Origin of the sequence: Lysobacter soli, from assembly GCF_003382285.1 — a bacterium.
GTDB classification, from domain to species: Bacteria; Pseudomonadota; Gammaproteobacteria; order Xanthomonadales; family Xanthomonadaceae; genus Lysobacter_J; species Lysobacter_J soli.
Map to the genome: position 1 here is coordinate 1 of NZ_QTJR01000019.1, position 53,472 is coordinate 53,472.

At 67.5% G+C, this 53,472-nt stretch carries 49 protein-coding genes and 1 pseudogene; 22 read left to right on the forward strand and 28 right to left on the reverse strand.

Annotated elements, in window-relative coordinates:
• Positions 1 to 153: 153 nt before the first annotated feature.
• The 4 genes from DX912_RS17485 to DX912_RS17500 all read right to left on the reverse strand — a co-directional run bounded on the left by DX912_RS17485 (position 154) and on the right by DX912_RS17500 (position 3,825).
• Positions 154 to 549 (reverse strand): DoxX family protein, encoded by a 396-nt coding sequence (locus DX912_RS17485; RefSeq protein WP_115844775.1) that lies wholly within the window; start codon positions 547 to 549, stop codon positions 154 to 156.
• Positions 550 to 671: 122 nt separating this feature from the next.
• Entirely contained in the window at positions 672 to 1,511 is an 840-nt protein-coding gene (locus tag DX912_RS17490) for a general secretion pathway protein GspB (RefSeq protein ID WP_115844777.1), read from the reverse strand.
• A gap of 4 nt (positions 1,512 to 1,515) precedes the next feature.
• Entirely contained in the window at positions 1,516 to 2,817 is a 1,302-nt protein-coding gene (locus DX912_RS17495; RefSeq protein WP_115844779.1) for an ExeA family protein, read from the reverse strand.
• 78 nt (positions 2,818 to 2,895) lie between these two features.
• Entirely contained in the window at positions 2,896 to 3,825 is a 930-nt protein-coding gene (locus tag DX912_RS17500; protein ID WP_115844781.1) for a DMT family transporter, read from the reverse strand.
• A 182-nt stretch (positions 3,826 to 4,007) separates the two neighbouring features.
• Here DX912_RS17500 and DX912_RS17505 point away from each other — a divergent pair, with 182 nt between their 5' ends.
• The 4 genes from DX912_RS17505 to DX912_RS17520 all read left to right on the forward strand — a co-directional run bounded on the left by DX912_RS17505 (position 4,008) and on the right by DX912_RS17520 (position 8,492).
• On the forward strand, positions 4,008 to 6,455 hold the full coding sequence (locus DX912_RS17505; protein WP_115844783.1) for a TonB-dependent receptor plug domain-containing protein: 2,448 nt from the start codon (positions 4,008 to 4,010) through the stop codon (positions 6,453 to 6,455).
• 177 nt (positions 6,456 to 6,632) lie between these two features.
• On the forward strand, positions 6,633 to 6,965 hold the full coding sequence (locus DX912_RS17510; RefSeq protein WP_115844785.1) for a TfoX/Sxy family protein: 333 nt from the start codon (positions 6,633 to 6,635) through the stop codon (positions 6,963 to 6,965).
• Between the two features lie 499 nt (positions 6,966 to 7,464).
• Positions 7,465 to 8,055: a YceI family protein gene (locus DX912_RS17515; protein ID WP_115844787.1), complete on the forward strand. Its 591-nt coding sequence runs from the start codon at positions 7,465 to 7,467 to the stop codon at positions 8,053 to 8,055.
• Between the two features lie 68 nt (positions 8,056 to 8,123).
• The gene (locus DX912_RS17520; RefSeq protein WP_115844789.1) at positions 8,124 to 8,492 is read left to right on the forward strand and encodes a DUF1428 domain-containing protein; all 369 of its coding nucleotides are present in this window, start codon (positions 8,124 to 8,126) and stop codon (positions 8,490 to 8,492) included.
• Here the strand turns inward: DX912_RS17520 and DX912_RS17525 are convergent.
• From DX912_RS17525 to DX912_RS17560, 7 genes are all read right to left on the reverse strand, one after another.
• Positions 8,461 to 9,789: an RNA polymerase sigma factor gene (locus tag DX912_RS17525; RefSeq protein ID WP_115844791.1), complete on the reverse strand. Its 1,329-nt coding sequence runs from the start codon at positions 9,787 to 9,789 to the stop codon at positions 8,461 to 8,463. The two genes, DX912_RS17520 and DX912_RS17525, sit on opposite strands and share 32 nt — an antisense overlap.
• A 555-nt stretch (positions 9,790 to 10,344) precedes the next feature.
• Entirely contained in the window at positions 10,345 to 10,878 is a 534-nt protein-coding gene (locus tag DX912_RS17535; protein ID WP_115844795.1) for an SRPBCC family protein, read from the reverse strand.
• 11 nt (positions 10,879 to 10,889) lie between these two features.
• Complete coding sequence (locus DX912_RS17540; RefSeq protein WP_115844797.1) at positions 10,890 to 11,315, reverse strand: YciI family protein; 426 nt, start codon at positions 11,313 to 11,315, stop codon at positions 10,890 to 10,892.
• Positions 11,316 to 11,347: 32 nt separating this feature from the next.
• Positions 11,348 to 11,752 (reverse strand): VOC family protein, encoded by a 405-nt coding sequence (locus tag DX912_RS17545; protein ID WP_115844799.1) that lies wholly within the window; start codon positions 11,750 to 11,752, stop codon positions 11,348 to 11,350.
• 51 nt (positions 11,753 to 11,803) lie between these two features.
• On the reverse strand, positions 11,804 to 12,214 hold the full coding sequence (locus DX912_RS17550; RefSeq protein ID WP_115844802.1) for a VOC family protein: 411 nt from the start codon (positions 12,212 to 12,214) through the stop codon (positions 11,804 to 11,806).
• Positions 12,215 to 12,243: 29 nt separating this feature from the next.
• Positions 12,244 to 12,672, reverse strand: a complete 429-nt coding sequence (locus DX912_RS17555) for a YciI family protein (RefSeq protein ID WP_115844804.1) — start codon at positions 12,670 to 12,672, stop codon at positions 12,244 to 12,246.
• 114 nt (positions 12,673 to 12,786) lie between these two features.
• Positions 12,787 to 13,674, reverse strand: coding sequence for a LysR substrate-binding domain-containing protein (locus tag DX912_RS17560; RefSeq protein ID WP_115844806.1), 888 nt, complete (start codon positions 13,672 to 13,674; stop codon positions 12,787 to 12,789).
• A 114-nt stretch (positions 13,675 to 13,788) separates the two neighbouring features.
• Between DX912_RS17560 and DX912_RS17565 the strand changes: the two genes are divergently transcribed.
• The 3 genes from DX912_RS17565 (at position 13,789) to DX912_RS17575 (ending at position 16,325) form a co-directional block, all read left to right on the forward strand.
• A complete protein-coding gene (locus DX912_RS17565; protein WP_115844808.1) occupies positions 13,789 to 14,235 on the forward strand; it encodes a cupin domain-containing protein in 447 nt (148 codons plus the stop codon).
• A 51-nt stretch (positions 14,236 to 14,286) separates the two neighbouring features.
• Positions 14,287 to 15,186, forward strand: coding sequence for a DMT family transporter (locus tag DX912_RS17570; protein WP_115844810.1), 900 nt, complete (start codon positions 14,287 to 14,289; stop codon positions 15,184 to 15,186).
• Positions 15,187 to 15,419: 233 nt separating this feature from the next.
• Positions 15,420 to 16,325, forward strand: coding sequence for a cyclase family protein (locus DX912_RS17575; RefSeq protein WP_115844812.1), 906 nt, complete (start codon positions 15,420 to 15,422; stop codon positions 16,323 to 16,325).
• A 13-nt stretch (positions 16,326 to 16,338) separates the two neighbouring features.
• On the opposite strand, the gene DX912_RS17580 is transcribed toward DX912_RS17575, so the two are convergent.
• From DX912_RS17580 to DX912_RS17595, 4 genes are all read right to left on the reverse strand, one after another.
• The gene (locus tag DX912_RS17580) at positions 16,339 to 17,658 is read right to left on the reverse strand and encodes an NTP/NDP exchange transporter (protein WP_115844814.1); all 1,320 of its coding nucleotides are present in this window, start codon (positions 17,656 to 17,658) and stop codon (positions 16,339 to 16,341) included.
• A 13-nt stretch (positions 17,659 to 17,671) separates the two neighbouring features.
• A complete protein-coding gene (locus tag DX912_RS17585; RefSeq protein ID WP_115844816.1) occupies positions 17,672 to 18,637 on the reverse strand; it encodes an aldo/keto reductase in 966 nt (321 codons plus the stop codon).
• A gap of 333 nt (positions 18,638 to 18,970) precedes the next feature.
• Entirely contained in the window at positions 18,971 to 19,786 is an 816-nt protein-coding gene (locus DX912_RS17590; RefSeq protein WP_115844818.1) for a DUF72 domain-containing protein, read from the reverse strand.
• A gap of 2 nt (positions 19,787 to 19,788) precedes the next feature.
• Positions 19,789 to 20,226, reverse strand: coding sequence for a VOC family protein (locus DX912_RS17595; protein WP_115844820.1), 438 nt, complete (start codon positions 20,224 to 20,226; stop codon positions 19,789 to 19,791).
• Between the two features lie 146 nt (positions 20,227 to 20,372).
• On the opposite strand from DX912_RS17595, the gene DX912_RS17600 reads away from it, so the two are divergent.
• Positions 20,373 to 20,723, forward strand: coding sequence for a GFA family protein (locus DX912_RS17600; protein ID WP_115844822.1), 351 nt, complete (start codon positions 20,373 to 20,375; stop codon positions 20,721 to 20,723).
• Positions 20,724 to 21,014: 291 nt separating this feature from the next.
• Here the strand turns inward: DX912_RS17600 and DX912_RS17610 are convergent, their stop codons facing one another.
• From DX912_RS17610 to DX912_RS17625, 4 genes are all read right to left on the reverse strand, one after another.
• Entirely contained in the window at positions 21,015 to 22,829 is a 1,815-nt protein-coding gene (locus tag DX912_RS17610; RefSeq protein ID WP_115844870.1) for a DUF885 domain-containing protein, read from the reverse strand.
• Between the two features lie 132 nt (positions 22,830 to 22,961).
• Complete coding sequence (gene fdhD, locus DX912_RS17615; RefSeq protein ID WP_115844826.1) at positions 22,962 to 23,759, reverse strand: formate dehydrogenase accessory sulfurtransferase FdhD; 798 nt, start codon at positions 23,757 to 23,759, stop codon at positions 22,962 to 22,964.
• Positions 23,756 to 23,992: a helix-turn-helix domain-containing protein gene (locus tag DX912_RS17620; RefSeq protein ID WP_115844828.1), complete on the reverse strand. Its 237-nt coding sequence runs from the start codon at positions 23,990 to 23,992 to the stop codon at positions 23,756 to 23,758. Before DX912_RS17620 ends, fdhD begins: the two co-directional genes overlap by 4 nt.
• On the reverse strand, positions 23,989 to 26,229 hold the full coding sequence (locus DX912_RS17625; RefSeq protein ID WP_115844872.1) for an FdhF/YdeP family oxidoreductase: 2,241 nt from the start codon (positions 26,227 to 26,229) through the stop codon (positions 23,989 to 23,991). Before DX912_RS17625 ends, DX912_RS17620 begins: the two co-directional genes overlap by 4 nt.
• A 169-nt stretch (positions 26,230 to 26,398) precedes the next feature.
• Here DX912_RS17625 and DX912_RS17630 point away from each other — a divergent pair, with 169 nt between their 5' ends.
• Entirely contained in the window at positions 26,399 to 27,298 is a 900-nt protein-coding gene (locus tag DX912_RS17630) for a DUF2785 domain-containing protein (protein WP_115844830.1), read from the forward strand.
• Positions 27,299 to 27,393: 95 nt separating this feature from the next.
• Positions 27,394 to 27,852 carry a hypothetical protein gene (locus tag DX912_RS17635; RefSeq protein ID WP_115844832.1) on the forward strand — a complete coding sequence of 153 codons (459 nt, stop codon included), beginning with the start codon at positions 27,394 to 27,396 and terminating at the stop codon, positions 27,850 to 27,852.
• Positions 27,853 to 27,878: 26 nt separating this feature from the next.
• Here the strand turns inward: DX912_RS17635 and DX912_RS17640 are convergent, their stop codons facing one another.
• A complete protein-coding gene (locus DX912_RS17640) occupies positions 27,879 to 28,172 on the reverse strand; it encodes a hypothetical protein (protein ID WP_115844834.1) in 294 nt (97 codons plus the stop codon).
• Positions 28,173 to 28,286: 114 nt separating this feature from the next.
• Between DX912_RS17640 and speG the strand changes: the two genes are divergently transcribed.
• Positions 28,287 to 28,871, forward strand: coding sequence for a spermidine N1-acetyltransferase (gene speG, locus DX912_RS17645; protein WP_115844836.1), 585 nt, complete (start codon positions 28,287 to 28,289; stop codon positions 28,869 to 28,871).
• Between the two features lie 653 nt (positions 28,872 to 29,524).
• Here the strand turns inward: speG and DX912_RS17650 are convergent.
• Both DX912_RS17650 and DX912_RS17655 read right to left on the reverse strand, forming a co-directional pair.
• A pseudogene (locus tag DX912_RS17650) lies at positions 29,525 to 30,466 on the reverse strand (peptidylprolyl isomerase); the annotation flags it as partial.
• A 190-nt stretch (positions 30,467 to 30,656) separates the two neighbouring features.
• The gene (locus tag DX912_RS17655; RefSeq protein ID WP_115844840.1) at positions 30,657 to 31,187 is read right to left on the reverse strand and encodes a hypothetical protein; all 531 of its coding nucleotides are present in this window, start codon (positions 31,185 to 31,187) and stop codon (positions 30,657 to 30,659) included.
• 152 nt (positions 31,188 to 31,339) lie between these two features.
• On the opposite strand from DX912_RS17655, the gene DX912_RS17660 reads away from it, so the two are divergent.
• From DX912_RS17660 to DX912_RS17670, 3 genes are all read left to right on the forward strand, one after another.
• Complete coding sequence (locus tag DX912_RS17660) at positions 31,340 to 31,705, forward strand: PadR family transcriptional regulator (protein ID WP_115844842.1); 366 nt, start codon at positions 31,340 to 31,342, stop codon at positions 31,703 to 31,705.
• A complete protein-coding gene (locus DX912_RS17665) occupies positions 31,702 to 32,640 on the forward strand; it encodes a sensor domain-containing protein (RefSeq protein ID WP_115844844.1) in 939 nt (312 codons plus the stop codon). Before DX912_RS17660 ends, DX912_RS17665 begins: the two co-directional genes overlap by 4 nt.
• Before the next feature lie 136 nt (positions 32,641 to 32,776).
• Positions 32,777 to 32,986 (forward strand): DUF6289 family protein, encoded by a 210-nt coding sequence (locus DX912_RS17670; protein ID WP_147298675.1) that lies wholly within the window; start codon positions 32,777 to 32,779, stop codon positions 32,984 to 32,986.
• 54 nt (positions 32,987 to 33,040) lie between these two features.
• Here DX912_RS17670 and DX912_RS17675 read toward each other — a convergent pair whose 3' ends face one another.
• A complete protein-coding gene (locus DX912_RS17675; RefSeq protein WP_115844847.1) occupies positions 33,041 to 33,646 on the reverse strand; it encodes a DNA-3-methyladenine glycosylase in 606 nt (201 codons plus the stop codon).
• 90 nt (positions 33,647 to 33,736) lie between these two features.
• On the opposite strand from DX912_RS17675, the gene DX912_RS17680 reads away from it, so the two are divergent.
• From DX912_RS17680 to DX912_RS17700, 5 genes are all read left to right on the forward strand, one after another.
• Positions 33,737 to 34,708 carry a YihY/virulence factor BrkB family protein gene (locus DX912_RS17680; protein ID WP_325050594.1) on the forward strand — a complete coding sequence of 324 codons (972 nt, stop codon included), beginning with the start codon at positions 33,737 to 33,739 and terminating at the stop codon, positions 34,706 to 34,708.
• A 334-nt stretch (positions 34,709 to 35,042) separates the two neighbouring features.
• Positions 35,043 to 36,128 (forward strand): sensor histidine kinase, encoded by a 1,086-nt coding sequence (locus DX912_RS17685; RefSeq protein WP_115844849.1) that lies wholly within the window; start codon positions 35,043 to 35,045, stop codon positions 36,126 to 36,128.
• A 2-nt stretch (positions 36,129 to 36,130) separates the two neighbouring features.
• Complete coding sequence (locus tag DX912_RS17690; RefSeq protein ID WP_115844851.1) at positions 36,131 to 37,027, forward strand: LytR/AlgR family response regulator transcription factor; 897 nt, start codon at positions 36,131 to 36,133, stop codon at positions 37,025 to 37,027.
• A 1,284-nt stretch (positions 37,028 to 38,311) separates the two neighbouring features.
• Positions 38,312 to 41,392: an efflux RND transporter permease subunit gene (locus DX912_RS17695; protein WP_115844853.1), complete on the forward strand. Its 3,081-nt coding sequence runs from the start codon at positions 38,312 to 38,314 to the stop codon at positions 41,390 to 41,392.
• Positions 41,393 to 41,422: 30 nt separating this feature from the next.
• Complete coding sequence (locus DX912_RS17700; RefSeq protein ID WP_115844855.1) at positions 41,423 to 42,571, forward strand: efflux RND transporter periplasmic adaptor subunit; 1,149 nt, start codon at positions 41,423 to 41,425, stop codon at positions 42,569 to 42,571.
• A gap of 100 nt (positions 42,572 to 42,671) precedes the next feature.
• On the opposite strand, the gene DX912_RS18250 is transcribed toward DX912_RS17700, so the two are convergent.
• The 5 genes from DX912_RS18250 to DX912_RS17720 form a co-directional block, all read right to left on the reverse strand.
• Complete coding sequence (locus tag DX912_RS18250; RefSeq protein WP_147298676.1) at positions 42,672 to 42,956, reverse strand: hypothetical protein; 285 nt, start codon at positions 42,954 to 42,956, stop codon at positions 42,672 to 42,674.
• A gap of 251 nt (positions 42,957 to 43,207) precedes the next feature.
• Entirely contained in the window at positions 43,208 to 46,213 is a 3,006-nt protein-coding gene (locus tag DX912_RS17705; RefSeq protein ID WP_115844858.1) for a bifunctional diguanylate cyclase/phosphodiesterase, read from the reverse strand.
• A 155-nt stretch (positions 46,214 to 46,368) separates the two neighbouring features.
• Positions 46,369 to 46,749 carry a response regulator gene (locus DX912_RS17710; RefSeq protein ID WP_115844860.1) on the reverse strand — a complete coding sequence of 127 codons (381 nt, stop codon included), beginning with the start codon at positions 46,747 to 46,749 and terminating at the stop codon, positions 46,369 to 46,371.
• Positions 46,742 to 47,929: a two-component system sensor histidine kinase NtrB gene (locus DX912_RS17715; RefSeq protein WP_233433641.1), complete on the reverse strand. Its 1,188-nt coding sequence runs from the start codon at positions 47,927 to 47,929 to the stop codon at positions 46,742 to 46,744. Before DX912_RS17715 ends, DX912_RS17710 begins: the two co-directional genes overlap by 8 nt.
• 112 nt (positions 47,930 to 48,041) lie before the next feature.
• On the reverse strand, positions 48,042 to 48,233 hold the full coding sequence (locus DX912_RS17720; RefSeq protein WP_115844862.1) for a hypothetical protein: 192 nt from the start codon (positions 48,231 to 48,233) through the stop codon (positions 48,042 to 48,044).
• 259 nt (positions 48,234 to 48,492) lie between these two features.
• Here DX912_RS17720 and DX912_RS17725 point away from each other — a divergent pair, with 259 nt between their 5' ends.
• Genes DX912_RS17725 through DX912_RS17735 form a run of 3 tightly spaced genes read left to right on the forward strand, consistent with a single transcriptional unit; the run spans position 48,493 to position 52,291 of the window.
• Positions 48,493 to 50,304 carry a sensor histidine kinase gene (locus DX912_RS17725; protein WP_115844864.1) on the forward strand — a complete coding sequence of 604 codons (1,812 nt, stop codon included), beginning with the start codon at positions 48,493 to 48,495 and terminating at the stop codon, positions 50,302 to 50,304.
• A complete protein-coding gene (locus DX912_RS17730; protein WP_115844866.1) occupies positions 50,301 to 50,756 on the forward strand; it encodes a response regulator in 456 nt (151 codons plus the stop codon). Before DX912_RS17725 ends, DX912_RS17730 begins: the two co-directional genes overlap by 4 nt.
• A 2-nt stretch (positions 50,757 to 50,758) precedes the next feature.
• A complete protein-coding gene (locus DX912_RS17735) occupies positions 50,759 to 52,291 on the forward strand; it encodes a response regulator (protein ID WP_233433640.1) in 1,533 nt (510 codons plus the stop codon).
• The last annotated feature ends 1,181 nt before the right edge of the window (positions 52,292 to 53,472 follow it).

Sequence of the window (53,472 nt, forward strand, 5' to 3'; positions counted from 1 at the left end):
TCGCGTCAGGAGCGAATGGTTTTGGTTACTTTTGCCGAAACAAAAGTAACCCGCTCGTTTACGAGCGGAAGCTCTTGACCTTGCTTCTACACAATCCCGCGAACGGGACAAGGTCGGCTGCAGCCATCACATTGCTGCAACCGACCCGCAGACTCACCTCTGATTGAACGCCCACTTCCCCGGCCCCAACAGCGCAATCGCCGCGGCCGTCGCCAGGAACATCACCTGCAGTTCGATCGCCCAGCCGCCCTGCTGGTTGAGGTGCCCGATGTCGCCCAGGTGCACCAGGTACAGCGCGAACAGCATGTTGATCACGATCAGGATCGCGCCGATGCGCGAGAAGAAGCCGGTGATGACCAGCAGCGGGGCGATCACCTCGCCGATGATCACGCCGTAGGCGAAAAAGCCGGGAAAGCCCTGCGTTTCGACCAGGCCGACGATGCCGTCCAGGCCACCTTCGAGCTTGCTCAGGCCATGCAGGAAAACCAGTACGCCGAGCGCGATGCGGAGGATCAGCTTGCCTGCGTCTTGCTGGGTGCTGCCGTTCATGCGGTACCCCCTCGGTTGGACGTGCGTGCTTTTCTGGATTCGCGTGCTGCGGAGTCGTGCGTTGAAGGCGTGCTTGGAAGGAACAGGCGGATCGTCCGCTGCCGCCGCGTCCGGCGCAACCGTCAACGCAGGGGCAGGGCGACGCGGCGGCCGTGCCAGTTGAGCACCACGCCGTCGGCGGCGATCTCCTCCACCACCGCCTCGCCGACTCGGTCGCCCTGGCCGACGCGGGCGCCGTCGATGATCGCGAACCGCTGCGAGGGCGTGGGCCCGAACATGTGCATGCTGATCTTCAGCGCGGGCAGCTGTTCGCGTTCGCCCGGCGACAGGTCGGACAGCCGCACCGGCGCGCCCGTGGCGGGCGGCGGAGCCGGCAGCGGCGCGACGGGCGCCGGCGTGGCCGCGGGCGAGCGCGGCGTCGAGGCGGTCGCGGCATTGGCGATGGCCTGCTGATACCGCTCGTTCGGGCGCGCCGGTGCAGGCGCCTGCGTCGCAGGCGGCTCCGGCTGCGTTGCGTCCGTCGGTGTAGGCGCGGTCGGCGTCTGCGCCGTCGGCGGCGGGTAGGCGGCGGACGCCGCGGCGTAGACGTCGTCTTCGACAGGCTGGGTCGGTTCCGGCTCTGCGCCGGGCAACGGTTTCGACTTCGGAAGCGGCGAGGCGGCGGGCGGCGCGGCGACCACGGCCGGTTCGACGGGTAGCTCCGCCGTGTCCGATGGAGGCGGTGCATCGGCCGGAATCGCGACAGCCTCTACTGCTGGCGGCGCGTCCGGCGTGCGGTTCCAGAACCCCCAGCCCAGCGCGACGATCGCAACCAGTACCGCAATGCCGGCGAACCAGAACGGCCAGCGGCGACGCGGCGCGACATTGCGCGCGACGGGCGGAAGTTCGGCGCGAAGGTCGGGCATCTCGCCACGTCGGCGTTGCGCTTCGGACTTGCGCAGGGCGTCGAGGATCAACGACATCGCGTCACTGCGCTCCCGTATCGGATTCAAGCGCGGCGGTTCGAGCCGGCGCCTCGTACGCGGCCAGCGCCATCAGCGTCGCCGGGCCGACCACGCCATCGGCGGAGAGGCCCGCATCGCGCTGGAAACGCCGCACCGCATCCTGCATCGTCGCATCGAATACCGCCGGCGCGCCGGAGGTTGCCAGGTAGGCGGGATGCAGGCGCTGCGAAATCCATTCGACCACCGCGCCGCTCGCGCCCGGCTTCAGCGGCGCGTCGCGCAACGCGGCGGCGAAGGCTTCCGCGTCGAGTTGCGCGACATCGGGCTTTGCAACGGGCGGCACGACCGCCGGCTTCGTCACGACCAACGGCTTCGTCGGCACGACCGGCGTCGTCGCGGGCTTCGCCTGTACCGGCGCGCGCGGCCACCACCATGCGGCCATGCCCATCGACGCCAGCAACAGCGCGGCCACCGGCACCGCGAAGAGCCACCGTCGCGTGCGGCGCGCCGGGGCGGGCAGCACTTCGGCGGCGGCGCGATCGACCCAGCGCGCATCCAGCATCGGCACGTCGTGCGCGAAACCGGCGAGCAGGCTGCGTTCGGCGATCACGTTGATCAGCCGCGGCACGCCGCCGGAATGCACGTGGATGCGCTTCACCGCCGATGCATCGAACGGAAAGCGCGTGCCGCCGGCGACGCGGTAGCGATGGCGCAGGTATTCGCCGGTTTCGGATGCATCCAGCGGCGTCAGGTGGAAGCGCGCGGTGATGCGCTGCGCGAGCTGGCGCATGTCCTCGCGTGCGAGCATCGCGCGCAGTTCCGGCTGCGCCAGAAGCACGATCTGCAGCAGCTTCTGCGTCGGTGTTTCCAGGTTGGTGAGCAGGCGCACCTGCTCCAACGCCTCGACCGACAGGTTCTGCGCCTCGTCGATCACCAGCACGACACGCAGGCCCTGCGCGTAGGCATCCAGCAGGTAGACATTGAGCGCGTCGACCAGCGCCTTCGTGCTGCCGCGCCGGCCTTCCAGTTCGATGTGCAGTTCTTCGCAGATCGATTCGAGCAGTTCGACGGGCGTGACGCGCGGGTTGAGCACCAGCGCGACGCGTGTGTTCTCCGGAACTTGTTCCAGCAGCAGGCGGCACAGCGTCGTCTTGCCCGTGCCCACTTCGCCCGTCAGCTGCACGAAGCCGCCGCCGCCGCCCTGCGTGATCCCAAACAGCAGGTGCGCCAGCGCATCGCGATGGCGTTCGCTGAGGAAGACGAAGCGCGGGTCCGGCGTGATCGAGAAGGGGGGCTCGATCAGGCCGTAGTGCTCCAGGTACATGGGCGACGGTCTGGCGGCGTTGGCGTCAGGGTAAGCGAGAAACGGCCCGCCGCGGTCGCCGCCGGCCGCAACCCCGCGTCAGCTTTTGGCTTCCGCCGTACCCAGCAGCTCCGGATCGACGCGATGCGGCCGTCCCAGCAGCGGATGGATGAACACGGCGGCGAGGATGATGACCACGCCGACGTAGAACAGCGTGGTCAGTTCGCGCTGTTCGCCCAGCAGCAGCGCGGCGAGGACGATCGCGTACACCGGTTCCAGGTTCACCGCCAGTTGCTGCGCGAAGGCGCTCATGTGGCGCAGCGCCACCAGCGACAGACTGAACGGGAGCAGCGTGCAGGCCAGCGCCAGGCCCAGCAGCAGCCAGGCGTCGTGCGCCGACGGCGTCACCAGCAGCGGACCCGCGAACGCCGGAAACACCAGCGGCATCAGCGGTGCGAGCAGGCTCAGCGTGAGCACGCCGGCGCCGAGTTCGAGCGCGGTGACGGTCAACGGATCGCCGTGTTCGACCATGCGCTTGTTGAGCGAGCCGAAGATCGCCACCAGCAGCGCCGACACCGCGCCCACCGCGATGCCCGCGCGCATGCCCGCGGGCACGCCGCCGACGACCATCGCCACGCCGGGCAGCACCATCAGGCCGAGCGCGAGTTCGCGCTTGGAAAACCGCGTGCGCGTCAGCCACGGTTCGATCATCGCCACGAACACCGTGCCGAGCGCCATGCAGGTCGCGCCGACGGAGGCGTTCGAGAGCTTGATCGCGCCGTAGAAGGTGAGCCAGTGCAGCGCGACCAGCGCGCCGATGCCGGCGTAGGCGAGCATCGTGCGGCCCGACATCGCGCGCAGCCCGCGCCACACCCGCGGCACCAGTGCGAGCGCCGCGACCACCAGCAACATGCGCCACCACACCAGCGGCAGCGCGGGCAGGGTGATCAGCTTGCCCAGGATCGCCGTGAAGCCCCACAGCAGCACGCAGAAGTGGATTTGCAGGTGGGCCTTGCGGGTCGGGGTCATGCGGGGCGATGCGCGGCGGGACGGGTGCGCATTGTCGCCGCAGTGGCGGGGCGGTGTGCCTCCCCGAGGCGGCGGTCGAAACCGGACGGGCGGCATGGTATTTGCCGAGTCAGGCGAAACCCCTAGCAAATTCTTAACAACCCGTTTTAGGCTGGGGCCATCCGCCACCGCAGGGAGTGCCCATGAGCCAGCATCGCAGCCGTCTGTTCACCGCAGTCACGACCGCCCTCTGGCTCGGAGGCGGGCTGCTGGTCAGCGCCGCGGCCGCCGCGCAGCAGGCGCCGCCAGTCACCGGCGAGCCCCAGACCCCGGCCGAGGAGCGCGCCGAGGACGCCCGCGCCAAGACGCTCGACACCGTCTCCGTGCTGGGTTCGCGCCGCATCCAGCGCTCGTCCGATACCGCCTCGATGTCCCCGGTCGACGTGCTGCCGATGGACCAGGCGGTCGAGGAAGGCGCGCAGTTCGACCTTGCGCAGACGCTGCAGTACGCCTCGCCCTCGTTCACCTCGACGCGCCAGACCGGCGCCGATGGCGCGGACCTGATCGACGGCGCCGCGCTGCGCGGCCTGGGCTCCGACCAGACGCTGGTGCTGGTCAACGGCAAGCGCCGCCACACCGTGTCGCTGGTGAACATCTACGGCGCGCGCAACCGCGGCAACACCGGCACCGACCTCAACTCGCTCCCGCTCATGGCGATCGACGCGGTCGAAGTGCTGCGCGATGGCGCTGCGGCGCAATACGGCTCCGATGCGATCGCCGGGGTCATGAACATCTCGCTCAAGCGCAGCAAGGGCTGCGAGGCCGTCGCCGGCTACGGCGAATACACCCGTGGCGACGGCGAGAACTGGCTCGCCACCGCCTACTGCGGCGCGGAACTGGCCACCGGCGGCATGTTCGCCGTCACCGGCGAATGGCAGGACCGCGGCCGCTCCGACCGCTCCGTGCCCAAGGGCAGCCCGCGCATCATCGGCGACTCGGAAGTGACCAACCGGACCGTGTACCTCAACGGCGATTCGCCGCTGGGCGAGGCCGCCGAGGTCTACTTCACCGCCGGCATGCAGTCGCGCGATGCGTCTTCGGCCGCGTTCGCGCGCGAAGGCATCGGTTCGGAAGACATCCCGTCGCGCAATTCCGCCGCGATGTATCCGGACGGCTTCGTGCCCTTCATCGACGGCGTGCTCGAAGACCGCTACGGCATCCTCGGCCTGCGCGGCGATGTGTCGCAGTGGCACTGGGACCTGTCGCACACCTACGGCTACAACGAGCTGCGCTACACGATCAACGGCACGCTCAACGCCTCGCTGGCGAACCTCGACCTGCTGAACGGCGGCGCGGGCATCAGCCCGACCAGCTTCGACGCGGGCGGTTTCTCGTTCCAGCAGAAGACCAGCAACTTGGACGTCTCGCGCTATTTCGACAGCGCGCTGGCCGGCGTCAATGTCGCCTTCGGCCTGGAGCAGCGCGAGGAGCGCTACCGCATCCGCGAGGGCGAGGAAGGCTCGTACCTGGACTACGACGGCGCGGGCGAGGGCGGCAATCCGGGCAGCCAGGGCTTCCCGGGCTTCCAGCCGGGCGACGTCACCGACAAGTCGCGCGACAGCACCGCCGGTTACGTCGACGTGGAAGTGAACTTCACCGATCGCTTCATGATGGATTACGCGGTGCGCTACGAGGACTACAGCGACTTCGGCAGCACGCTCGACGGCAAGATCGCCGCCGGCTTCCGCGCCACCGACACGGTGATGCTGCGCGGTTCGGTCAGCACCGGCTTCCGCGCGCCGTCGCTGCAGCAGAAGTATTTCTCCTCGACGATCACCGACTTCATCAGCGGCGAGCCGGTGGACGTGGTGATCGCCTCCAACGACAGCGAACTGGCCGCCCTTGCCGGCGTGCCGAACCTCACCGAGGAAACCTCGGAAAGCGCCACGCTGGGCCTGACGTGGACGCCGCGCGACAACGTGTCGCTGACGCTGGACCTGTACCGCATCGACATCGACGACCGCGTCGTGCTCAGCGGCGACTTCGACACCAGCGACCCTGCGATCGGGCCGATCCTGGAAGCGATGGACGTCGGCCTGGCGCGCTTCTTCTTCAACGCGGTGGACACCAAGACCGAAGGCGCCGACCTCACGGTGACCTACGACTTCGACTGGGCCGATGCGAAGTGGAGCACCTACCTCGGCGCGAACTGGAACAAGACCGAAGTCACGCACGTCAACACGCCGCCGGCGCTGGCCGGCCGCGAGGACACGCTGCTGCCCGAGCGGGACCGCCTCTTCATCGAAAACGGCGCGCCGCGCAGCAAGGCGGTGCTCGGCGTGGACTACACGCGCGGTTCGTGGTCGGCCAGCGCGAAGGGCATTTACTTCGGCGAGCAGGAGCTGGGCACGTTCTCCGGCACCGAGGCAGGCGTGCCGAACCAGCACTACGCGAGCAAGGCCTCGGCCGACGTCAGCGTCACCTACGCCTTCGCCGAGAACACCAAGCTCACCGTGGGCGGTTCTAACGTGTTCGATACCTTCCCGACGAAGCAGAACCCCGACGAGACCGACAACGGCCACATCTACGAGAGCGTGCAGTTCGGCCTGAACGGCGCCGCGTGGTACGTGCGGTTGTGGCACAAGTTCTGATGCGCGTTTGAGCACCGTGCAGGTGCCTCGCCCGCGCGCGGCAGGGAGCTTGCAGCAACCCATTCCCGCCTGCGGGAGAGGTCCTCGCAGTAACCCCTCTCCCGCTTGCGGGAGAGGGGCAGGGGTGAGGGCGAGGTGCCCGCCACGTTCCGCTCGTACTGCCATCGCCGACCACGCATGACCAACGCCTTCCTCGCCCACGTCCACGACCTGCTCGATCCCCTTGGCGCGGTGTCCACGCGCGCGATGTTCGGCGGACACGGCGTGTACCTGGACGGCGAACTGATCGGCGTGGTGATGGGCGAGGCGCTGTACCTCAAGGTCGACGCCGAAACGCGCCTGCATTTCGAAGCCGCCGGCTGCGAGCCGTACCTGTATCTGGGCCAGGCGGAGCCGATCACGCTGAGCTACTGGTCGGTCCCCGAATCGGCGATGGACTCGGCCGAGGCGATGCGGCCGTGGGCGGAACTGGCGCGCGCGGCGGCGCATCGGGCGGGGCGCGGGAGGTAACCTCCTCCGCCATCCCGGCGAAAGCTGGAGTCCATTTGGGCTTTTCCGCATGCATTGCGGAAAGCAACACCGCAGCGCTGCGCGGCAGCAACGGGTCACCGCCACCTCTCCGTTGCCCCTCACCCCAACCCCTCTCCCGATGGGAGAGGGGCTTCAACCGTCATCCCGGCGAAAGCCGGGACCCAGGCCGGTAAGGCACGGGCACTCCCACTGCGGTGAACCACCTCACCGTCATTCCAGCGAAAGCTGGAATCCATTTGGCTTCTGCGCGCGGCCGCCGAAGCAACACCACAGCGCTGTGCGGCACCAGTCGGTCACCGCTGCCTCTCCGTTGCCCCTCACCCCAACCCCTCTCCCAGTGGGAGAGGGGCTTCATACCGTCATCCCGGCAAAGGCCGGGGCCCAGGCTCGCAGCCTCGTCGGAATGTCGATTTCCGAACCCCCCATTCGTCGAACCCATGAAGGCCGCAAACCGCGGCCACCTTTGACGAGGAATCGCATGTCCACCCGCAAGCCGTTTCCCCAGCTCCTGCTCGCCGCCGCGCTGTCGCTGTCCGCCGCCGCCACCGTCGCCGCACCGGCCGTGTACGAGATCGATCCGGCGCACACATTTCCGAGTTTCGAAGCCGACCACATGGGCATTTCCGTGTGGCGCGGCAAGTTCGATCGCAGCAGTGGCGAGATCACGCTCGATCGCGAGAAGCAGAGCGGCAGCGTCAACGTCGTCATCGACACCGCCAGCGTCGACTACGGCCTGGACGCGATGAACACCGAAGCGCGCAAGGACACGCTGCTGGACACGACGAAGTTCCCGCAGGCCACCTACAAGGGCACGCTCGCGGATTTCCGCGACGGCGCACCGACGCGCGTGAAGGGCGAACTGACGCTGCACGGTGTGACCAGGCCCGTGGACCTGACGATCAGGCGCTTCAAGTGCATCCCGCATCCGCTGAACAAGCGCGAGCTCTGCGGCGCCGATGCCTACGGCGATTTCCAGCGCGATGCGTTCGGCATCGACGCCGGCAAGGATTACGGCTTCGACATGACTGTGTCGCTGCGTATCCAGGTCGAGGCGACGCGCAAGCCGTGATTTTCCGTTCCGCTAACACCGCTTCCCCCAAGCTGCGGCTTCCCGCCGCGACACCACAGGAGTGAACGATGGCTTTCTACGTCGATGGATTCGTACTGCCCGTCCCGCGCGACAAGGTGGACGACTACAAGAAGCTCGCGCGCATGGCCGGCAAGATCTGGCTGCAATACGGCGCGCTGGAATACCACGAATGCCTCGCCGACGACGTGCAGCCCGGCAAGGTCACCTCCTTCCCGCAGGCGGTGAAACTCAAGCCGGACGAGGTCGTGGTGTTCTCGTGGATCGTCTACAAGTCGCGCAGGCAACGCGACAAGATCAATGCGCAGGTGATGAAGGACCCCCGCCTGGCCGGCATGGACCCCAAGTCGCTGCCGTTCGACGGCAAGCGCATGTTCTGGGGCGGCTTCAAGCCGATCGTTTCGATGACGGCGGAATAACCACGTCGTTCGCGCCGGCCGCCGCCTCGCACTCGGCGGCGCGCCGGCGCAGCAGCGCTTGTTCGCGCGCGTTGCGCGTCATCTGCGCGGCGCGCTCGAACGCGTCGCGCGCCTCGTCCCAGCGTTCGAGCTTCTTCAGCAGATCGCCGCGCACCGCCGGCAGCAGGTGGTAGTCCTTCAACGCCGGCTCGTCGGTCAGCGCATCGACCACCGCGAGGCCCGATTCGGGACCGAACAGCATCGACAAGGCCACCGCGCGATTGAGCTCGATCACCGGCGACGGCGTGATGCGCGCGAGCGCGCCGTACAGGCCGACGATCGCGGCCCAGTCGGTTTCCTCTGCCGTGACCGCACGCGCGTGGCACGCGGCGATCGCGGCCTGCAGCGTGTACGGGCCGCCTGGCGTTGTGCCGCGCGCGGCGCTCTGCTTCTGCGCGCGATCGAGCGCCGCCAGCCCGCGATGGATCAGCAACTGGTCCCACCGCGCGCGGTTCTGTTCCAGCAGCAGCACCGGCTCGCCATCGGGCGCGACGCGCGCGGCCGAACGCGATGCCTGGATTTCCATCAGCGCGACCAAGCCGTGCACTTCCGGCTCGTTCGGCATCAGCTCCGCAAGCATGCGTCCGAGGCGCAGCGCGTCCTCGCACAGGCCCGGGCGCATCCAGTCGTCGCCGGCGGTGGCGGCATAGCCCTCGTTGAAGATCAGGTAGATCACCGCGAGCACCGACGCCAGGCGCTCGTTGAGCTCGTCGCCGCGCGGCATTTCGTACGGGACCTGCTTTTCGGCGAGCGTGCGCTTGGCGCGCACGATGCGCTGGGCGATGGTCGGTTCGGGCACGAGGAAGGCGCGCGCGATCTCGTCCGTGGTGAGGCCGCCGAGCAGGCGCAGCGTCAGCGCGACCTGCGCGTGGGTGGGCAGCACCGGATGGCAGGCGGTGAAGACCAGCCGCAGCAGGTCGTCGTTGAACGGGTTGTCGAGCGCGTCCAGGTGCGCGTCATCCGCGTGCGCCTGTTCGTCTTCGAGTTCGCGCGCGATCTCCTCGTGCTTGCGCTGCTGCAGCTTGCTGCGGCGAAGGCGGTCGATCGCGCGATGCTTGGCGGTGGCCATGAGCCACGCGCCGGGCTGGTCGGGCACGCCGCTTTCGGGCCATTTTTCCAGCGCCGCGACGAGCGCGTCCTGGGCCAGTTCCTCGGCCAGCCCCACGTCGCGCAGCATGCGCGCTAGCGAGGCGATGAGCCGGGCGGATTCGATGCGCCATACAGCATCGATGGTGCGATGGATGTCGGTCGCCGTCATGGCGACGGATGAGAGCATCGCGGGCTGTGCGGTGCAAGTGCGGGGAGTGTGTTTTGCTCCGGGTTGTGTGGTGGGGCGCGGAGGGGGTTGTCGGGGTTAAGGAAATGTCAGTCCTGCCACGTGCCTCGGCTTCCATTGGATGTCATCCGATATGGACGTCATCTCCAATGGACTTCATCCCCAAATGGACGTCATCCCGGCGAAGGCCGGGATCCAGGCTGTCACGGCATCCATCTCCTTGCTCGTCATTCCAGCGAAAGCTGGAATCCATTCCGATGTTCTGGAAGAGCAACAGCCCAGCGCTGTGCGGAAAAAGTTGTTCACCCTATCCGCTCCGTTGCCCCTCACCCCAACCCCTCTCCCGATGGGAGAGGGGCTATGAGCACCGTCATTCCAGCGAGAGCCGGAATCCATCTTGATGTGCGAAGAGCAGCAGCGCAGCACTGTACGTCGAATGTTGGTTGCCTCTTCCGCTCCGTTACCCCTCACCCCAACCCCTCTCAGCTCTGCACTCCCTTCGGTCGCCGACGGGAGAGGGGCTAAGAGCAACGGCACTCACCCCTGCTCAGCCAGCTTCTTCAGATTCGCCAAACCGCGCTCGAAGTCCTTGCCGACCATGCGGTCCATGCTGAATACCAATGACATCACCTTGCCGATGTAAGGCTGCGGACCGTGCATCGCCCAGGTGACGCGGCTTGCATTGGTTCCTTCGGGGACGATCACGAACTCGGCCGTGTTGTGCGCTTCCATCGGGCGCGTGAAGTCGAGCTTGATGCCGACCTTCGACGCGGGCACCGACTCGACGATCTCCATGCGCCCCGCGCCCGCCTTCGAGTTTCCATCCCACGTATACACCGCGCCGGTGCCGCATTGCGCACCGGCGATCTCGCGCTTCATCGCCGGATCCAGCGTCTCGAACGGCGACCACGCGCGCCAGCGGTTGAAATCGTTGACCTGTTCGAACACGCGCTGCGGAGGCGCGTTGACGACGATGCTGCGTTCGATTCGGAACGTGTCCGGTCGCGTCGCCGCGAATACCAGCACGGCCACGATAACCACCAGCACGATCAATCCGATGATCTTCCACATGCGCGACGTCCTCAGTTCTTCGGCCGTTGGGTGGATTGCTGCATCTGTTCGAAGCCGGCCGCCGCTTCCTGCACCTCGGCGGGGAAATCGTCGAACTCCTGCACCTGGCGTATTTCGATGACCTCGTTCTCCGAGCCAGGGCAACGCGACGCCCACGCGATGGCGTCCTCGCGCGACTTCACCTGGATCATCCAGTAGCCGCCGAGCACTTCCTTCGCCTCGGCGAACGGACCGTCGGTGACATGCGGGCGACCGCCCTCGAAGCTCACGCGCGCGCCCATCGACGGCGGATGCAGGCCATCGAGCGCAAGCAATACCCCGGCTTTCTGCAGCGATTCGTTGTATTTCATCATCGCCGCGACGCGGTCGGCCGGCGGCATCGTACCGGGCGTCGCGTCTTCGTAGCCCTTGGGGATCATCAGCATCATGAAGCGCATGGTCGTGTCTCCTGTTCGATGGATGCGTGGAATCAAGCCTGGTCCGGCATGCCGCTCATGTGCACGAATTCCCAGTGATTTCCGTCGAGGTCCTCGAACGCGCGCGAGTACATGAAGCCCATGTCCTGCGGATCGCCGCCCGACTTCGCGCCAGCCTTCACCGCCTTTGAATGGATGTCGTCGACCGCTTCGCGGCTGTCCAGCGAAAGGCAGTTGATCGCGCCGACGACCTGTCGCGTATCGGCGACGGGCTTTTTCACGAACGAGCCGAAGAACTCGCGCGTGAGCAGCATCACGTGGATGGTGTCGTCGACGACCATGCAGGCCGCCTTGTCGTCGGTGAACTGCGGGTTGTTCCTGTAACCGATCGCTTCGTAGAAGGCCTTGGCCTTCGGAAGGTCATGGCAGGGAAGGTTGACGAAGATCTGGGTCGACATGGTCTGTTCCTGTGTGGTGTTCTGTAGGTTCGAAACGGGGGCGCGAGCGGATCATTCCTTCTCGCAGTTCACCATCCACGACACGCCGAAGCGGTCGACGAACATGCCGAATCGCGCGGCCCAGAACGTGGGGCCAAGCGGCATGATCACGTGGCCGCCTTCGCTCATCGCGGCGAACACGCGTTCGGCTTCGCTCGCCGAATCGACGTTGATGGCGATCGACACGCCCTTGATGCCTTCGTACGGATGCTCGGGCACCGAGTCCGAACCCATGATCGCCTGGTCGCCAACGACCAGCCGCGCGTGCATGATCCGGTCGCGATGCGACTGGGGCACGTGGTCGCAGGCGGGCGTGTCGCCGAAGCGGCTGAGCTGCTCGAGCGTTCCGCCCAGGCACTGGTGGTAGAAGCGGAACGCGGCTTCGCACTGGTCGTCGAAAGACAGGTAGGCGTTGATCTTCATCGTGGCGGCTTCCTTGTGTTGGACCGCGATTACTGGGCGCGCGCGTCGATCTGCGCGCGGATGCGTTCGCCCTGCGCCTTGAGTTCCGGCGTGACTTCACCGCCGCAGGCGTGGCCTTCGTAGACCTGGCGGATTTCGATCTGGCTCGGGCCGCAATCGGGATTCGGACAGCGCTTCACCCATTCGATCGCTTCCTGCAGCGACGCCGTCTGGAACAGCCAGTAGCCGGCGATGAGTTCCTTCGACTCGGTGAAGGGGCCGTCGATCACGCTGCGACGATCGCCGTCGAAACGAACGCGCGCGCCGTGCGAGCTGGCGTACAGCCCCGCGGCGTCGAGCAGCACGCCGGCCTTCGCCAACTGCTCGTTGTAGTGGCCCATCTGCTCGATCAGTTCGGCGCTTGGCGGCGCGCCGGCTTCGCTTTCGGGCGTGGCATGGACGATCACCATGAACTTCATTGTCGTGTCTCCGTTTTGGCGCGCGTTTTGCGCGCATCTGTGGAGACGACGAAGGGACGCGGGGGAAATCGACACGGTCCCGGAATTTTTTTTTGCGCGCCCTGCGCCCGGTCGTTATCCGTCCCGTGCCGTATCCAGCAGCCAGTCCAGGAACACCTGCGCCGCCGGCCGCAGGCGCCGGTGCGCCGGATACACCGCGTAGTAGCCCCACCGCGCCGGCATCGACGGCACGGGCAGGCGCACCAGCTCGCCGCCTTGCAGGTACGGCACGGCGATCCACGAGCGCGCCAGTGCGATGCCGAGCCCCGCGGCGGCGGCCTTCATGGCGTCGGTGGTGTCGCTGAAGGTGTAGCGCTCCTCGAACTTCGCGCCATGCACGTGCGCCGCGCGGAACCAGTCGTGCCAGCCCTGACGGGCGTGGTCGGCGATCAGCGGATGCCGCGTCAGGTCGGCCGCGCCGCCGATCCCGGCCGCCGCGGCGTACTCGGGCGAGGTCACCGGGAACAGCGCTTCGTCCATCAGGAAATGCGCCGTCAGCCCCGGCCAGTGGCCCGGCCCGTGGCGGATGCCCAGGTCCGGGCCGCCGTCGTCGAAGCGGGTGAGGGCGATCTCGGTGTCCACGCTCAGCGCGATGCCCGGGTGCGCCTGCGTGAAGGCCGGCAGCCGCGGCAGCAGCCAGGTGTAGGTCAGCGAATGCAGCGTGGTGATGCGCACGCGGCCTTCGTCGTCGCGCGCCCCGCGCAGGCTGCGCAGCACGCCATCCACGTCGGCTAGCGCGGTTCCGGCGGCGTCGGCGAGCTGGCGGCCTTCGGCGGTGAGCGAGACCCCGCGCGCATGGCGCTGGAACAACGCCACGCCCAGGCGCGATTCCAGCTTGCGCACGTGGTGGCTGACCGCGCTCGCGGTGAGGTGCAGTTCCTCCGCGGCGTGGGCGAAGTTCTGGTGCCGCGCCGCCGATTCGAACGCCGTGAGGGCAGGGAGCCAGTCCGCGCGAAGGGCCATGTGAGCCTCAAATCTGATTTGTGTCTGCCTTCGAAAGTATGCGCTTGTAAGGCCTTGTGGCGTAACGACAATGACGGTTCGGGCTGAGCCACACTCTTGATCGCGGAGCAACGCATGGATCGTTCCAACGACACCGCACACCCGGACGTCCCGAACGACGCTCCATTCGAGGCGCCGGCCCCCGCACATCCGGCGATGCAGGCCTGGGCCATCGACGCCGTGCCCGCGTTGCAGGTCGGCGAAGGCTGCACGCGTCGCGACCTGCCCGCCGGCCCCGGCGTGCGCGTGTGGGTGGTCGACATGGCGCCGGGCGCGCAGTGGCCGGTGCTGGATCACCACGAAACCGGCGAGTCGTACTACGTCATCGCCGGCGAAGTGATCGAAGGGCAGGCGCGCTTCGGCCCCGGCACGTACGTGTACTTCGCGCCGGACACCCGCCATCGCCCGCATACCGAAACCGGCGTGAGGCTCATCGGCATGAACCTGGGCTACTCGGCGTTCCTTGCGGCCGGCGGCAGCCCCGAATCGATCACGCACTGCTACCACCCCACACAGGGCTGATGCCCGCAGGGCCTGGCCCTGCGCCACACTTCCTCCCCCACGAGGCTTGCGATGAACACCGCCGTGACCGCACCCGCACTACCCGACGCCCGCGAAGGCGGGTGGCTCACGCCGCTGGAACTCGCGCTGCTGGGCGCAATCTGGGGCGCTTCGTTCCTCTTCATGCGCGTGGCGGCGAAGGACTTCGGCGCGATGCCGCTAGTCGAGCTGCGACTCGGGCTCGGCTCGCTGGTGCTGCTGCCGTTCCTGCTGCGCGCGCGCTCGCAGTTCCCGCTGAAGCTGTGGCCGAAGCTGGCGATCATCGGCGCGATCAATTCGGCCGCGCCATTCATGCTCTTCGCGTGGGCCGCGCAGCGTGCGCCGGCCGGCATCGGCGCCATTTCGAACGCGATGACCGTGCTGTTCACCGCACTGGTCGGCGCGCTGTTCTTCCACGAGAAGATCGGCGCGCGCCGCGCCATCGCGCTGGTGATCGGATTCGCGGGCGTGGTCGTGCTGGCGAGCGACAAGACCGCCGGTGGCGATCAGGTCGGTTGGGCGGTGGCGGCGGGCGCCACGGCGTCGTTCCTGTACGGCATCGGCATCAACCTGGTGCGCCGCCATCTGACCGGCCTTCCGCCGGCGGCCGTGGCCTCGGCGACGCTCGGCGCCGCGGCGCTGCTGACGCTGCCGTTCGCGCTCGCGACGTGGCCGACGCACGCGATTCCCGCGAAGTCGTGGTTCTCGGTCGGCATGCTCGGCGTGGTCTGCACGGGCTTGGCGTTCGTCATGTACTACCGCCTGATCGCGCGCATCGGCGCGAGCCGCGCCTCCACCGTGACGTACCTGATCCCGGTGTTCGGCGTCGCGTGGGCGTGGTTGCTGCTCGACGAGCCGCTGACGATCAAGATGGGCATCGCCGGCGCGATGATCCTGGGCAGCGTGGCCTTCAGTCAGCGCGCTGCGAAGTGACGTTGTTTTAGCCCCTCTCCCCACGGGAGAGGGGTTGGGGGTGAGATGGCGCTGCTTGCGAACCATTGGTTCGCGCGCCTTCGAACGCCCGAACGCCATGCGTTCGGGCGGGAGAGGGTCGGGGCGCGCGGTGCAACGACGCTCGCCTTAAGCCGGCCGCGCTGTGCACTTCACCCCTCCCCAACCCTCCCCTGCAAGCAGGGGAGGGAGTCCAAACCCTACGGCCCGATCCCATGACCCAGAAACGCGTCGTCTTCGACTTCGACCTGCAGTTCACCAACGGCGGTGGCATCCAGGGGCAGGATTTCCGCCTCGACATCGACGGCGACGACATCGACGACGCCGCGCTCGTCGACTACATCGTGCGCGACCTGCGCCTGCTGATGGTCGGACCCGCGCGCATCCTCAACAAGAAGATCATCGTCGAGGCGCACAAGCGCAAGGCGCAGGGCGATGGCAGTCGTCGCGTGTACGTCGAACTCAGCCACGACATCGAGGACGGCATGGTGACCTATCCCGGTCTTCCGGCCGCGCGCATCTGCGATTACCTCAGCCGCGAGCGTTCGCGCGAGATCTACGAGGCGGGCACGGAATTCCAGATCGCGACGATCGAGATCGTCGCCAACACCGGCACCTACCTCGATTGCCCGTCGCATCGCTACGAACACGGCCACGACCTGTCGCAGATCGGGCCGGAGTCCTTTTGCGATCTGGACACGATCGTGATCCGCGCCGACCACCGGCAGGTGCGCGCGATCGACGCCTCGTACTTCCGCGACCGCGAATTGCGCGGTCGCGCGGTGCTGGTGCACACCGGGTGGGACGCGTACTGGCGCGAGGAGGCGTACGCAGTCGAGCATCCGTTCCTGACGCAGGACGCGGCCGAATACCTGCGCGATTGCGGCGTCAAACTCGTCGGCATCGATTCGATGAACATCGACGACACCTCGCGCGACGGTGAAGGCGGCAAGTCGCGCCCGGTGCATTCGATCCTGCTGGGCGCGGACATCCTCATCGTCGAACACCTGTGCAACCTGGCCGCACTGCCGGACGAAGGCTTCGAGTTCAGCGCGATGCCGCCGAAGGTCAAAGGCGCGGGGACGTTCCCGGTGCGGGCGATGGCGCGGCTGCGGGGCTAGCCCTTCGCGGGCGTCAGCGACGCAGTCCTTCGCCCGCCACGTCGAGACCTTCCGGCAGCGGTTCCTTCTCCACGCGCGCCTGCGCACGCGCCAGGCCCGCGCCGGTCAGCGCCCATGCCAACGCGATCGCCGCGCCCAGCAGCGCGGCGATCGCCGGCTGCTGCGCCAGCATGTCGACCAGCGCCTTCGCCCAGCCGCTCACGGCATCGGCGCCGCGGTAAACGACCGAGTCGATGAAGTTCTTCGCCTTGTACTTGGCTTCCGTCGGCACGACGGTGAACAGCATCTCGCGGCCCGGTCGCACGAAGGCGTATTCGCCGGCGCGACGCACCACCATCACCACCGCCAGCACCGCGAACGTCGGCGCAAAGGCCAGCCACACGAAGCCGAGCATGGTCACCACCGGCACGGCGACCAACAACGCCGCCATGCCCAGGCGCTGCACCAGCCGGCCGGTGATGAACACCTGCGAGAGGATCGTCAGGCTCTGCACGATCACGTCGATCGTGCCGAACACGCGCGTCTGGTCCGCGCGGTCGGGGAACTTCATCTCGACCAGCCGCGCCTGTTCGAAGTACAGGAACGTGGTCACGCTCGCCAGCAGCAGCACGAACAGCGAAATACTGAGCAGGTAGGGCGAGCGCATCACCGTGGTGATCCCCGCGAACGGATGCCCGCCCAGCGGCCGCGCGCGGGCCTGCGCGCTGAGGTTCTCGCCCGCCGGCTGCGCGTCGCGCCATCGCTGCAGATGCCGCGCGATGAAGATGCCGACCACGAGGAACGCCGCGGCAAGCCACAGCAGACCGGCGTGCCCGATCGGCCCCACCAGCGCGATGCCCAGCAGCGGCCCGACCAGGCCGCCGATGCTCGCGCCGGCGGCCATCAGTGCGAACAGGCGCTTGGCCTGCGCGCTGGGGAACAGGTCGACGCACACGCTCCAGATCACCGAGATCGCGATCAGGTTGAACACCGAGATCCAGATGTAGAACGTGCGCGCGATCCATGCGTTCTCCGGATCGCGCTGGAACGCGATGGCGAACAGCGCCAGGTTCACCGCGAAGAAGCCGAACGTCCACGGCAGGATGCGACGCCGCGGCACCTTCGATGCGATCCACCCGAACAGCGGCATCGCCGCCAGCGTCGCCAGGAACGTGCCGGTGAACAGCCATTGCAGGTTGTCCACGCCGCCGGCGACGCCCATCGTCTCGCGCACCGGCCGCAGCATGAAGTAGCCGGCGAACATCACGAAGAACAGCGTGGCGCCGATGAGGACCGGACGGGATTCGTCTTCGGTGATGCCGAAGGTGCGGGCGATGCGCGCGGACAGGCTCATGCGGAATCCGTGCTCAGGCCAGCGCGGCGATCAGCGCCTGCCGCTGCTTCGCATCCAGCAGCGCGCCGGTGCCCGCACGCAGGTTGTCCACCTGGTGCTTCACCTTCGACGTCGCGGGAATCACCACCGTCACGGCCGGATGGCTCAGCACGAACTTCAGGAACAGCTGCGCCCACGAATCGGCGCCGACGTCCTTCGCCCACGGCGGCAGCGGCTTGTCGCGCACCTGCGTGATCAGGCGGCCGTCCTCGAACGCGCGGTTGATCATCACGGCGCAACCGAGCTCCTGCGCGAGCGGGAAAATCGTCTGCTCCGCGCCGCGCGAAACGGGTGAGTAGTTGATCTGGATGAAGTCGGGCTTGTGCTTGCGCATCTCGTCGGCGAGCTGCGCCTGGCCGTCCTCGCGGTAATGCGTGAGGCCGGTGTACTTCGTCTTGCCCTGCTGCTTGAGCTCGCGCGCGAGCGCGATCTGCGTCGTCGTATCACGCAGGTTGTGCACCTGCAGCAGCTCGACCTTGTCGGTGCGCAGGCGGCGCAGCGAATCGTTGAACTGCTTGAGCCCCTCGTCGCGCCCGGTGACGCCGGACAGTTTCGTCGCAAGGAAGAGCTTGCCGCGCGTGTTCGTCTGTGCGATGAGGTCGCCCAGTACGTCCTCGGCCGTGGAGTAGGTGGGCGCAGTGTCGATGAGCGAGCCGCCCGCGGCGACGAACGCCTGCAGCACGTCCCGTAGCGGTCCGCGTTCGCCCGCATCCGCGCCGACTTCGAAACTGCCCGACGTGCCCATGCCGATGACGGGGATCTTCTCGCCGCTGGACGGGATCGTGCGCGTGATCAGCGTGCCGCTGAACGGCTTCGGCGGCGCGGCACTGGCCGCGGGCGTTGCGGGCGGGCGCTCCTGGCTGCAGGCGGCGAGCGGCGCGAGCGCGACGCCCGCGGCGGCCAGGGTGGCGGTGGAAATGAATTCGCGACGGCTGGTCATGGCGATCTCCCTTCACGGCGACAGGAACGTCGATAGTGACGTTGATAGTGTCGTGGGCGTGCGCACGGGAGTGCCGTTCGGCACGGTCCGGTGTAGGGGTTTGCGACGAAACGCCGGGAATGTGCGGTGGGGCGTTCCGATACGGGGGCGGTTTGCGTGATTACCCCGCGTGCCTCCGCGGCCGTCATCCCCGCGAAGGCGGGGATCCATGCTTGCGCGCGTCAACGCCTCCGAAGATCGGATCAAGCCGGACCGATGGATCCCCGCCTTCGCGGGGATGACAGCAAAGAGCGACGCTGCGAAACGGCGCCGCCTACAACCTCCCGAACCGCGCTACAACTTCCCGATCAATGCCATCGCCGCCGCGGGGTTGCGTTCCTTCGCCGCGCTGATGAAGAAGACGAAGACATCGCGCTTGCGCTTGGGTGCGGCATCCTTCGCCAGCGTCGGCAGCGCGTCCGGCTGGCCGCCTTTCGCCCATTCGTGCGCACGCTTCGCCCACGTCGACAGTTCGCTGTCGGTGTAGCCGGTCGGCACGTCGCTGCGGGCGCGCATCAGGCGCGCGTAAACGAAATCGGCGGTGACGTCGCCGAAGGATGGGTGTTCGTCCGAATCGGTGAACACCGTCGCCATGTTGTGCTTGCGGGCGAGCGCGACGTAGTCGGCGTCGACGAAATTCGGATCGCGCACGTCCAGCACGTGACGCAGCGCACGGCCGTCGATCTGGCGCGGGAGCAGCGACAGGAACTCCGTGAAGCTCTCGCGCTGGATCTTCTGGTTCGCATCGAACTGCCACACGATCGGCCCGAGGCGATCGCCGAGCGAGGCGATGCCGCCGAGGAAATCTTCGATCTGCGGCCCGGTCTTCGCGAGCGCGCGCGACTGCATGATGCGCATCGGCGCCTTCGCGGAGAACACGAAGCCTTCCGGCGTTTCCGCCGCCCACTTGGCGTAGGTCGCCGGCTTCTGCGCGCCGTAGTAGGTGCCGTTGACCTCGATCGCGGTGAGCTTGCGGCTGGCGTATTCCAGCTCGCGTCGCTGCACCAGGCCCTTCGGATAAAAATTGTCGCGCCACGGCGCGAACGTCCAGCCGCCGATGCCGACGCGGATGCCCTCGACGGGCCGGGGATGTTCGTCGAACAGTTCCATGCTCAGGCGTTCTCGCTTTCGTTCCACGGATCGTAGGTGCCGAACCACCACACGTAGCCTTCCGGATCGCGGGCCGCGTAGCCGCGACCGCCGTAGTGCTGGTCGGCGATGTCGATGACGATCGCCGCGCCGGCGGCCTTCGCGCGGGCGTAATGCGCGTCGGCGTCGTCGACGATCACGCACACGCCGTGCGTCGAACGGCCGCCGATGTCGTCGGGCTGCGCCATCAGCTTCGCCCAGTCGCCGTCCTTGTTCGCCGAGCCGAGCATGATCATGCCGGTATCGCGATACGTCAGCTGCGCATGCAGCACGACGTCGCCGTCCATGTAGACGGCCTGTTTCGTGAAGCCGAACGCGCGCACGAGCCAGTCGATCATCGCCGGCGCGTCGCGATAGCTCAGGGTGGGGACGACGGTGCTGCCGTGGCGTGGCGAAGGCATGGCGACTCCGGTTCGGCGCTGAGGCACGGGGTGGGGGCGAAGCATAGCGCCGACCGGTTAAGCCGATGTCGCTTCGGGCACATTCGGCCGGCGCCGCGCTGGGGCACAATCGGCCCTTCCACCTTCACCAGCATGGAGCACGCGTCATGGCGCATTACAGCGGCGGTTGTCACTGCGGCGGCATCGCCTACGAGGTCGATGGCGACATCGACCAGGTCCTGGACTGCAACTGCTCGCTGTGCGCCAAGCGCGGCGGCCTGCTCTGGTTCGTGCCGCGCACGGCCTTCGAACTGAAGACACCCGAGTCGAACTACCGCACCTACACCTTCAACACGCACAAGCTGCAGCATCACTTCTGCCCGGAGTGCGGCATCTCGCCGTTCACCGAAGGCCAGATGCCCGACGGTACGCCGATGGTGGCGATCAACGCGCGCTGCCTGGAGGGCGTGGATCCGGCGTCGCTGAAGGTGGTGCATTTCGATGGGCGTTCGCGCTGATTCGATTGCGACACCCTCGCTGTCATTCCCGCAAAGGCGGGAATCCATGCCTGCGTGCTCGCACGGTTACCGGAGAGCGTGATGCGTCGGACAGTTGGATCCCCGCCTGCGCGGGGATGACAACAAAAAAGGCGGCGGCTTATGGCAGCCGCGGCCTCGATCGGTGGATCACCGGACACTTGGATCCCCGTCTGCGCGGGATGACGTTCCGGCAAAGCCTCTGGATCCCCGCCTTCGCGGGGATGACGAACCGGCAAAGCCGCGGCCGCAAAGCGGCCGCGGGCCGGTTCGTCACTTGATCGGCTCGTCCAGCATCATCTCGCGCACGTAGCGCACCGGCGGGGCGCCGTAGCTCAGCACCTGGTCGTGGTAGGCCTTGGCGTTGAACTTGTCGCCGAGCTTGGCTTCCACGGCCTTGCGCATGTCGAAGTGCTCCTGCGCGCCGACGAAGTACGTCGGCAGCTGCGCGCTGGTCAGCTGCGCGCGGATCCACTTGCCGGCAGCCTCGCGTTCCTGCTGGAAGGCCTGCTTGGTCATCAGCTCCATCGCCTGTTCCTGTGTCCAGTTGTCGACATGGACGCCCTGGTCGAGGATCGCGTTGGCGATGGTGCGCAGGTAAAACTTCAACTGCACGAGTCGGAACAGCGGGTCGTTATCCAGGTAGCCCGCGTCGGCCATCATGTCCTCGGTGTAGACCGCCCAGCCTTCGGCGAACAGGCCCGAACGCAGCACCGAACGCAGCGTCGAATGCGACTTCACCGAATGCGCGCCTTCCAGGTAGTGGCCCGGCATCGCCTCGTGGATCGACAACAGGTGGATCATGCGGCTGTTGTATTCGCGCAGGAACGAATCGACCTGCTTGGCGTCCCAGTCGTCCGGGATCGGCGAAATCGCGTAGTAAGTGTCCAGGCCCTTGTCGAGCGGACCCGGCGAATCGCAGTACGCCACCGCGACGCCACGCTGGAATTCCGGCATCAGGATGATCTTCACCGGATCGTTCGGCACGGTGACCAGGTCGTGCTTGCGCGTGAAATCGGTCGCCTGCTCAAGCGTCTTCTTCGCGAAATCGACCACCTGGTCGCGCGCGGGCTTGTCGGCGTAGGCCAGTTCGAGCGCGGCCTCGATCGCCTTCTGCTGCTGCTCCGGCGACGGGTTGGCCGGCATCTCCGGCGCGTTCGGCTTGTCCTTCAGCACGGTCTGCGCGATGGCGTACATCTCGCCGCGCACGCGCTTGAGTTCGCCTTCGGCTCGCTGCTTGATCTCCGCGCGCGACAGCGACGAATTCAGCGAGAACTGCAGCTTCTCGTCGTACAGCTTCTGGCCGATGCGGAAGTCGCCCTTCGCGTTCGGCACCAGCGTCTTGTCTAGCCACGTCTGCTGGTCGGCGACCGCCTTGCGCAGGTTCGTCACGGCCTCGTCGAGCTGCTTGCGGTCCTCGCCCTGCAGCTGGTCGGCGTTGGGCGTGATGAAGGTGTCGATCAGGCTCAGGATGCCGGCGTTCTGCCTGGCGACCGTTTCGGCGTGGATCTTCGGCACGCGCGCCGGATCGAGGTTCTCGCGCATCTGCGCGTAGATGCCCGGGATCTTCTGCATGCGCGCGGTCGCCGACTTCAGGCGCTGCGGCATCGGCGCGAACTCGCGCGCCATCAGGTTGTAGATCGCGCCGCCGGCCAGGCCGCTGTACACCTGCGGATCCCACGCCCAGCTCTGCAGCGTCTCGACGTTCCAGATATCGCCCTGCACCTGGTTGCGCAGGATCGCCGCGTCGATCTGGTTCTCGCGCGAGAGCTTGGTGGTGTCGATGCCGTCGAGCGCCGCCAGCGTCTTCTTCGCGAAATCCACCTGCGCCTGCCGGCCGGCGGCCGAAAGGTCGTCGACCTCGCTGTCGAAATCGTGCTTGCCGATCTGCGTGGCGGACACCGGGTTCAGGCGCAGCCAGCCGTCGAGCCACTGCTGGGACACTTCGGCCAGGCGCGCGTCGGTCGCGGCGTCCGACGCCGGCGCGGCGGCGGTGGCCTTCGTGTCGGCGGGCGCGGGCGTGGTCTGCGGCTGGCAGGCGGCGAGGCCGGCGCTGAGCACGGCGACGGCGAGGAGGGTGGGACGCAACGAGGGCATGTTCTCTGGGGCTCGGATCAGGCGGCGTGGCCGCGGGTCGGCCGAGGATATCGCCTGCGTGCCCGCCACCGCATGGGCCGGAGGGCGGGCGCGTCTTGCCGAATCGGGCCGCAGGCCCTTCGCTCAGGATCCGGCCACGATCCGTTCCGGGTGCGCGTACACGTTCAGCGAATCGCCGCGCGCGAACGCCGCCAGCGTCACGCCGGCGGTGTCCGCGGTGCGGATGGCCAGGTCCGTCGGTGCGGAAATCGCCACGACCAGTCCAATGCCCGCCGTGGCCGCCTTGTGCACGATCTCGTACGACGCGCGCGAGGTGATCACGACGAATCCCGAGTCCGGCGCGATCGCGTTGCGCGCCATCGCGCCGATGAGTTTGTCGAGCGCGTTGTGCCGGCCGACGTCCTCGCGGACCAGCAGGCCACCGTCGTGCGCGAAGCCCGCCGCGTGCACGCCGCCGCTGAGCGCGTTCAGCGGCTGCTGCGCGGCGAGGGCATCGAGCTTTGCGCGGATCGCCCCGACGTCCACGCGCGTGGATGACGTGACGCGCGGCACCGGTCGCAGCGCCGCCTGTAGGCTTTCGACACCGCACAGGCCGCAGCCGCTGCGGCCTTCCATGCCGCGCCGGCGTTCGGCGAGCGCATCGAAACGCACTTGCGGGATCGCGGCGTGCAATGCGATGCCTTCGTCATGACGCACGACGTCGACGAGGCGGAACTCGGATGCATCGCCGACGATGCCTTCCCCCAGCGCGAAGCCGAGCGCGAAGTCCTCCAGCGACTCGGGCGTGGCCATCATCACGGCGAAGGACTCGCCGTTGTAGAGCAATGCGATGGGCGCTTCCACGATCACGCGATCGTCGTGCGCCGCGCGATCGCCCGCACGTAGGCGCAGCGCCTGCACCGGTTGCAGCGGCCCGTTCATGCCGAATCCACCAGGCTGCGTCCCTTCTCGGTGAGCCAGAGCAGCGTGCGTTCGCCGTCCTGGCGGCGTTCGACCAGGTCGAGCCCGTCGAACCGCGGATCGTCGCCGAGCGCGGCGAGCACGCGCTGCAGTTCGCTCAAGCCCAGCTGCAATCGCTTGGCGACGCGATGGATCGACTGGCCGTCTTCCTCGCGCAGCAGGCGCAGCACGGCGAGCGCCGATTCCTCGCTCATGCCGCGCTCCGGCGCAGCAGTCGCACGGGAATGGATTTCGACGCCGGCGTGCGTGCGCGTTCGGCGTGATGGTCCAGCGGAACGAGCGGATTGGTCTCGGGGAAATACGCGGCGAGGCAACCGGGCGGGATGTCGTATTCGACCAGCCGGAAATCGCGCACGACGCGTTCGCCGTCGTGCCACACGGAGGCGATGTCGACGTGCTCGCCGTCGCGCAGCTGCAATCGTTCAAGGTCGGCGCGCGAGATGAACACGACGCGGCGCAGGCCGTGCACGCCGCGGTAGCGGTCGTCCATGCCGTACACGGTGGTGTTGTACTGGTCGTGCGAGCGCACGGTCATCAGTTGCAGCACGTCGGCCTGTGGCTTGCGATCATCCAGCGCGTGCGCGTAGAAGCCCGCCTTGCCGCGCCGGGTCGGGAACACGCGCTCTCGACCCGGATGGTGCAGGTGGAACCCGCCGTCGGTGCGCACGCGCGCGTTGAAATCGGCGAAGCCGTCGACCACCTGCGCGATGCGTTCGCGGATGCGGTCGTAATCCTCGATCAGCGACAACCACGGCGTGCGACTGCGCGGCAACGTGGCGGCCGCGAGGTGCGCGATGATGGCCGGCTCCGACATCAGGTGCTCGGACGCCGGCGGATTCATGCCCGACGAAAGATGCACCATGCTCATCGAATCCTCCACCGTCACCGCCTGCGGGCCGCTGGCCTGCACGTCGATCTCGGTGCGGCCCAGGCACGGCAGGATCAGGGCATCGCGCCCATGCACCAGGTGCGAGCGGTTGAGCTTGGTGCTCACGTGCACGGTGAGTTCGCAGCGACGCAGCGCTTCGTGCGTATGCGCGGTGTCGGGCGTGGCGGCGGCGAAATTGCCGCCCATCGCGAAGAACACCTTCGCGCGACGGTCGAACATCGCCTCGATGGCGGCGACGGTGTCGTAGCCGTGCTCGCGCGGCGGCTGGAAATCGAACGCCGCGCCGAGGCGATCGAGGAACGCGGCCGAGGGTTGTTCGTAGATGCCCATCGTGCGGTCGCCCTGCACGTTGGAATGCCCGCGCACCGGGCACGGTCCGGCGCCCGCCTTGCCGATGTTCCCGCGCAACAGCAGCAGGTTGCCGAGCATCTGGATCGTCGCCACGCTGCGCGCGTGCTGCGTGATGCCCATGCCCCAGCAGACGATGGTCGCGGTGCTGTCGAGGTACGTGCGGCCGGCCTGTTCGAGGTCCGCGCGCGACAGGCCCGACTCGCATTCCAGCGCCTCCCAAGGCGTCGCGCGCACGCTGTCGGCGAAGTCGTCGTAACCGTGCGTGTGCCTCGCCACGAACGTGTGATCCACCGCGCCCGATTCGATCACCACCTTGCACAGCGCCGTGGCGACGGCGAGGTCGCCGCCGATGCGCGGCTGGTAGTACTCCGAGGCGATGCGCGTGCTGCCGCCGAGCATTTCGGCTGGCGCCTTGGGATCGGCGAAACGCTCCAGCCCGCGCTCGCGCAACGGGTTGAACGCGACGATTCGGCACCCGCGTTTCGCTGCACTGCGCAGTTCGCCGAGCATGCGCGGGTGGTTGGTGCCGGGGTTCTGCCCGAAGATGAAGATCGCCTGCGCGTGTTCGAAATCCTCCAGCGTCACCGAGCCCTTGCCGCTGCCGAGCTGTTCGGTGAGCGCCACGCCCGAGGCTTCGTGGCACATGTTCGAGCAGTCGGGCAGGTTGTTCGTGCCGTATTCGCGCACGAACAGCTGGTACAGGAACGCCGCCTCGTTCGACGTGCGTCCGGAGGTGTAGAAGATCGCTTCGTTCGGCGACGCGAGTGAATTCAGGGCGCGTGCGATCGTCGCGAACGCCTCGCTCCACGCGATCGGCCGATAGGTGTCGCTCGCGGCGTCGTACGCCATCGGTTCGGTGAGGCGGCCCTGCGCTTCGAGGAAGCGGTCGTCCTGCTCGTTCAACGACGCGACCGTGTGTTGCGCGAAGAACTCGGGCGTGACGCGACGGGACGTCGCCTCGTTCGCCACGGCCTTGACGCCGTTCTCGCAGAATTCGAACGTCGAATGCACGTTGCGGTCCGGCCACGCGCAGCCGGGGCAGTCGAAGCCGCTGGGCTGGTTGGCGCGCAGCAGCGTGCTGGCGCCTTTCATCACGACCTGCTGGTCGCGCAGCGCCTGCCAGGAGCTGCGCAGCGCATCCCAGCCGCCGGCGGGCTTCACGTAGAGTTCGATGGATTTCTTGTCTGACATCGGATGCTGCAGAAGGGCCGCGAAGGCGCACGCCAGCATCATAGGCCCGCGCGCCCGCGCCGGCGATGACGTCCGGCGGGTTCCGGCGGGCGCGAAGCAGTGGCATAGTCACCGCACTTTCCGGCCGGATTCGCGTTTTCGCGGGTCGCCCTCCGCACGGACCCACCACATGCGCCTTTCGCTGCGTTTGCTCGCGTTGCTGTTCACCGTCGGCCTTACGGCGCCCGCGTTGGCGGCGCCGGCCTGCCCGCCAGAGGGCTGGCCGCTCGAACGGCTGGAAGCCTTGCGCCAGAGCGGTTTCGTCGTCGCCGATCCCGGCGAGCGCGCGACGCTGGCGTATGCGCTGTCGAACTGCCTCGCGGCGAGCGATCCGCAACTGCGCGACGAACTGGCGTACGAAGCGCTGTCGACGTGGATGCGCAAGGGCGAGCTCGCGCCCGACACGCTGCGCGCGTTGCGGGACCGCTTCTACGCGATGCTCGGCGAGCCCGATCCGGACGGCGTCGCGTGGCCGTTCGCCGCGCTGGCGCTGTCGGAAGTGGCGCGCACCGACCGCATCTCGCCCTGGATGACGCCGGCCGAACGGACGGCGATGGTGCTGCGCGCGGTGACGTACCTGGAATCGGTGCGCGACTACCGCGGCTTCGAGCCGGGCGAGGGCTGGCGGCACGGCGTCGCGCATGGCGCCGACTGGCTGATGCAGCTCACGCTGAATCCCGCGCTGGATGCGCCGCAGCTGCATCGCATCGTCGATGCGGTGGCGGCGCAGGTCGTGCCGGCGACCGGCGTCGCGTACGTGTTCGGCGAACCGCAGCGGCTCGCCGCGCCCATCGTGTACGCGGCGCAGCGCGGCGTGCGCGACGAGGCCGGCTGGACGGCGTGGTTCGCCGCGCTGGTGCCGCGCCTGGGCGATCCGTCGCAGGCGTGGAAGGATCCGGCGTGGCTCGCACGCCGGCACGATCTGGTCGCGTTCCTGCAGGCCGTGTACGTGGAAGCCGACCAGTCCACCGACAAACGCACGCGTACGGTCATTCCCGGCGTCGTCGCGGCGCTGAAAGCGCTGCCTTGAGGCGCTGCGCGACGGCGTAATTCGGACCTGTCCGATTCAAGCGCGTCCGGGATCTGCCGACCATGGCCGTTTGTTCGGACAGGGACGACGGCCGGATGCGCCATACCCAACCTCGCGAAACCTGCCCGCGCTGCGGCGCGAACGTGCGCACGCTGCAGCTCGCCGGCGAGCCGGTGCGGCATCACCAGTGCACCGGCTGCGGTTACCGCTACGAGAACGTGCCCGAGGGCTACGACGAGCAGGGAAAACTCGATGGCCTCGCTGGAATCGATGCCCTTCCGGAAGACGACCGCGATGCCATGGAAGGCATGATCTTCCTGATCCTCGGCGCGGGCACGATGATGGGCGGGATCGAACTGACCTCGCGTTCGATCGCCGAACTGGTCGCCGAACATGGTGCGCCAGAGTCGGTCTTGCGTAATTTCGCGTGGCCGGCGCACCAGTGGCTGCTCAAGCGCGTGAAACGCTTCACGTCGCATCTGGTCGCCATCGACCAGGGACAATGGCGCGTGTGTTTCACCGTGCGGCGACTGAGTCCCGTGGCGCTGGGCTGACGTCCCGCCGCAAACGACGATGCGGATCAGCCTTCGTCGTTGTCGAATTCCACCAGCACGTCCAGGTCGAACGCGAGTGCTTCGACCGCATCGCGCACGCGGTTGGCAGTGGCCTGGTTGGGCGCGTCGATTTCCAGCGCGTGCTGGCCCGGGCCCTGGTCGTCGGGCAGGCCGGCGGAACTGGAATCGTCGTCGTCCATGTGCGGCATGAGGTCGTCGACTTCCTCGATGTGCTCGATGCCGTCCAGGCTGGTGAGGAGGTTGGCGATGGCGCGGACGTCGTCGTCGCTGCCGGTCACGCGCAGGCGCATCAGGGGCATGGGGTCGAACCTTCGTCGGTGTGGCCGTTGGAGGCAGGCTATTGAGCGACCGGGCAAGGCGGCGTGATGGCGCCCGGCGTGCGCGTGTCATGCGCGAGGAGTAGGGTTGGGCGCATGAATGCGAAGCTTCCCGTGCCCGGCGTCACCCTTCGCCCGCTCGAACGCGGCGACCTGCATTTCGTGCATGTGCTCAACAACAACCGCAGCGTGATGGGCTACTGGTTCGAGGAACCGTACGAGTCGTTCGTCGAGCTGGAAGAGCTGTATCGCAAGCACATCCACGACCAGTCCGAACGGCGTTTCATCGTCGAGGACACGGCGCACGAACGCGTGGGACTGGTCGAACTGGTGGAGATCGACCACCTGCACCGGCGCGCGGAATTCCTGATCATGATCTCGCCCGACCAGCAGGGCCGCGGCTATGCGCGCGCGGCGACGCGGCTGGCGATCAACTACGCGTTCCGCGTGCTCAACCTCTACAAGCTGTACCTGCTGGTCGACGTGGACAACACGCGTGCGATCCGTATCTACGAGGACGCGGGGTTCCGTCGCGAAGGCGTGCTGGTCGACGAATTCTTCAGCGACGGTCGCTATCACGACGTGGTGCGGATGTGTTTGTTCCAGCGCGATGTGTTGCGTGAGGATGCGGGGCGCAGGGAGGCGGGCGTCGGTGTTGAGGAGCGCACGGCGCCGCCGTAGGGCGGACGGCGTCGTTGCAGTTGCCCTGGCTCCTGCCCCGCTTTTGTTCTTGCTCGTCATTCCCGCGAAGGCGGGAATCCAGGGACTTTCCACGCTTTCCCGGTAACGTTCGAAGAGCAAAGAAGAATCACCCGCCAAGCTTCCGATCGCCTGCGGCGCTCGGGTCACTTTTCTTTGCTTGCCCAAAGAAAAGTAACCAAAAGAAAGGGCCTTCCATTTGCCCAAATCAATCCTGCGACCGGCGAAGGAGTAGGCGCGTTCGCGATTCGCCATCCATGGCTCAGCGCTCACCGCCGCACATCCTGTGCGGCGCCCTTCGGGGCTAGCAACGAACAGGCTGTTCAACAGCAACCGCAACAGCAACAGCAACAAACGGATCCTGCTTCCCCTGGAATGACGGCGCGCCTTAGCCCCTCTCCCATCGGGAGAGGGGTTGGGGTGAGGGGTAACGAAGCCTCAACGGCGAACGACCGTTCCCGCACAGCGCTGCGCTGCGCCTTTGCAGCTCGGATGCAGAAGCGAATGGAGTCCACTTTCGCCGGAATGACGATGCGCCCCGCGACAAACCGCTACGACTTCGTAGCACCCGCCGCCTTCGCACCCGAACGCGGCTTCTTCGCACGCGGCTTGGGCTTCGCCTTTTCGGCCACCGGCTTCGGCGGCGGCGCACGCGTCGGGAGCGGGACGTTGCACAGGTCGATGTGGCCGGCCATGTGCTTGTACCACTCGTCGCGACGGTTGCGCCGCGCTTCGACGAGTTCGGCGAACAGCGGCGTGTCGGTGCGCAGCACCTCGATGCCGACGCGCTCCTTCTTCGGCACTTCCGACGCAAGACGGATCGACTTGATCGGCGTGCGCTGCGACGGCTGTTCGTAGAAACCCAGCGGGCCGGTGCCGCGCGGCAGGACCGACAGCAACTCCATGCCCTGCAGCACGCGACCGACCACGGTGATGTTGCGGTCGAGCTGGCGCGGCGACTGGCCGATCACGACATACAGCTCGGTGCCGTTGCTCGAATCGGCGGCCATGTCGCGGCCAGCGCCCACGGTGCCGTAGCAGTGCGCCATCCACGCGGCATCGGCGCCCGGATCGCGCCCGGCCGGAAAACCGCTGGAGAAGCCCACTTCCGGCGCCCAGCCGTCCACGTCAGGCAGCTTGTCGAAGGGCAGGCCCTTGGTCTTGCGCGCGAATTCCGCCGGCAGCTTCGCCTTGGCGCCGCGACCGAGCGGCTTGCGGTCCTTCTCTTCCTGCGCCGGATCGCCCCATTGCACGACGAAGTTGTCCTGCGAGCGGTTGATGCTCATGCCGTTCCAGTAGCCGTTCTTCGCCAGCGCACGGATGTTGGCCACGTGTGCCGGAGCAAAGGCGGGCGCCAGTTCGATCAGCACACGACCGGAATCCAGGTCCAGGTACAGCAGGTTCTTGTTGTCCGGCGTGCGCCAGTCCGTCGGCTGGGAGGCGTCGAGGATTTCCTGCATCGACCGCGGCTTGCCGGGCACGGCGTCCTCGGCGGCGACCTGCGCCAGGGGCAGGACAGCGAGCAGGGCGACGAGCAGGGCAGGGCGCCAGCGGCGCGCGCCGGGCTTGGGCGCCATGGGTTCCAACGCGACAGGCTTCGACAGAACGGGTTTGCGCACGACGGAAATCCCCCTTGGATCCGGATCGCTGAACACGCGGATTCTGGCTCACCGCCCCTCCGGGCGGCCAGCCCCATGCCGTGGGAACGTGATGGCCGTTGCGCGACCGGACATCACGACCCGCCGTCAGGCGGATCGTGACGGGCCATCAGGACGAAGCGCCGTTCGTGCCCTTGCGGGCGCGGGTCCGGGCGGCTTTCTTCGCCGCGGCGCTGCGCGAGGCAGAAGTGCGGGTCGATTTCTTCGCCGCCTTCTTCGCGGTCTTGCGGCCCGCGGTCTTCTTCGCGGCTTTCTTCGTCGCCTTCTTCGTCGCCTTCCTTGCCGTGGTCTTCCTGCCGCTGGTTTTCCTGGCCGCCTTGCGGGCGCCGGTCTTCTTCGCGGCCTTCTTCGTCGCCTTCTTCGCCGTCTTCCGCGCGGTCTTCTTGGCCGCCTTCTTCGCCGGGCTCTTGCGAGCGGTCTTCTTTGCGGCCTTCTTGGTGGCCTTCTTCGTGGCTTTCTTCGCCGACTTCTTGCGGCCCGAACCGCTGCGTTTGCCGCCACCGTCCTGCTTGTTGACCGTCGCCCAGGCGATGCGCTCGGCGGCTTCCTCGGAGCGGCCTTCCTTGCGCTCGCTCTCCTCGATGTGCTCGGCCTGTCGCTGCTGTTTGTCGGTGTAAGCGGATTTGTCGCCTCTGGGCATCACGTCGCTCCTCGGCCGCGGGGCATGCGGCACCGGATTCGGTCATAGCAGCCGCGCGGTGGAGATCCCGGCAAGGCGCGTGACTAATGGCAGGTTCGGTATATGGAACTTCACAGTAGTGTTGAGTCCAGCCTACCGGCCGACCCGTCGACATGATCGAACTCGATACGCAGCTGCGGAAATTCCAGAAGGAGCTCAGCGCGGGCACCGTGTCGCTGGCGCTGCTGGCGGTGCTGGGATCGGCGCCGGAGCCGCTGTACGGCTACCAGATCGCCAAGCAGCTCGAACGCATCGGCGGCGGCGTGCTCGCCGGCAAGCAGAGCGCGCTGTACCCGGTGCTGCGCAACCTCGAAGGGGCGGGGTTGCTGGACAGCCACGTCGAGCCGTCGATGACCGGCCCGCCGCGGCGCTACTACCGCATCACCGATGCAGGTCGCACGGTGCTGCACGAATGGGCCGCCGCGTGGCGCGCGACCCGCGACAGTGTCGATTCCGTCCTGGGGGGACTTGAGCCATGAACGCCTTCGAAGCCAGCAGCAGCGTCCGCCCCGGTGGCCTGCCCACGACCATTCCCGAATACCTCGAACACCTGCGTCGTTCGCTCGCCGGCGCCGATCCCGCGCTCGTGCAGGACGCGCTGTACGACGCCGAGGAATACCTGCGTTCGGAACTGGCCGAAAACCCCGGCAGGAGCGAGGCCGACGTGATCGTCGCCGTTGCCGGCAGCTACGGCGCGCCCGACGAGGTCGCCGACATCTACCGCGACACCGAAGTGAAGGTGCAGACGGCACTGCGTCCGCCGGCACCGAAGCCGCGCCGCTCGTGGATGGGCCAGTTCTTCGGCGTGATCGCCGAGCCGCGCACGTACGGCGCGCTGTTCTACATGCTGCTGTCGCTGGCCACGGGCATCTTCTACTTCACGTGGGTGGTGACGGGTTTGTCGCTGTCGGCCGGCCTGGCGGTGCTGATCATCGGCGTGCCGTTCGTGATCCTGTATTTCGGTTCGATCCGCGTGCTCTCGCTGGTGGAAGGCCGCATCGTGGAAACCATGCTCGGCGAACGCATGCCGCGTCGTCCGCTGTACAGCAGCCGCGGCCAGCCGCTGCTCAAGCGCATCGGCGAGCTGTTCACCGATCCGCGCATCTGGGCGACGCAGCTGTACTTCCTCTTCATGCTGCCGCTGGGCATCGTGTATTTCACCGTCGTGGTGACGTGCCTGAGCGTGTCGCTGGCGTTGATCGCGGCGCCGATCGGACTGGTGCTGGGTCATGCCCACGTCCTTTCGCTCGACCCCTGGAACATCAACTCGAACGACCAGCCGTGGTTGTGGCCGATCGCGATGCTGGTGGGCGTGCTGCTGCTGTTCGTCACGCTGCACATCGCGCGCGGCGTCGGTTACCTGCACGCACTGCTGGCCAAGCACATGCTGGTGAAGACGGCGCAGTACGACTGAGCGAAACCGATCGCGTGAAGGCGCGCATGTGAAGGCGTCGTTCACGCGCGGAGTGCGGGCTGGTTAACAGAACCGGCCCGCTGCATCGCCTACGGTGCGCGGGCGGAACCTTGCCGCGACATCAAAGGAGATGAGCATGCGTCGTTTCAGGATCTTCGCATTGGCCGCGCTGGTGGGCCTGTCGTCGTTCACCGCATCCGCGAGCTGGCAGGGCACGTGGTTGTACTACGACGACGAAGGCGTGCTGGTCGACTCGTGGACCGCCGGCTGCCGCGAACTGGACGGCCGCTGGGGCGTGGAGACCGACAACAAGGTGTTCGTGCAGGGTTGCCGCGCGTCGAGTTGAGCCGGTCGCGATCGTGTGTCGAAGAAGCCCCGCGATGCGGGGCTTCTTTTTGCGCTAGACCTTCTTCCGCACCTTCGGCTTGCCGCCTTTCGAAACATGCGGATCGGCCGCCACGTGCCATCGCCAGTGCAGGTCCGTCGCCTTGCTGATGCCGATGCGCGGCGACGCGACGGGCGAGTCGGGCGGCGGCGTTCCGTCGTCGCCGAACCACACCGGCGAGTTCCGATCCGTGATGTCCACGCCGTTGTGCACGCCGCTCAGGCCCATCGCCTGCGCGAGGCGGCCGGGACCGCTCGCAAGCAGTCGAATGTCCTCCATGCCGCGTGCGCGACGCATGCGGTCGATGCCCTCCATCGGCGACAACGCGCGGATCAGCACCGCGTGCCCGGCCGGCCCGCCGCACACCGCGTTGATCGCCCAGTGCATGCCGTAGATGAAATACACGTACAGATGCCCGGGCGGTCCGAACATCACCTGCGTGCGTTTCGTGGGTCCGCGAAACGAATGCGCGGCCGGATCCTCGCCGCCGCGATAGGCCTCCACTTCGACGATGCGCCCGACGCGTCCGTCGGCAGTGACGATCACCTTGTTGAGCAGCAACGGAGCGACGTCGCGTGAATCGTGCGCGTAGAAGCGGCGGGGCAGGGGCTTGATGGGCATGGGCGGATGCTACGACGGCGCGCGGTGAGGCGACGGCATCACAGCCGCGCGCATCCCGACTTCACGCCCGCCGCGCTATTCCTTCGTCCGATGGCAGACGAAACCGCACAGAACCCGGTCGAGAAAACGGCGGAGAAGCTCGATCCCACCGCGCCGCGCCGGACCGAGCCCGACCGTGGCGACTCGTTCCGTCGCCCCGCGATGCAGGCGCTCGTGCGCCGCGCGCAGGGCAGCCTGCCGGCCGACCTGGTGCGGCGTTTCGTCGATACCGAGCTGATGGCGCAGGCGGCGGCGCTCGCGCTGTACGCGATGCTCTCGCTCGCGCCGCTGCTGCTGATCCTGGTTTGGCTGACCAGCGCGCTGCTGCCCGGCGCGCAGGAATCGCTGATGCAGCAGATCGGCCTGCTCGCGGGCGGCGAAGCCGAACGCGTCGCGCGCACCGTGGTCGACAACGCGCGCGACCGGCCCGATACGGGTTCGATCGCCGGATGGTGGAGCGTCGCACTGCTGTTCATCGGCGCCACGGCGGTGTTCGCGCAGTTGCAGGACGTGCTCAACAAGATCTTCCGCACCGATGCCACGCGCCTGGCCGGCGCAATGGCGTGGCTGCGCAAGCGCGTGTTCTCGATGGGCCTGGTGCTCGCGATGGGCTTCCTGCTGCTGGTGTCGATGACGGTATCGACACTCGTGCAGCTGGCGTTCTCGCGCATGGAATGGGCGCTGCCCATCGTGATGAACGTGGCGACGTGGCTGGTGTACGCGATCAGCTTCGCGCTGATGTACCACTACCTGCCGGACCGCTCGGTCGGCTGGAAGCGCGCGCTCGGCGGCGGTGCGATCACCGCGCTGCTGTTCGTGCTCGGGCGTTGGCTGATCGGCTGGTACCTGCGCGAGTCCAATCCCGGTTCGGCCTATGGCTCGATGGGCGCGCTGGTGCTGGCGCTGGTTTGGATGTACTACGCGGCGCTGATCGTGTTCATCGGCGCGCTGATCACGGCGGTGATCGATGAGCGGCGGAAGCAGAAGCGGGGCGGGGTAGCGGCGGCCAAGCGTGACGGCTGAGGTCACCTCGCCGACTACTCTCACGTCATCCCGGCGAAGGCCGGGACCCAGGCTCGCAGCCTCCGGGCACTCCACCTGACGGTGCCCAGGTCCCCGTTATTCCAGCGAAAGCTGGATCCATTTTGCTTTTGGGGGAACTAAGCACCACGAGCGGCGGCCGCATCGCTCGGCCCGCCCTCACCCCACCCCCTCTCCCGCAAGCGGGAGAGGGGCTATCAAGAGGGGTGCGAGGCCTCCAAGCGCCGAACCGTGCACCACCGCCGACGAACCGTTCCCGCCCGGACCCGCCGAAGGGCTAGCATCGCTGCACCGCGTCCTCGCTCCTGCGGCTTCCATGGCCATTACCGCGACCCACCCGCTGGATCTGCCCCGCCAGCACCTGTTCTGGATCTTCCATTCCGCCGGCTGGCTCGGCTATTTCGGCCAGAGCTGGCTGTCGGCGATCGCCTACGGCAAGCCGTCCGGCTACTGGATCGTCCCGTTCACGGCCGCCTGCACCGGCTTCGTCGTCACGCTCGGGCTGCGCTACCTGCTGCGCGCGTGCTGGGGCCTGTCGCCGCGCAAGCTGCTGATGACGATGATCGTGCCGATCCTCGCCAGCTCCGCGGTGATGGACCTGACCACGCGCACGATGCTCGTGCGCTTCTGCGACACCTGTGCGCCCACCAGCCGCATGGCATACATCGCCTACTCGCTGACCTACATCTACGTGGTGCTGGCGTGGGTCGGCCTGTACCTGGGCATCAAGTATTACCGCCAGCTGCAGGACGAAACGCAACGCGCGCTAGCCGCCCGCACGATGGCGCACCAGGCGCAGCTGAAGATGCTGCGCTACCAGCTCAATCCGCACTTCCTGTTCAACACGCTCAACGCGATCTCCACGCTGGTGCTCGATCGCGACAACGCCACGGCGAACCGCATGGTGCAGGGCTTGTCGTCGTTCCTGCGGCATTCGCTGGACAACGATCCAATGCAGCGCGTCACGTTGCGGCAGGAGCTGGACGCGCTCACGTTGTATCTGGACATCGAAAAGATCCGCTTCGCCGAGCGCCTGCGCATCGAGACCGACATCGACGAGGACTGCTGGCGCGCGCTGCTGCCGAGCCTGCTGATGCAGCCGCTGGTGGAAAACGCGATCAAGTACGCCGTCGCCAAGCAGGTCGCCGGCGGGCTGCTTCGCATCGAAGCCGAACGCGATGGCGATCAGCTGGTGCTGCGCGTGATCGACGACGGCCCGGGGTGCTCGAGCCTGGAAGGCAACCAGCTTCCGCCGGGCAAGGGCGTCGGCCTGCGCAACACACGCGAACGCCTCAACGTGCTGTACGGCGAGGAAAGCAGCTTCTCCGTGCGCAACCGCGCGCGCGGCATCGAAGTCGAACTGCGCCTGCCGTTCGAAACCAAGCAGCTGGGTGGAGACTGAAGATGGATCGAGCGGTCGACAGTCGCGTAGTGGAACGCGAGCGCCAGTCCGAATCCGCCACGCACGGCACGCGCCTTCGCGCGCTGATCGTCGACGACGAGCCGCTCGCGCGCCGCGGGCTTGAAATCCGCCTGGAAGCGCATCCGGACGTCGAGATCGTCGGCGAGTACGGCGACGGCCTGTCGGCCATCGCTGGCATGCGCGAGCATCGCCCGGACCTGGTCTTCCTCGACGTGCAGATGCCGGGCATGGACGGCTTCGAAACGCTGCGCAGCATTCCCGCGCACGAGATGCCGCTGGTGGTCTTCGTCACCGCGTACGACCACTACGCGATCCGCGCATTCGAGGCCTCCGCGACCGACTACCTGCTCAAGCCCGTCGAGGAGGGCCGCCTGGCGCAGGCGCTTGCCCGCGTGCAGCAGGCGCGTTCGCAGCGCGAGGCGAGCGGCCACTGCGCGCATCTGCTCGGCCTGCTCGGCGAGCTGAGTGGGCGGCCGCTGCTCGACCTGGACGAAGCGTTGAAGCCTGATGCGCTGGAACAACTGCGCCGCGACGACAAGCTCGCCGTGCGCGACGGCGGCCGCACCGTGCGCGTGGACCTGTCGAGCATCCGCTGGATCGATGCGGCCGGCGATTACATGTGCATCCACACCGACGGTCCGGCCGATCGCGCCGCGCCGCAGGGCGAGACGCTGGTGCTGCGCGCGACGATGCGCGATCTGGAAAAACAGCTGGACCCGCAGCGCTTCCCGCGCATCCACCGGTCTACGATCGTGAATGCGCGCCGCGTGGTGGAGTTGCGGCCGCATACAAACGGGGAAGGATTCCTGCGGCTGGATTGCGGGCAGGAGTTGAAGTTGTCGCGGACGCATCGCGACAAGCTGGCGCTTTTGATTTGAGGCTTGCGACAGCTCTTGCCGTAGCTCGGGCTTGTGCTCGGGCTTTTGATGTTGACCTTGATCTTCATCAGCGACTTAAAGCGAGCCGAGCACCGGAGCTGGAAAAGGGCGAAGAGTCGCCCGCTGTCTGAGCGGAGCGTAGCGCAGCGAGTTCGGGCGACGACCCTTTTCCGGCGAGGAGCGCAGGGCACCGCCGCGCAGCGGCGACTCGCGTCAGGAGCGAACGGTTTTGGCTACTTTTGCCAAGACAAAAGTAATCGCCCTTCAGGGCGGAAGCTGTTGCTCGTGATGTTGATCTTGTTGCTGCGGCCTTGGGCAGCCATTAGCAAAGCTGTAGCAACAGCATTCAAGCAAGTGCAAAGCTTCCGCTCGCAAGCGAGCGGGTTACTTTTGTTTCGGCAAAAGTAACCAAAACCAACCGCTCCTGACGCGAGCCGGCGCCGCTACGCGACGCCGGTCCCCTGCGCTCCTCGCCAATCAGGGGACGTCGCCCAAACTCGCTGCGCTCGGACAGTGGGCGACTCTTCGCCCCTGATTGGCTCCGGTGCTCGGCTCGCTTTAAGTCGCTGCAAAAGACGGAAAGCAACGGCGACGGCAACAGCAACAGCAACAGCAACAGCAACAGCAGGCTCCGCGACGTTGGGCGCAACGAAGCCATTGCCTTGAGCCCCTCTCCCATCGGGAGAGGGGTTGGGGGTGAGAAGGCGCTGCTTGCGAACCACTGGTTCGCGCGCCTTCGAACGCCCGAACGCTATGCGTTCGGGCCGGGAAGGGGCAACGAAGCGTCAGCGGTGAACGGCCGTTGCGGCGCAGCGCTGCGCAGTTCCTTCCTAGACGGAACGCGGAAGCAAAATTGGCTTCTAGGTCTCACCGGAATGACGGTGACGTCGTTCGCCGTGCCGCGGAGTGCCCCGAAACTACGGGCCTGGATCCCGGCCTTCGCCGGGATGACGAAGGAAACGGCCTACGGGCTACAGGCAACGGATGAAGAACGAAGACGCATTCGGCGCCGCGTCCGCGACGCACACCAGACATATGCGCAACGCACAAAACCCGCCACGACCACGTGCAAGCCCGTACGCCCAATACCCCTGCCATTAGTTGGGTGCACACAACGCCCCACGTTGCACCGAAGAAACACGAATACCCCATCCAGGAACGCTTCACCGCGACGACTCAACGACTGAACGCAAAGCCGGGCCACGCGTGACTTCCGGACCATCCCGGCAAAGTCGCGCAGGCGCATCGTGCGCACCGCACTCGTCCCCCGAGCGGAGCCGCACGATGAAACTCACCGAAGCCTCGTTGCGCAATCCCGCCGCGGTCGCCGTCGCCGTCGCGATGGTCTGCGCCTTCGGCCTGCTGTGCCTTCTCAAGCTGCCGCTGCAACTGTTCCCCGATATCGAACGCCCGCAGATGTCGATCCAGACCAGCTGGCGCGCCGCGTCGCCGCAGGAAATGGAATCGGAAATCGTCGAGCCGATCGAAGCGGTGATGCAGGGGCTGCCCGGGCTGGCGGAGATCGAATCCAACATCAACGCCGGCAACAGTTTCATCAACCTGACCTTCGCCGTCGGCAGCGACATGGACGCCACGCTGGTCGAAGTGCTCTCGCGCATGAACCGCCTGCAGCCGCTGCCGCGCGATGCCACGCCGCCGGTCGTGCAGGCCGGCGCCGACAACGCCAACAACTCGCTCACCTATTTCTTCGTGCAGCAATTGCCGGGCACGCCGGGCGACATCCTCGACCAGCGGCAAATGATCGAGGACCGCATCGTGCCGCGGCTGTCCGCCGTGGAGGGCGTCGCGGGCGTGGAGATCAACGGCGGCGCGCCGGAGGAACTCACCATCACGGTGAACCTGGAGCGCGCGGCCGCACTGGGCATCCAGATCCCGCAGATAGCCGACGTCGCCGCGCGCGCGACCGACGTGTCCGGCGGTGTCGTCGAGGCCGGTCGTCGCGAATACGTTCTGAGGTTCGCCGGGCGCTATTCCCCCGAAGCGCTCGGCAACCTCATCCTCGCCTGGCGCGACGGCCGGCCGGTGCGGCTGGGCGATGTCGCCAATGTGGAAGTGAAGCGGCCCGAGCAGCGCTTTTTCGCCTACCAGAACGGCAATCCCGCCATCGGCCTGCGCATCCTGCGCGAGAGCGGCGCGAACGTGCTCGACACGCTCGACCGCGTGAAGGCGGTCGTGGAGGAAGTGCGCTTGAAGGAACTGGCGCCGCTCGGGCTCGACATCCGCCAGAGCTTCGACGCCTCGGTGTTCATCAACCGCGCGATCGGCCTGCTGTCGGGCAGCCTCGGCGCAGGCGTGCTGCTCGCGGTGGGCTGCCTGTGGTGGTTCCTGCGCGACGTCCGCGCGACCGCGCTCATCGCCTGCGCGATTCCTATTTCGCTGCTGGCGACCTTCATCGTGCTCAAGCTCACCGGGCGCAGCCTCAACGTGATCTCGCTCGCCGGCCTGGCGTTCGCGGTCGGCATGGTGATGGACGCCGCGGTCGTCGTCGCCGAAAACATCGTACGCCTGCGCGAAGAAGGCGTGCCTGCCAAACAGCCCGCGCTCGACGGCACGCGGCAGGTCGGCGGCGCGCTGGTCGCGTCCACGCTGACGACCATAGCGGTGTTCCTGCCGGTGATCTTCATGGAAGACGTCGAAGGGCAGCTGTTCGCGGACCTCGCGCTGACGATTTCCATCGCCGTCGGCATCTCGCTGCTGATCGCCGTCACCGTGCTGCCCGCCGCCGCGAGTTCGTGGCTGCGCACGCGCGAGGACGTGCACGAGCAGAAGCAGCATCGCTTCTGGATCGGCGTCAGCGACTGGGCGATGCGCGCCACGAGCAGCCGCCGCAACCAGCTGGCATGGGTCGGTGCGCTGGTCGTCGCGCCGATCGTGCTGACCGTGGTGCTGATGCCGAAGATCGACTACCTGCCGCCGGTGAAGCGCGCGGCGGTGGACGCGATCTTCAACTTCCCGCCCGGCATGAGCCCGGAGCGCGTGAACGCCGAGATCGCGCCGACGCTGCTGGCGCGTATGAAGCCGTACATGGACGGCGAGAAGGCGCCGCAGCTGAGCAACTGGTACCTCAACCTGTGGCCCGGCGGCGGCACCGTGGGTGCACGCGTGGTCGATCCGGACGACATCGGCGAACTCGAACGCATCGTGCGCGATGAAGTGGCCGTCGGTTTCCCCGACACGCGCGCCTTCGCCAGCGAAGGCGAGTTGTTTGGCAGCTTCGGCGGTTCGGCGCGCGCCATCGCGATCCACCTCCAGCACGCAGACGGCGACGCGCTGACGCGCGCGGCGGAAACCGGCCGGAAACTGCTGTCGGAGAAGTTCGCCGGCGCGAACGTGCAGGCGTGGCCGAATGCCGACGCCGGCACGCCGGAGCTGCGCATCAATCCCGACGATCGCCGCCTCGCCGAAGTGGGCTGGCGCCGGCCGGATCTTGCCACGGTGGTGCGTGCGCTCGGCGACGGGCAATGGCTTGGCGAATACTTCGACGGCGACCGGCGCCTGGCGATCATCCTTCGCAGCGATCGCGAGGACGACGTCGAGCGCCTGGGCGCCGCGCCGCTCGCCACGCCGAACGGCGGCGCGCTGACGCTGGCGGAACTGGCGCAGGTCGACACCGTGCTCGCGCCCAACCAGATGCGGCGCGTCGATCGGCGCCGCACGGTGACCCTCACCGTCGATCCGCCGCCAGCGATGTCGCTGGAAGAGGCGCTGGGCATCGTCGAAGGCGACGTCGTGCCCGTGCTGCGCGATGCGCTGCCGCAGGATGCCGCGATCCGCGTATCGGGCAGCGCCGACCGCCTCGGCGAGGTCGTGCGCAGCATGGGCACGAACTTCGCGATGGCACTGGTGGTGTTGTTCCTGCTGATGGCGGCGATGTTCAGGTCGCTGCGTGATTCGGCCTACGTGATGGCGACACTGCCGATGGCGGTTCTCGGCGGCGTGATCGGCCTGCGCGTGCTGGACCTCATCGCCGGACAGACGCTCGACCTGCTGTCGATGATCGGTTTCATCATGCTGCTGGGCATGGTGATCAACAACGCGATCCTGCTCGTTGCGCAGGCGCGCGAAGGGCAGGCCGCGGGCGTGACGCTCGACGAGGCGCTCAAGCAGGCGCTGGACCAGCGGCTTCGCCCGATCCTCATCGGTGCGTTGACCGGCGTGCTTGGCGCGCTGCCGATGGCGATCAACCCCGGCCCGGGCGCGGTGATCTACCGCGGGCTTGCCGCGGTGTCCGTCGGCGGCGTCGCGCTGAGCCTGGTGTTCATCGTGGTGCTGGTGCCGGCGCTGCTGCGACTGGCCGAATCGCGCCGCGAACGCATCGAAGCCGGCGCCCCCGCGCTGGCCTGAACCAACCCATCCTTCCCCCGGAGGCATGCAATGAAGTTCAAGTCCCGTAAGCCGTCGTCCCGCCTGCCCGGCCGGATCATCCTGGTCCTCGCGCTGGTGCCCGTGCTGCTGGTTCCGCTGATCCGCTGGGAAGTCGAGGCGACGCCGCCCGCCAAGCCCGCCACGCCGCCGGCGGTGGTCGGCGTTGCAAGTGCAGTGACGACGGAGCTGGCGCCGATGCACTGGGCGCCGGGCAGCGTGATCAGCCGCCGTGATGCGAAGGTCGCCAGCGAGCAGGACGGCCGCGTCGTGCGCGTGGCCGAAGTCGGGCAGAAGGTGCGCGCAGGCGAACCGCTGGCGGTGCTCGACGACAGCACGCTGGCCTTGCAACAGCAGCAGGGTGAAGCGGACGTGGCGCGCATCCGGGCGCAACTGGAGATGGCCGCGCGGCAGGAGCAGCGCTATGCGCAGCTCGCCGCGCAGCAGAACATCGCGCGTGCGCAGTACGAACAGACGCGCGCCGATCGCGACATGCTCGCGCAGGACCTTGCGCGTGCGCAGGCGTTGCTCGCGCAGACGCGGCTTCGCCGCACGCAGATGGTGGTGCGCGCGCCGTTCGACGGCGTGGTCGCCGAGCGTTCCGTGCAGCTGGGCGAATACGTCGGCATCGGCGATCCGGTCGCGCGGCTGGTCGACACCGGCGCGCAGGAAGTACGCGTTCGTGCGCCGGTCGATCTGGCGCAGCATCTGGCGGTCGGCATGCCGGTGGAAGTCAGCGTCGGCAAGCGTGGGACCGCCGAGAAGAGCGGTACCCGCACGCATCCGGTGAGTGCGCTGGTGCCGGTCGGTGACGAGGCGTCGCGCCAGCTCGAACTGCGCATCGCGATGGAGGACGGCGAACTTCCCGTCGGCACCGCGGTGGACGTCGGCATGCCCGATTCGGGCAGGCGTTCGGTGGTCGCGGTGCCGCGCGACGCGCTGATCCTGCGACGCGATGGCGACTACGTGCTGCGCGTGGCATCGAACAACACGGCCGAACGCCTGCCGGTGAAAACCGGCACGGAGGTCGACGGCCTGGTGGAAGTGCAGGGCGCGGTGAAGCCGGGCGACCGGCTGATCGTGCGCGGCGGTGAGCGGATCGAAGCCGGGCAGGCGGTGACGATCCAGCAGGATCTGTCGCGGGCGACGGCGGCGAGATAACGCTGCGGTTCTCGCGGGTGGACTGCACGGCCCCTCTGCTGGATGGTGGAGGGGTTTTTTGTTGTTGCTGTTGCTGTTGATTTGCGCGTGCTCTTGTTCGTCATTCCAGCGAAAGCTGGAATCCATCTTGCCGTTGCCGTTGCCGTTGTAGTTGCCGTTGCTCTTGCTCGTCATTCCCGCGAAGGCGGGAATCCATGGACTTCCACGCTTTACCTGAAGCCTGGAAGAGCAAAGAAGAATCACAATCCAAGCTTCCGATCGCCTGCGGCGCTCGGGTCACTTTTCTTTGCTTGCCCAAAGAAAAGTAACCAAAAGAAAGGGCCTTCCATTTGCCCAAATCAATCCCACGACCGGAAAGCGAGTAGGCGCGTTCGCGATTCGCCATCCATGGCTCAGCGCTCACCGCCGCACATCCTGTGCGGCGCCCTACGGGGCTAGCAATGAATGGGCTGTTCGACAGCAAACAGCAACAGCAAATGGATTCCAGCTTTCGCTGGAATGACGGCGCGCCTAAGCCCCTCTCCCTCCGGCGACCGAAGGGAGTGCAGAGCTGAGAGGGGTTGGGGTGAGGGTCGGGGCATGCGATCACGCTGGCGCTTGCGAAAGCTCGTTGCTTGTAGCTGCCGAAAGGAAGGCTCACCCCTCCGTCGCAAACGCCTGCCACGGCCCGTCCACCCACTCGCGCATTTCGCGCAGCGTTTCGATCGCCTGCGCCAGCGGTGCCGGACGATGGATGCCGAAGCCCTGGACCTGGTTGCAGCCGTGCATGGCGAGCCATTCGTATTGCGCGCGCGTTTCCACGCCTTCGCCGACGACCTCCAGCCCGAGTCCGTGGCCGAGCGCGAGCAACGCCTGGCAGATCGACGCACTGCGCTCGTCGCGATGCACGTCGCGCACGAAGGACTGGTCGATCTTGATCGCATCCAGCGGCAGCTGCTTGAGGTACGACATGCTCGAAAAGCCCGTGCCGAAATCGTCCAGCGACAGGCAGACGCCTGCCGACTGCAATCGCCGCAATGTTTCCAGCGCCTGTTCCGGACGCGTCATCAGCACGCTTTCGGTCAGTTCGATGTGCAGCGCGCCGCGCGGCAGTTCGTATTCGCGCAGCACGCTTTCGATGTCGTGCGCGATGTCGCCATCGAGGAACTGCATCAGCGACACGTTCACCGCCACCGGCAGTCCGGGGAAGCCGGCGCGTTCGAGCAGGCGGTGCGCGGCGGCCGCCTCGCGCAGGGCCCAGCGGCCGAGCGGCACGATCAGGCCGGTGTCTTCGCACAGGCCGATGAATTCCGACGGCGGCAGGTAACCGCCACCGCGTTGCGGCCAGCGGATCAGCGTTTCCAGCCCCGCCGGGCGCGAATACGCCACGTCCCACAGGATCTGGAAATGCAGTTCGAATTCGCCTGCGTCGATCGCGCGGTGGATGCGGCCGGCCAGTCGCAGGCGATCGCTCGCGTGGCGCGCCATGCCCGGCTCGAACACGACGATTGGCCGATGCTCGGTGCGTGCGACGTGCGCCGCCAGCCCCGCGTTGCTGATCGCCTGCACTGCCTCGTCGTCGCCGGTGCGCATGTCGGACACGCCGATCCACGATTCCAGCCGGTGCAGCGTGTCCTCGCCAGGAATCGGTCGCGCGAGTTCCTGCTGAAGGCATTCGAGCGCTTCACCCCAAGCCTCCACCGGATGCACCGCGAGCGCGAACTCCTCGCCGCGCACGTGCCCGGCCACGCCGAAGCGCTCGCCCAGGCGCGCGATGCGCGTGGCGATGACGCGCAGCGTGTCGTGTCCGGCTTCGCGGCCGAGGCTGTCCTCGATCAGTTCCAGCCCGCGCAACTGCACGCACGCGATGCGGCACGGGCCAGACGGCAACGCATCCACGCGCTGCGCCAGCGCATCGGCGTTGAGCAGGCCGCTGGTCATGTCGTGGCTCGCGCGATAGGCCAGCTCGCGCTGCTGCGCCATGCGATCGGTGACGTCCTCGGCCAACACCAGCCGTGCGGGATTGCCGCGGAAATCGATGTCGGTTGCGTGGATGCGCACTTCCAGCAGGCGGCCGTTCTTGCGGCGATGCACCCACAGGCGGATCTCGTCTCGATCCCCGGGGCGATGGTTCGCCAGGTCGTTGGCGACCTCTTCGCGATGCTCTTCGGGGCGGATGTCGTAGATGGTCATCGCGAGGAATTCCTCGCGCGAGTAGCCGTACTGGTCGATCGCTGCCTGGTTCACTTCGAGGAAGCGCAGCGTGCGTACGTCGAAGACCCAGAATGGCAGCGGGTTGCGCTCGAACAGCAGGCGGAACTGGCGTTCGGCTTCCTCCAGCGCCAGCTGCGCCTCGATGCGATCGGTGACGTCCACCACGGTTCCGGCCATTTCGACCGTGCCGTCGTCGTCGCGCGTGGCGGCGCCGCGCGCGGAGATCCAGCGCACGCGGGCGTCGTCGCCACGGATGATGCGATAGTCCAGCGAGTACGGCGCGCCGGTCCGCCACGCCTCGTTGAAGTGCTGGGACAACCGTTCGCGGTCGTCCGGATGCACGATCGCGTAGAACTCGCCGATGGTCGCGGCCGATTGTCCTTCCGGCAGGCCGAGCAGGTCGCTGACCGGTTCGGACCAGCAGATCGTGCCGTTGCGGTCGGCGATCCACGTGCCCGTTCGGCCAAGCTGCTGTGCGCGGCGCAGGTTGTCGGCCGCTTCGGTCAGGCGTTCGACCATCTGCGCGTTCGCCCGCGCGTTGCGACGGACCACGCGCACGACGTACACCAGGCCCCCCAGGTACAGCAGGTAGAGCGCGATGCCCGCCGCGACCAGGCGCCACCACGGCGCGAGGATGTACCCGCGCGCGATGGCGACGTCGACATGCAGCGGGTAGTCGGGCACCAGTCCGCTGACGGTCATGCGCGACACGCCGTCACGGTGGTCGTCATCGTCCTCTGCCATCAGCTTCGGTTCGACCTGCGTCGGCACGACGGCATCGTCGGGCTGGCCGACGTACTGCTCGCCACGCGTGTCGGCGACCAGCCGGCCGTCGGTCCCGGCGAGCTGGATCAGGTGGATGCGGTCGGCATCCAGGTGCATGACCAGTTTCTGCAGTTCGGTCGTGCGCAGGCGAGCGACGATCCAGCGTCCATCGTCCATCGGTAGGGCGAGCGGCAGCAGCCATTGGCCGCGATGCTGTGCGAGCGGGCCGACAAACATCGACTGCGCATGCGGCTGCGGCGTGCGGCGATCCGGCCAGTTCGGCAGGTCCGGCTCGCCGCGGCCGCTGCTGATGGGGCGGCCCTGCGCATCGGTGAGCTCGAGGCTTTCCAGTTCCTGCTGGCGCTGGGAGACGCCGGCGAAGAACTCGGTGATCAGCTGCGGCAGGTGTTCAGGTGCGGCAACGGCGACACCCTGCACATCGTTGGAGATGCCGCGCATCGCGCGTTCGAGGTTGCGCAGCTGCAGCCAGACCAGGCGCTCGGCGCCGGCGGCCAGCGCGAGGTTCTGCCGTTCGGCCGCTTCGAGCCGGTTGCTCCGATCGGACGCGGCGACGGCGAACAACGTCGCGGCGAGCACCACCGCCAGCGCCAGTCCGAAGCCGAGCACGGCGGCGGCCGATTGCGTGCGGCGACTGGCGGGACGGGAGCGTTCGTCGGGAGGCATCGCGTCGCGTGTTCTTCCGGCAGCGGTCCGGGACCTTTCGGTGCGTTCTATTCAGTGCGTCCGACGGTGACAACGTTGTGAGCGCATCGCCGCGCGGACACGGTTACATCGGCATCACCTTTCGATATCGGCCGAAGCGGGCACAACTTCAGTCTTCACGCCGGCAGTGGTGCATCGCCCGGCTCGGCGCGCTCGGGAAGCAGCGCCAGCAGTTGCGGGATACGGTAGGGCTTGGGCAGGAAGATCACGTTCCCCGGAAGCGCCGGCAGCTGCGCGCGCGCGAAGCCCGACGCCAGGATCACGCGCGCGTGCGGCTGCAATCGCGCGACGTGGTCTGACAGCTCGATCCCCGACATCCCGTTGGGCATACTCACGTCGCTGACCACGACGTCGAACGCTTCGCGCTCCATCGCGGTCACCGCCTGCGGGCCGTCGGCGGCGGTGCTGACGCGGTAGCCGGTCATGCGCAGCGCTTCACCGATCAGCAGGCGCAGATCGTCCTCGTCCTCGACCAGCAGGACGCGTACCTCAGACATCGGTTGTTTCTCCGTTCGCGGCGTCGCCCGCGGGCGCCAGTTGTGCGGGAAGGTGGATGCGCACCTGCGTGCCCTGGCCGGGCTCGCTCTGCAGCAGCACGAAACCGCCGGACTGCGCGGCGAAACCAAACACCTGGCTCAGGCCCAGCCCGCTGCCCTTGCCGATTTCCTTCGTCGTGAAGAACGGCTCGGCAGCGCGTTCCGCGACCTCGCTGCTCATGCCCGAACCATCGTCGATCACCTCGACCACGACGTACTCGCGATCGCCCTCGTCGGGCGCTTCGGGTCGCGTGCATTTCGTGCGGCGCGTGCGCACCGTGATCGTGCCGCCGGCGGGCATCATCGCGTCGCGGCTGTTGGCGACCAGGTTGAGCACGGCGGCCTCGAACTGGGCGGCGTCGACTTCCAGCGACGGCGCATCATCGGACAGGTCGAACTCGAACCGGATCGATGCACCGCATGCGCGGCGGTAGAGCTCGGACGAACGCGACAGCAGGTCGTTGATGTCGTGGGGTTCCGGCGCCAGGTTCTGGCCGCGCGCGAACGCGAGCAGCTGCCGGGTGAGCAGGGTGCCGCGATCGGCGGCGCGCTGCGCGGCTTCGATCCACTCCAGCGTGCGCGCGTCCTGCGTGTTCTTCAGGCCGATCAGGTCCAGGCTGTTGACGATGACCGTCAGCAGGTTGTTGAAGTCGTGCGCCAGGCCCAGGGTGAGCTTGCCGATGGCCTCCAGCTTCTGCGACTGGGCCAGCGCCTTCTGCGCGGCCTGCAGGCGCAGCATCGCCTCGTAGCGTTCGGTGACATCGCGCGTGACCTTGGCGAAGCCGATCAGTTCGCCGTCCTGCCAGATCGGGTCGATCACCACGCTGGCGCGGAACCGCGTGCCGTCCTTGCGCAGGCGCCAGCCTTCGGCCTCGAACTTGCCTTCGGTGCGCGCCGCTTCCAGGCCGCGCTGCGGTTCGCCGCGGACGATGTCCTCGGGCGTGTAGAAGCGGGAGAAATGCTGGCCGACGATCTCGCGGTCGGTGTAGCCCTTGATGCGTTCGCCGCCGGGGTTCCAGCTGCGGATGACGCCGTTGGGGTCGAGCATGTAGATGGCGTAGTCCGTCACGCTTCCGATGAGAAGCGCGAACTGGCGGGACTCGTCGTCGAGCCCGCGAACGGATACATCGCCAAAGTCCACGCCCGTATCACGCGGCGTGGGAATCGCGTCGACCAATGTCACTTCCCCCTGTGCGGCGACGAGCCTAGTGCGCCCGCCGTTAAATTTCCGTGCAAAACGCCACGTCCTGCGATCAACGCTCGGCCTGCGAGGGCGTCCCGTTGTCGGGCAGGTCGTACTCGGCGTCCAGCGCCGTGTCCCGCAGCGGTGGGGTGAGGTCCGCGCCCTGTCCGGGCTGATCGTCGCGGTCGTCGGGTTTGCGCAGCTCGCCCTTGCGGGTGTCGGCCTCGGGCAGTCCCTCGTGGTCGCGATGGAATTTGCTCATGGCGTGGGTCCACGGTGTTTCCAGGGTGCAAAGGTGACCACACCGGGCGAGGACGGCAAGTGAAGCCCGGCCCTTGCGCCGCCGCGCCGCGACGCTCCGACCCGATACGGCAAAGCGCCGCACGCGGCCTTCACCTGACGCACGCGCCGCCATCGGCTAGCATCGGCGCGCTTCACGGCGCGTGTTCAGGCGCGCATGCAGTGGAGCTGCACGTCTCGAATCAGTTTGCCGGCGGGCCATTCGCCGGTACCGGGGAAAGATGGAACCAGTCACGACTCGCATCCCGTGGGGCCGATGGAGGCTGCCGCTTCTGGCGGCCGGCATCGTCCTGATCATGGTCGCGCCCTTCCTGCTGCTGCAGCGGTTGTCCGAGCAGAACCTCGCGGCGGCGGACGCGGTGTCGCACACGCACGAGGTGGAGGCATCCGTGGCCTCGCTCGCGCTGAGCGTGCGCGACGCCGAATCGGCCGCCATGTCCATCGCACTGGGCCACGACCGGCCGTTGACGCGCCAGCGCTATGCCGAAAGCAAGGCCGCCGTCGGCCCGAACCTCGACAGGCTGACCGTGCTCACCGCCGACAACCCGGCGCAGCAGGTGCTGATCGGCCGCCTGCGCGAGCTGGTCGAGAACCGCATGGACGTCATGGACGAGCTCCTGCGCGATACGGCGAGCGGCGGTGCGGTCCATAGCGCGCAGATCCTCGCGCCGCTGGCCGATCGTTTCGCGATCCGCCCGGCGCTGGACGAAATGCGGAAGAACGAACGCGACCTGCTGGCGCGCCGGAACTTCGACGCCGATCAGCAGCGGCGCCACGCCACCTGGCTCGGCTGGGGCGCGATGACCGCGCAGCTGGTCCTGATGGGCATCGTGATGCTCCTGCTGGGACGGCAGATCTCTAGCCGCATCAACGCCGAGAAACGCTCCACGCAGGCCAGCGCCCGCGCGATGGCGGTGCTGCAGACGGTGCGCGAGCCGATCGTGCTGTTCGACGACGACCAGCGCATCGTGATGCACAACGCCGCGTTCGCCGAGATGTACGGCATCGAGGGGGACGGCGTGTCGCTGTCGTTGTCCGACATCGGCCACGGCGCATGGGACGATCCGGTCCTGCGCCAGCGCCTGCGCGACGTGCTGCAGCGCGGCCGCGAGCTGTGGGACTTCGAACAGGACCAGAAGCAGCCGGACGGTCCGTCGCGCACGGTGCTGCTCAACGCGCGCCGCATGCCGCTGCCCGATGTCGACGACCACGTCGTGCTGATGACGATCTCCGACGTCTCCGCGCAGAAGGCCACCAACCAGAAGATCGCCGAACTCAACCGCCAGCTGGAAGGCAAGGTCGAGCAGGTGTCGGAAGTGAACCGCGAGCTGGAGGCCTTCAGCTATTCGGTCTCGCACGACCTGCGCGCGCCCCTGCGCCACGTCGCTGGTTTCTCCGACAAGCTCGCGCGGCACCTGTCCGAAAGCGCCGACGAGAAGACGCACCACTACCTGGACGTCATCGGCAGTTCGGCGCGACGCATGTCGCAGCTGATCGACGACCTGCTGGTGTATTCGCGCCTGGGCCGCAGCGCGCTGCGCCTGCAGGCGGTGGACATGCAGTCTGTCGTGGCCGAAACGCGCGCGATGCTCGATGCCGGCGCCGAAGCGCGGGCGCCGCGCGTGGAATGGCGCATCGCGCCGCTGCCGATCCTGGTCGCCGACGAAAACATGATGCGCCAGCTGTGGACCAACCTGCTGGGCAACGCGGTGAAGTACTCATCGCGCCGGGACGTGGCGACGATCGAGGTCGCGCATCGCATGCTCGACGACGGCTCGCACGAATTCAGCGTGCGCGACAACGGCGCCGGTTTCGACATGGCGTACGCGAGCAAGCTGTTCGGCGTGTTCCAGCGCATGCACAAGGCGACCGAATTCCCCGGCACCGGCATCGGCCTGGCCAGCGTGCGCCGCGTGCTGGCGCGCCACGGCGGCCGCATCTGGGCCGAATCCGCGCCCGATGCCGGCACCACCTTCCATTTCACCCTTCCCGCGGCGCTGGACGCGCCCACTTACGAGCGAACCGCCGCATGACCGACTACCGCACCATCCTCCTCGCCGAAGACAGCCAGGCCGACGCCGAAATGGCGATCGACGCACTGCGCGAGGCCAACCTCATCAATCCCATCGTGCACGTCGAGGACGGCGTCGAGGCGCTGGATTACCTCCTGCGTCGCGGCAAATTCGCCGATCGGGGCGAGGGCATGCCGGCCGTGCTGCTGCTCGACATCAAGATGCCGCGCATGGACGGCCTGGAAGTCCTGCAGGCCATCCGCGAGCACGACCACCTGCGTTGCCTGCCGGTGGTGATCCTGTCGTCCTCGCGTGAGGAGAGCGACCTGGCCCGCAGCTGGGACATGGGCGTGAACGCCTACGTGGTCAAGCCCGTCGATGTCGACCAGTTCTTCCAGGCGGTGAAGACGCTCGGCACGTTCTGGGCCGTCATCAACCAGGCGCCCGAGCGCGCTGGACAGCAGCCGGTCTGAGCATGCAGTCCAAAGGGACGCCATCGACGCTGGGCCCGCTGAGCGTCCTCATGGTCGAGGACTGCAGCGAGGACGCCGAACTGCTCAGCGAGCAGTTGCTGGAGTCCGGGCTGCAGGCGCGGTTCCATCGCGTCGACAGCGAGCCCGCGCTGCGCGACGCGCTCGCCCGCGAGCGCTTCGACGTGGTGCTGTCTGACCTGTCGCTGCCGGGCTTCTCCGGCATGGAAGCGCTGCGCATCCTGCGCGAGCGCGATGCCGAGCTGCCCTTCATCTTCGTCTCCGGCACCATCGGCGAGGAAACGGCGGTCGACGCGTTGCATCGCGGCGCGAACGACTATGTGCTCAAGCAGAATCCCGCGCGCCTGCCCAACGCGGTGGCGCGTGCGGTGCGCGAGGCGCGCAACGCACGCGAGCGCGAACTCGCCGAGAAGGAGCTGATGCGTTCGCAGCGCCTGGATTGCCTCGCGATGCTGGCCGCAGGCCTGAGTCATGACCTTCGCAACGTGCTGCAACCGCTGCTGATCGTGCCGGATCTGCTGAACTCCTACAGCGACGATCCGAACATCCATCGGCTGTCGTCGCTGATCGCCGAAAGCGGGCGGCGCGGCCACGAGATGGCCGAGTCCATGCTCGCTTTCGTTCGTGGCTCGCATCGGGCGAGCGAGGACGTCGCCGTCGCGCAGCTTTTCCAGGCGGTGCAGCTGCTGCTTCAGGGCACGCTGCCGCGCGACATCCAGCTGGTGTGCGAGCCGCTGGAGGAAGACCTCGTCATCCGCTGCAACCACATCGAATTCCAGCAGTGCCTGGTGAACCTCGCGCTCAACGGCGTGCAGGCGATGAGGGAACGAGGCGGCGAACTTCGGCTGTCCGCGCGCCGCGCCACGCATGAGGGCGGCGATCACTTGTGCATCCGCATTTCCGACCGCGGCTGCGGCATGGATGCGAACACACGAGCGCGGCTGTTCACGCCGTTCTTCACCACCAAGCCCGACGGCACGGGGCTCGGGCTGATGTCGTGCAAGCGTTTCGTCGATTCGCTGCAGGGCCGCATCGTGGTGGAAAGCGAAGTCGGGCAGGGCACCACGTTCGAACTGCACCTGCCGCTGCGCGCGCCCGGTGCCGATGGCGATGCCGCCGGCGAGCGTTTCGCCGTGGGCAATGGCCAGCGCATCCTGCTGGTCGATGGCGATGGCACGCGCCTGTCGCTGCTGGCGAACGCGCTCGACAGCCAGGGCTACGAGCCGCAGATCGCCGTCGACGGTGCCGCGGCGCTGCGTCTGCTCGCTCGCGAGGGCCTGCCGTCGGTCGCCATCATCGACAGCGACATCCTGATGCTCTCCGCCGTCAGCCTGCTGCTGGCGCTACGCGATGCGGGCTTCGATGGGCCGGTGATCACGCTGGGCGACCCGGCCGATCCGCTCCGCCACGACGCGTTGCCGTCCGATGCGGTCGCCGCCGTATTGCAGAAGCCGCTGCAGATGAGTGCGGTGTTCCGCGCGGTGGAAGTGGCGCTGCGGGCGCGGGAGCCTGCTTAGGCTGCTGTGGTTCTGGAGGATGTCGGGAGGTCGGGAGGTCCGCCCGAACATTCGCGAGGTCCATGCCGCGAAAGACGGTCGGGCACTCCGGCCACGTTGAACCACACCAGCGTCATCCCGGCGAAAGCCGGGACCCAGGCCCGTAACATCCGGGCCCTCCGGCAGCGGTGAGTTACATCACCGTCATTCCAGCGAAAGCTGGAATCCATCTTGATCTTGTCGTTGCGGTTGCGCGTTGCCCTTGCTCGTCATTCCCGCGAAGGCGGGAATCCAGGGACTTTCAACGCTTTACCCGTGGCGTCGAAGAGCAAAGAAGAATCACCCGCCAAGCTTCCGATCGCCTGCGGCGCTCGGGTCACTTTTCTTTGCTTGCCCAAAGAAAAGTAACCAAAAGAAAGGGCAGTTCCCCGACAAATCAATCCCACGACCGGAAAGCGAGTAGGCGCATTCGCGATTCGCCATCCATGGCTCAGCGCTCACCGCCGCACATCCTGTGCGGCGCCCTTCGGGGCTAGTGAACTGATCGGCTGTTCGACAGCAACAGCAACAGCAACAGCAACAGCAACAGCAACACAACAGCAGCACAGCAGCAGCACAACAGCAACAGCAGATGGATTCCAGCTTGCGCTGGAATGACGGCGCCTTAGAGCCCCTCTCCCAACCGGGAGAGGGGTTGGGGTGAGGGTCGGGGCGGGCGAGTACGTTGGCGCTCGCAATGCTCGTCGCCATAAAGCGCTGGCAGAAGCAAATGGATCCCAGCGTTCCCTGGAATGACGTGGGAATGGGTCAACGTTGAAGGAGTGCCCAAGCACTCCTGGCCTGGATCCCGGCTTTCGCCGGGATGACGATGTTCTTGACCCGCCATCGCCCTTTCCGCTTGCCGCTGCCTTTGCCGTTGCTTGCGCTCTTGATCTCCAGCGACTTAAAGCGAGCCGAGCACCGCAGGGAATCAGGGGCGTAGAGTCGCCCACTGTTTGAGCGGAGCGAAGCGCAGCGAGTTTGGGCGACGTCCCCTGATTGCCGAGGAGCACAGGGCACCGCCGCGCAGCGGCGGCTCGCGTCAGGAGCGAACGGTTTTGGTTACTTTTGCCAAGACAAAAGTAACCCGCCCTTCAGGGCGGAAGCTGTTGCTCGTGATGTTGATCTTGTTGTGCGGCTTTGGGCAGCCATTAGCAAAGCTG

Bases quoted from the DNA above. Each gene is read 5' to 3' on its own strand.
- DX912_RS17485 (WP_115844775.1), bottom strand. From the start codon at position 549: ATGAACGGCAGCACCCAGCAAGACGCAGGCAAGCTGATCCTCCGCATC.
- DX912_RS17490 (WP_115844777.1), bottom strand. From the start codon at position 1,511: ATGTCGTTGATCCTCGACGCCCTGCGCAAGTCCGAAGCGCAACGCCGA.
- DX912_RS17495 (WP_115844779.1), bottom strand. From the start codon at position 2,817: ATGTACCTGGAGCACTACGGCCTGATCGAGCCCCCCTTCTCGATCACG.
- DX912_RS17500 (WP_115844781.1), bottom strand. From the start codon at position 3,825: ATGACCCCGACCCGCAAGGCCCACCTGCAAATCCACTTCTGCGTGCTG.
- DX912_RS17505 (WP_115844783.1), top strand. From the start codon at position 4,008: ATGAGCCAGCATCGCAGCCGTCTGTTCACCGCAGTCACGACCGCCCTC.
- DX912_RS17510 (WP_115844785.1), top strand. From the start codon at position 6,633: ATGACCAACGCCTTCCTCGCCCACGTCCACGACCTGCTCGATCCCCTT.
- DX912_RS17515 (WP_115844787.1), top strand. From the start codon at position 7,465: ATGTCCACCCGCAAGCCGTTTCCCCAGCTCCTGCTCGCCGCCGCGCTG.
- DX912_RS17520 (WP_115844789.1), top strand. From the start codon at position 8,124: ATGGCTTTCTACGTCGATGGATTCGTACTGCCCGTCCCGCGCGACAAG.
- DX912_RS17525 (WP_115844791.1), bottom strand. From the start codon at position 9,789: ATGACGGCGACCGACATCCATCGCACCATCGATGCTGTATGGCGCATC.
- DX912_RS17535 (WP_115844795.1), bottom strand. From the start codon at position 10,878: ATGTGGAAGATCATCGGATTGATCGTGCTGGTGGTTATCGTGGCCGTG.
- DX912_RS17540 (WP_115844797.1), bottom strand. From the start codon at position 11,315: ATGCGCTTCATGATGCTGATGATCCCCAAGGGCTACGAAGACGCGACG.
- DX912_RS17545 (WP_115844799.1), bottom strand. From the start codon at position 11,752: ATGTCGACCCAGATCTTCGTCAACCTTCCCTGCCATGACCTTCCGAAG.
- DX912_RS17550 (WP_115844802.1), bottom strand. From the start codon at position 12,214: ATGAAGATCAACGCCTACCTGTCTTTCGACGACCAGTGCGAAGCCGCG.
- DX912_RS17555 (WP_115844804.1), bottom strand. From the start codon at position 12,672: ATGAAGTTCATGGTGATCGTCCATGCCACGCCCGAAAGCGAAGCCGGC.
- DX912_RS17560 (WP_115844806.1), bottom strand. From the start codon at position 13,674: ATGGCCCTTCGCGCGGACTGGCTCCCTGCCCTCACGGCGTTCGAATCG.
- DX912_RS17565 (WP_115844808.1), top strand. From the start codon at position 13,789: ATGGATCGTTCCAACGACACCGCACACCCGGACGTCCCGAACGACGCT.
- DX912_RS17570 (WP_115844810.1), top strand. From the start codon at position 14,287: ATGAACACCGCCGTGACCGCACCCGCACTACCCGACGCCCGCGAAGGC.
- DX912_RS17575 (WP_115844812.1), top strand. From the start codon at position 15,420: ATGACCCAGAAACGCGTCGTCTTCGACTTCGACCTGCAGTTCACCAAC.
- DX912_RS17580 (WP_115844814.1), bottom strand. From the start codon at position 17,658: ATGAGCCTGTCCGCGCGCATCGCCCGCACCTTCGGCATCACCGAAGAC.
- DX912_RS17585 (WP_115844816.1), bottom strand. From the start codon at position 18,637: ATGACCAGCCGTCGCGAATTCATTTCCACCGCCACCCTGGCCGCCGCG.
- DX912_RS17590 (WP_115844818.1), bottom strand. From the start codon at position 19,786: ATGGAACTGTTCGACGAACATCCCCGGCCCGTCGAGGGCATCCGCGTC.
- DX912_RS17595 (WP_115844820.1), bottom strand. From the start codon at position 20,226: ATGCCTTCGCCACGCCACGGCAGCACCGTCGTCCCCACCCTGAGCTAT.
- DX912_RS17600 (WP_115844822.1), top strand. From the start codon at position 20,373: ATGGCGCATTACAGCGGCGGTTGTCACTGCGGCGGCATCGCCTACGAG.
- fdhD (WP_115844826.1), bottom strand. From the start codon at position 23,759: ATGAACGGGCCGCTGCAACCGGTGCAGGCGCTGCGCCTACGTGCGGGC.
- DX912_RS17620 (WP_115844828.1), bottom strand. From the start codon at position 23,992: ATGAGCGAGGAATCGGCGCTCGCCGTGCTGCGCCTGCTGCGCGAGGAA.
- DX912_RS17625 (WP_115844872.1), bottom strand. From the start codon at position 26,229: ATGTCAGACAAGAAATCCATCGAACTCTACGTGAAGCCCGCCGGCGGC.
- DX912_RS17630 (WP_115844830.1), top strand. From the start codon at position 26,399: ATGCGCCTTTCGCTGCGTTTGCTCGCGTTGCTGTTCACCGTCGGCCTT.
- DX912_RS17635 (WP_115844832.1), top strand. From the start codon at position 27,394: ATGCGCCATACCCAACCTCGCGAAACCTGCCCGCGCTGCGGCGCGAAC.
- DX912_RS17640 (WP_115844834.1), bottom strand. From the start codon at position 28,172: ATGCCCCTGATGCGCCTGCGCGTGACCGGCAGCGACGACGACGTCCGC.
- speG (WP_115844836.1), top strand. From the start codon at position 28,287: ATGAATGCGAAGCTTCCCGTGCCCGGCGTCACCCTTCGCCCGCTCGAA.
- DX912_RS17655 (WP_115844840.1), bottom strand. From the start codon at position 31,187: ATGCCCAGAGGCGACAAATCCGCTTACACCGACAAACAGCAGCGACAG.
- DX912_RS17660 (WP_115844842.1), top strand. From the start codon at position 31,340: ATGATCGAACTCGATACGCAGCTGCGGAAATTCCAGAAGGAGCTCAGC.
- DX912_RS17665 (WP_115844844.1), top strand. From the start codon at position 31,702: ATGAACGCCTTCGAAGCCAGCAGCAGCGTCCGCCCCGGTGGCCTGCCC.
- DX912_RS17670 (WP_147298675.1), top strand. From the start codon at position 32,777: ATGCGTCGTTTCAGGATCTTCGCATTGGCCGCGCTGGTGGGCCTGTCG.
- DX912_RS17675 (WP_115844847.1), bottom strand. From the start codon at position 33,646: ATGCCCATCAAGCCCCTGCCCCGCCGCTTCTACGCGCACGATTCACGC.
- DX912_RS17680 (WP_325050594.1), top strand. From the start codon at position 33,737: ATGGCAGACGAAACCGCACAGAACCCGGTCGAGAAAACGGCGGAGAAG.
- DX912_RS17685 (WP_115844849.1), top strand. From the start codon at position 35,043: ATGGCCATTACCGCGACCCACCCGCTGGATCTGCCCCGCCAGCACCTG.
- DX912_RS17690 (WP_115844851.1), top strand. From the start codon at position 36,131: ATGGATCGAGCGGTCGACAGTCGCGTAGTGGAACGCGAGCGCCAGTCC.
- DX912_RS17695 (WP_115844853.1), top strand. From the start codon at position 38,312: ATGAAACTCACCGAAGCCTCGTTGCGCAATCCCGCCGCGGTCGCCGTC.
- DX912_RS17700 (WP_115844855.1), top strand. From the start codon at position 41,423: ATGAAGTTCAAGTCCCGTAAGCCGTCGTCCCGCCTGCCCGGCCGGATC.
- DX912_RS18250 (WP_147298676.1), bottom strand. From the start codon at position 42,956: ATGGCGAATCGCGAACGCGCCTACTCGCTTTCCGGTCGTGGGATTGAT.
- DX912_RS17705 (WP_115844858.1), bottom strand. From the start codon at position 46,213: ATGCCTCCCGACGAACGCTCCCGTCCCGCCAGTCGCCGCACGCAATCG.
- DX912_RS17710 (WP_115844860.1), bottom strand. From the start codon at position 46,749: ATGTCTGAGGTACGCGTCCTGCTGGTCGAGGACGAGGACGATCTGCGC.
- DX912_RS17720 (WP_115844862.1), bottom strand. From the start codon at position 48,233: ATGAGCAAATTCCATCGCGACCACGAGGGACTGCCCGAGGCCGACACC.
- DX912_RS17725 (WP_115844864.1), top strand. From the start codon at position 48,493: ATGGAACCAGTCACGACTCGCATCCCGTGGGGCCGATGGAGGCTGCCG.
- DX912_RS17730 (WP_115844866.1), top strand. From the start codon at position 50,301: ATGACCGACTACCGCACCATCCTCCTCGCCGAAGACAGCCAGGCCGAC.
- DX912_RS17735 (WP_233433640.1), top strand. From the start codon at position 50,759: ATGCAGTCCAAAGGGACGCCATCGACGCTGGGCCCGCTGAGCGTCCTC.